The 57,671-nt window shown below is 34.3% G+C and carries 44 protein-coding genes and 1 other RNA gene (1 of these 45 running past the window's edge); 25 read left to right on the forward strand and 20 right to left on the reverse strand.

The genetic code is table 11. The annotated features are described in order from the left end of the window. Positions 1 to 979 precede the first annotated feature (979 nt). A complete protein-coding gene (locus J8281_RS17270; RefSeq protein ID WP_371812632.1) occupies positions 980 to 1,702 on the reverse strand; it encodes a DUF4294 domain-containing protein in 723 nt (240 codons plus the stop codon). A 165-nt stretch (positions 1,703 to 1,867) separates the two neighbouring features. On the opposite strand from J8281_RS17270, the gene J8281_RS17275 reads away from it, so the two are divergent. From J8281_RS17275 to J8281_RS17285, 3 genes are all read left to right on the forward strand, one after another. After that, positions 1,868 to 2,959 (forward strand): M42 family metallopeptidase, encoded by a 1,092-nt coding sequence (locus tag J8281_RS17275; protein ID WP_210198913.1) that lies wholly within the window; start codon positions 1,868 to 1,870, stop codon positions 2,957 to 2,959. A 73-nt stretch (positions 2,960 to 3,032) separates the two neighbouring features. After that, positions 3,033 to 3,596 carry an NUDIX domain-containing protein gene (locus J8281_RS17280; RefSeq protein ID WP_210198914.1) on the forward strand — a complete coding sequence of 188 codons (564 nt, stop codon included), beginning with the start codon at positions 3,033 to 3,035 and terminating at the stop codon, positions 3,594 to 3,596. Positions 3,597 to 3,656: 60 nt separating this feature from the next. Continuing rightward, a complete protein-coding gene (locus J8281_RS17285; RefSeq protein WP_210198915.1) occupies positions 3,657 to 4,523 on the forward strand; it encodes an SdiA-regulated domain-containing protein in 867 nt (288 codons plus the stop codon). Positions 4,524 to 4,548: 25 nt separating this feature from the next. Here the strand turns inward: J8281_RS17285 and J8281_RS17290 are convergent, their stop codons facing one another. Further along, entirely contained in the window at positions 4,549 to 8,253 is a 3,705-nt protein-coding gene (locus tag J8281_RS17290) for a metallophosphoesterase (protein WP_210198916.1), read from the reverse strand. Between the two features lie 57 nt (positions 8,254 to 8,310). On the opposite strand from J8281_RS17290, the gene J8281_RS17295 reads away from it, so the two are divergent. Further along, positions 8,311 to 9,486, forward strand: coding sequence for a Pycsar system effector family protein (locus J8281_RS17295; protein ID WP_210198917.1), 1,176 nt, complete (start codon positions 8,311 to 8,313; stop codon positions 9,484 to 9,486). 13 nt (positions 9,487 to 9,499) lie between these two features. On the opposite strand, the gene J8281_RS17300 is transcribed toward J8281_RS17295, so the two are convergent. Next, positions 9,500 to 11,863 (reverse strand): GAF domain-containing protein, encoded by a 2,364-nt coding sequence (locus tag J8281_RS17300; RefSeq protein ID WP_210198918.1) that lies wholly within the window; start codon positions 11,861 to 11,863, stop codon positions 9,500 to 9,502. Between the two features lie 392 nt (positions 11,864 to 12,255). On the opposite strand from J8281_RS17300, the gene J8281_RS17305 reads away from it, so the two are divergent. Further along, positions 12,256 to 13,392 (forward strand): TlpA disulfide reductase family protein, encoded by a 1,137-nt coding sequence (locus J8281_RS17305; protein ID WP_210198919.1) that lies wholly within the window; start codon positions 12,256 to 12,258, stop codon positions 13,390 to 13,392. A gap of 246 nt (positions 13,393 to 13,638) precedes the next feature. Here J8281_RS17305 and J8281_RS17310 read toward each other — a convergent pair whose 3' ends face one another. Further along, a complete protein-coding gene (locus J8281_RS17310; RefSeq protein ID WP_210198920.1) occupies positions 13,639 to 14,289 on the reverse strand; it encodes a rhomboid family intramembrane serine protease in 651 nt (216 codons plus the stop codon). Positions 14,290 to 14,431: 142 nt separating this feature from the next. Between J8281_RS17310 and J8281_RS17315 the strand changes: the two genes are divergently transcribed. From J8281_RS17315 to J8281_RS17325, 3 genes are all read left to right on the forward strand, one after another. Further along, complete coding sequence (locus J8281_RS17315) at positions 14,432 to 15,331, forward strand: lysophospholipid acyltransferase family protein (protein ID WP_210198921.1); 900 nt, start codon at positions 14,432 to 14,434, stop codon at positions 15,329 to 15,331. Positions 15,332 to 15,429: 98 nt separating this feature from the next. Then, positions 15,430 to 16,338 carry a lysophospholipid acyltransferase family protein gene (locus tag J8281_RS17320; RefSeq protein ID WP_210198922.1) on the forward strand — a complete coding sequence of 303 codons (909 nt, stop codon included), beginning with the start codon at positions 15,430 to 15,432 and terminating at the stop codon, positions 16,336 to 16,338. Between the two features lie 152 nt (positions 16,339 to 16,490). Further along, entirely contained in the window at positions 16,491 to 17,390 is a 900-nt protein-coding gene (locus J8281_RS17325) for a lysophospholipid acyltransferase family protein (RefSeq protein WP_210198923.1), read from the forward strand. Between the two features lie 65 nt (positions 17,391 to 17,455). Here J8281_RS17325 and glmM read toward each other — a convergent pair whose 3' ends face one another. After that, positions 17,456 to 18,844, reverse strand: a complete 1,389-nt coding sequence (gene glmM / locus J8281_RS17330) for a phosphoglucosamine mutase (RefSeq protein WP_210198924.1) — start codon at positions 18,842 to 18,844, stop codon at positions 17,456 to 17,458. A 151-nt stretch (positions 18,845 to 18,995) separates the two neighbouring features. Here glmM and J8281_RS17335 point away from each other — a divergent pair, with 151 nt between their 5' ends. Both J8281_RS17335 and ggt read left to right on the forward strand, forming a co-directional pair. Further along, positions 18,996 to 19,580, forward strand: a complete 585-nt coding sequence (locus J8281_RS17335) for an ACP phosphodiesterase (protein WP_210198925.1) — start codon at positions 18,996 to 18,998, stop codon at positions 19,578 to 19,580. Then, positions 19,577 to 21,292, forward strand: coding sequence for a gamma-glutamyltransferase (gene ggt / locus J8281_RS17340; RefSeq protein ID WP_210198926.1), 1,716 nt, complete (start codon positions 19,577 to 19,579; stop codon positions 21,290 to 21,292). The genes J8281_RS17335 and ggt overlap by 4 nt, the downstream gene beginning before the upstream one ends. 412 nt (positions 21,293 to 21,704) lie before the next feature. Here the strand turns inward: ggt and dnaK are convergent, their stop codons facing one another. Continuing rightward, entirely contained in the window at positions 21,705 to 23,618 is a 1,914-nt protein-coding gene (gene dnaK / locus J8281_RS17345; RefSeq protein ID WP_210198927.1) for a molecular chaperone DnaK, read from the reverse strand. A gap of 350 nt (positions 23,619 to 23,968) precedes the next feature. On the opposite strand from dnaK, the gene J8281_RS17350 reads away from it, so the two are divergent. From J8281_RS17350 to J8281_RS17370, 5 genes are all read left to right on the forward strand, one after another. Then, complete coding sequence (locus J8281_RS17350) at positions 23,969 to 25,393, forward strand: L-serine ammonia-lyase (RefSeq protein ID WP_210198928.1); 1,425 nt, start codon at positions 23,969 to 23,971, stop codon at positions 25,391 to 25,393. A gap of 349 nt (positions 25,394 to 25,742) precedes the next feature. Further along, entirely contained in the window at positions 25,743 to 26,288 is a 546-nt protein-coding gene (locus J8281_RS17355; protein ID WP_210198929.1) for a hypothetical protein, read from the forward strand. A 130-nt stretch (positions 26,289 to 26,418) separates the two neighbouring features. Next, entirely contained in the window at positions 26,419 to 27,237 is an 819-nt protein-coding gene (gene panB, locus J8281_RS17360; protein WP_210198930.1) for a 3-methyl-2-oxobutanoate hydroxymethyltransferase, read from the forward strand. 51 nt (positions 27,238 to 27,288) lie between these two features. Continuing rightward, positions 27,289 to 27,639 carry a four helix bundle protein gene (locus tag J8281_RS17365; RefSeq protein ID WP_210198931.1) on the forward strand — a complete coding sequence of 117 codons (351 nt, stop codon included), beginning with the start codon at positions 27,289 to 27,291 and terminating at the stop codon, positions 27,637 to 27,639. A gap of 32 nt (positions 27,640 to 27,671) precedes the next feature. Then, entirely contained in the window at positions 27,672 to 28,370 is a 699-nt protein-coding gene (locus tag J8281_RS17370) for an RluA family pseudouridine synthase (RefSeq protein ID WP_210198962.1), read from the forward strand. A gap of 8 nt (positions 28,371 to 28,378) precedes the next feature. Here the strand turns inward: J8281_RS17370 and J8281_RS17375 are convergent, their stop codons facing one another. Together J8281_RS17375 and J8281_RS17380 are read right to left on the reverse strand one after the other, a co-directional pair. Next, a complete protein-coding gene (locus J8281_RS17375) occupies positions 28,379 to 29,236 on the reverse strand; it encodes a DMT family transporter (RefSeq protein WP_210198932.1) in 858 nt (285 codons plus the stop codon). Positions 29,237 to 29,241: 5 nt separating this feature from the next. Further along, positions 29,242 to 30,786 carry a hypothetical protein gene (locus J8281_RS17380; RefSeq protein ID WP_210198933.1) on the reverse strand — a complete coding sequence of 515 codons (1,545 nt, stop codon included), beginning with the start codon at positions 30,784 to 30,786 and terminating at the stop codon, positions 29,242 to 29,244. A gap of 207 nt (positions 30,787 to 30,993) precedes the next feature. Here J8281_RS17380 and J8281_RS17385 point away from each other — a divergent pair, with 207 nt between their 5' ends. The 6 genes from J8281_RS17385 to J8281_RS17410 all read left to right on the forward strand — a co-directional run bounded on the left by J8281_RS17385 (position 30,994) and on the right by J8281_RS17410 (position 37,213). Further along, on the forward strand, positions 30,994 to 32,166 hold the full coding sequence (locus J8281_RS17385) for a 2-isopropylmalate synthase (protein ID WP_210198934.1): 1,173 nt from the start codon (positions 30,994 to 30,996) through the stop codon (positions 32,164 to 32,166). A gap of 180 nt (positions 32,167 to 32,346) precedes the next feature. Then, a complete protein-coding gene (gene leuC / locus J8281_RS17390; protein WP_210198935.1) occupies positions 32,347 to 33,729 on the forward strand; it encodes a 3-isopropylmalate dehydratase large subunit in 1,383 nt (460 codons plus the stop codon). Between the two features lies 1 nt (position 33,730). Further along, positions 33,731 to 34,318, forward strand: a complete 588-nt coding sequence (gene leuD, locus J8281_RS17395; RefSeq protein WP_210198936.1) for a 3-isopropylmalate dehydratase small subunit — start codon at positions 33,731 to 33,733, stop codon at positions 34,316 to 34,318. Between the two features lie 62 nt (positions 34,319 to 34,380). Beyond that, positions 34,381 to 35,496: a 3-isopropylmalate dehydrogenase gene (gene leuB / locus J8281_RS17400; protein ID WP_210198937.1), complete on the forward strand. Its 1,116-nt coding sequence runs from the start codon at positions 34,381 to 34,383 to the stop codon at positions 35,494 to 35,496. 307 nt (positions 35,497 to 35,803) lie between these two features. After that, a complete protein-coding gene (locus J8281_RS17405) occupies positions 35,804 to 36,523 on the forward strand; it encodes a hypothetical protein (protein ID WP_210198938.1) in 720 nt (239 codons plus the stop codon). A 462-nt stretch (positions 36,524 to 36,985) separates the two neighbouring features. After that, entirely contained in the window at positions 36,986 to 37,213 is a 228-nt protein-coding gene (locus J8281_RS17410) for a DUF2007 domain-containing protein (protein WP_210198939.1), read from the forward strand. 440 nt (positions 37,214 to 37,653) lie between these two features. On the opposite strand, the gene J8281_RS17415 is transcribed toward J8281_RS17410, so the two are convergent. After that, the gene (locus tag J8281_RS17415) at positions 37,654 to 39,279 is read right to left on the reverse strand and encodes an ABC-F family ATP-binding cassette domain-containing protein (RefSeq protein WP_210198940.1); all 1,626 of its coding nucleotides are present in this window, start codon (positions 39,277 to 39,279) and stop codon (positions 37,654 to 37,656) included. Positions 39,280 to 39,602: 323 nt separating this feature from the next. On the opposite strand from J8281_RS17415, the gene J8281_RS17420 reads away from it, so the two are divergent. Beyond that, on the forward strand, positions 39,603 to 41,123 hold the full coding sequence (locus J8281_RS17420; RefSeq protein WP_210198941.1) for a hypothetical protein: 1,521 nt from the start codon (positions 39,603 to 39,605) through the stop codon (positions 41,121 to 41,123). A 77-nt stretch (positions 41,124 to 41,200) separates the two neighbouring features. Here J8281_RS17420 and fsa read toward each other — a convergent pair whose 3' ends face one another. From fsa to ffs, 3 genes are all read right to left on the reverse strand, one after another. Further along, the gene (gene fsa / locus J8281_RS17425; protein ID WP_210198942.1) at positions 41,201 to 41,854 is read right to left on the reverse strand and encodes a fructose-6-phosphate aldolase; all 654 of its coding nucleotides are present in this window, start codon (positions 41,852 to 41,854) and stop codon (positions 41,201 to 41,203) included. A 12-nt stretch (positions 41,855 to 41,866) separates the two neighbouring features. Continuing rightward, positions 41,867 to 42,691: an SDR family oxidoreductase gene (locus J8281_RS17430; RefSeq protein WP_210198943.1), complete on the reverse strand. Its 825-nt coding sequence runs from the start codon at positions 42,689 to 42,691 to the stop codon at positions 41,867 to 41,869. Between the two features lie 581 nt (positions 42,692 to 43,272). Beyond that, positions 43,273 to 43,371: signal recognition particle sRNA small type (ffs, locus tag J8281_RS17435), an RNA gene on the reverse strand. Between the two features lie 89 nt (positions 43,372 to 43,460). On the opposite strand from ffs, the gene J8281_RS17440 reads away from it, so the two are divergent. From J8281_RS17440 to J8281_RS17450, 3 genes are all read left to right on the forward strand, one after another. After that, complete coding sequence (locus J8281_RS17440) at positions 43,461 to 44,510, forward strand: glutaminyl-peptide cyclotransferase (RefSeq protein ID WP_210198944.1); 1,050 nt, start codon at positions 43,461 to 43,463, stop codon at positions 44,508 to 44,510. A gap of 509 nt (positions 44,511 to 45,019) precedes the next feature. Then, positions 45,020 to 46,777 (forward strand): DEAD/DEAH box helicase, encoded by a 1,758-nt coding sequence (locus tag J8281_RS17445; protein ID WP_210198945.1) that lies wholly within the window; start codon positions 45,020 to 45,022, stop codon positions 46,775 to 46,777. 79 nt (positions 46,778 to 46,856) lie between these two features. After that, positions 46,857 to 47,624 carry a carboxypeptidase-like regulatory domain-containing protein gene (locus tag J8281_RS17450; RefSeq protein ID WP_210198946.1) on the forward strand — a complete coding sequence of 256 codons (768 nt, stop codon included), beginning with the start codon at positions 46,857 to 46,859 and terminating at the stop codon, positions 47,622 to 47,624. 247 nt (positions 47,625 to 47,871) lie between these two features. Here the strand turns inward: J8281_RS17450 and J8281_RS17455 are convergent, their stop codons facing one another. From J8281_RS17455 to J8281_RS17490, 8 genes are all read right to left on the reverse strand, one after another. Beyond that, on the reverse strand, positions 47,872 to 48,534 hold the full coding sequence (locus J8281_RS17455; RefSeq protein ID WP_210198947.1) for an RNA methyltransferase: 663 nt from the start codon (positions 48,532 to 48,534) through the stop codon (positions 47,872 to 47,874). 1,543 nt (positions 48,535 to 50,077) lie between these two features. Further along, the gene (locus J8281_RS17460) at positions 50,078 to 52,048 is read right to left on the reverse strand and encodes an OmpA family protein (protein WP_210198948.1); all 1,971 of its coding nucleotides are present in this window, start codon (positions 52,046 to 52,048) and stop codon (positions 50,078 to 50,080) included. Between the two features lie 33 nt (positions 52,049 to 52,081). After that, positions 52,082 to 53,038, reverse strand: a complete 957-nt coding sequence (locus tag J8281_RS17465; RefSeq protein WP_210198949.1) for a type IX secretion system membrane protein PorP/SprF — start codon at positions 53,036 to 53,038, stop codon at positions 52,082 to 52,084. 717 nt (positions 53,039 to 53,755) lie between these two features. Beyond that, complete coding sequence (locus tag J8281_RS17470) at positions 53,756 to 54,427, reverse strand: response regulator (RefSeq protein WP_210198950.1); 672 nt, start codon at positions 54,425 to 54,427, stop codon at positions 53,756 to 53,758. A gap of 108 nt (positions 54,428 to 54,535) precedes the next feature. After that, a complete protein-coding gene (locus J8281_RS17475) occupies positions 54,536 to 56,584 on the reverse strand; it encodes a tetratricopeptide repeat protein (RefSeq protein WP_210198951.1) in 2,049 nt (682 codons plus the stop codon). A 98-nt stretch (positions 56,585 to 56,682) separates the two neighbouring features. Beyond that, on the reverse strand, positions 56,683 to 56,847 hold the full coding sequence (locus J8281_RS17480; protein ID WP_210198952.1) for a hypothetical protein: 165 nt from the start codon (positions 56,845 to 56,847) through the stop codon (positions 56,683 to 56,685). A 35-nt stretch (positions 56,848 to 56,882) separates the two neighbouring features. Next, entirely contained in the window at positions 56,883 to 57,041 is a 159-nt protein-coding gene (locus J8281_RS17485) for a hypothetical protein (protein WP_210198953.1), read from the reverse strand. Positions 57,042 to 57,434: 393 nt separating this feature from the next. Further along, positions 57,435 to 57,671 carry the final stretch of a LytTR family DNA-binding domain-containing protein gene (locus tag J8281_RS17490; RefSeq protein WP_210198954.1) on the reverse strand. 501 nt of this gene lie beyond the right edge of the window, so only the last 237 of its 738 coding nucleotides appear in the window; the start codon falls outside the window, past its right edge; it ends in the stop codon at positions 57,435 to 57,437.

Genomic DNA, 57,671 nt, shown 5'->3' on the forward strand with positions numbered 1-57,671 from the left:
TGTGTTAAGCCTGCCGCTAGCGTTCATCCTGAGCCAGGATCAAACTCTTCATCGTTTGTTCTTAAATAATAATACCAATAACAATACAACTAAAGTAAAATCTAACCTCATCATAAATGAATCTAGTCTTAATTCTTAAAAATTTGTATGAAAGCAAATGATGAAATTTCCGCATTCGCCGAAATAATACAAAATTATACTTTCAATACGCGCTGTCAATCAATATATCAATGAACTCGTAAAGCTCGTATCACCACTCTTAATAATGATACTAAACCCTCTTTGCTATTAGCCAGGGAGTCGAACCCTAATTTACCCCTGTAACCAAAAGTAAAAATCCCATCTAATCCTTCCTATGAACGTCGCTTGCCTCTCAAAGCGGGTGCAAATATACAACCCCTTTTTTAACCACCAAAACTTTTTTTGAGTTTTTTCTAAAACCACTCCAAAACCAAAAAAAATCCAACAAAAATTCAAAAAACTAATCCCAAAAAAGAGATCGCAAAACTAAAACCCTTTTTTTAATCAACAATGGAATTTTTAATGAATTTTTGAGAAATTTTCAAGAATACGAGAAAGTGTTTGATTTTAAAAAATATAGAAACCTAAGATACTAAAATAAATGGATTCGAAGCTGAAAAAACTCGCCTTTTTTTACTCTAAAAATGTAATTGGATTATTTAACCCGCTTTACGCATTAGAAAATCCCCGCATGCCATTTTATTAAGAAAAAGGCGGGCAGGTATTACGGCTTGAAACTGCTTCGGTCGAAGTAAGAAGTGTATCTAGTCCTTCAATAAGCTCTGGACGATGTAGAATTTTGGATTCGAAAAGCTATTCTCGATACCCTCAATCAAGTTGAATCCAGACTAATTTTTCTCTATGTCATCCTAAGCGGAGTCAAAAGATTATTACGAAAAAACACTCGAATCAACACTTTTCTTTACTATTACTTTTACAATATACAACAAGTTATTTACTATTTAATTTTACGCTTTTCATTATTTTGTACCGTATCTGTCCATTTATTTCTCAAGTCATAAAAACTAAAGTCTAATGCAGTTTTCTGTTCTTCTAATATGTTCGATTGAAAACTTCGCTGTAGAATATCCTCTATCCAGTAATCTTCTTCTTCATGTATGGGATCGTACTCTTTCTTTAATGAAATATTAAAAATTTTTGCGGTATTATTATACCAAAAAGCTCTCCAACCACTTCTGTATTCTTTAACAAGATTAAACATTGTTTTTCCTGTTTGCCTATGGATAAGTTTTACCAATATTTGCCCTTCGGTACGTGTTAACTTTTTTAACTCTGAGGTAAATTCTTCTTCCATATATTTTTGAAGCATTTTTATATACTTCTTTTTTCTTCTCTTTGCCGATATTTCTTCTAACCTTTTATTAAGAGTACTTAACCTATCTGAGGCAAGCTTGGCGTACGGATAGACTTTGCGGGTTTTTCGTCGGAGAATTAAATACTTTCTTCTTGCCAATTTGTCTTCAAATTTAAGTTTCCCCAAAATAACCACTTCATCCAGATCAATAGCCTCGTGCGGAATGGTATCCCCCTCAACAATATAGTATTGCACATATCCCGAGGTTTCAGCTTTTAAAGAATCAACAGATTTTCGATCGTCTTTTTGGGCATACAATGATATGTTGTACACAATACACCATATATATAATAAGGATCTATACATCATTGATAATGGGGTCTTTCAAACTTTATATACTATTTATGTCGTGCATGCTTAAGCCTTCTGTAAAAGAAGTTAAGTTCAAAATTAATAATTAACCTGTTCTTAAGCGTGAAATCTATGTGAATATTGTTAATTTCGCAGAAAAAATTTCATATTCAATATATTATGGCCAAAAAAAGCATCCTTAATAAAAAATCTTTACAATTTTTAGAAACGTATTTAAATAATCCTTCTCCTACGGGTTATGAGTGGGAAGGTCAAAAATTATGGATGAATTACTTAGAACCTTATGTAGACGAATTTATAACCGATACTTACGGTACGGCTGTTGGTGTTATAAATCCCGAAGCAAAATACAAAGTCGTTATTGAAGGACATGCCGATGAAATCTCTTGGTATGTAAACTATATCACAGATAACGGTCTAATTTATGTCATTCGAAATGGAGGAAGTGATCATCAAATAGCCACCTCGAAGCGTGTTAATATTCATACTAAAAAAGGAATTATTCAAGGTGTTTTTGGCTGGCCTGCGATTCACACTAGAGATAAATCTAAAGAACAAGCCCCAAAACTGGATAATATTTGTATTGACGTAGGATGCTCAACTAAAGAAGAAGTACTAAAATTAGGGGTTCATGTAGGTTGTGTAATCACGTATCCTGACGAATTTTTTATTCTAAATGAGAATAAGTTTGTTTGTCGTGCTTTGGATAATCGTATAGGCGGTTTTATGATAGCAGAGGTTGCTCGTTTACTGAAGGAAAATCAAAAGAAGCTTCCTTTTGGATTATACATAACCAACTCGGTGCAAGAAGAAATTGGTTTACGAGGGGCCGAAATGATTACACAAACCATTCAACCCGATGTTGCGATTGTTACCGATGTTTGTCACGATACTACAACCCCAATGATCGAGAAGAAAACGCAAGGGGAAACTAAAATTGGTAATGGCCCTGTTATTTCATATGCACCCGCAGTGCAAAACAAATTGAGAGAATTACTTATTGAAACAGCCGAAAGTGAACAAATTCCTTTTCAGCGTATGGCTTCAAGCAGGATGACTGGGACTGATACCGATGCGTTTGCTTATAGTAACGGAGGTGTTGCTTCTGCGCTAATCTCTTTGCCCTTAAGATATATGCACACTACTGTAGAAATGGTACACCAAGAAGATGTAGAAAACATAATTAAATTAATTTATGAAAGTTTGCTAAACATTAAAGCAGGTGAAACCTTTAGTTACTTCGCAAAATAAACAAAATCTATATTCTTATATACTACCAAAATAAATCCTGTTCAAAGCAAGCAGGATTTTTTATTTTTAAAGTATGATAGATGAATTAATTGATATTGTAGATAAAACAGGGAAACCCACTGGCGAAAAAAGACTTAAGTCTGAAGCACATGCTTTAGGACTATATCACGCAAGTGTTCACATTTGGTTTTATACGGCAGATCAAAAAGTTTTGTTTCAGAAAAGAGCGGCTAATAAAGATGTATTCCCTAATCTTTGGGATGTTTCGGTTGCCGGTCATGTTGGTACCGGAGAGCTTCCTATACATTCTGCAATTCGAGAAATCGAAGAAGAAATAGGACTTAAAATTACAGAGGACGATCTAGAATTTATTTCAATTTATTTAGCAAAAAAAATCCCGAAACCCAATATTATTGACAATGAATTTCATCATATATATTTCTCTAAGTTAACAACACCAGTTCAAGAACTTCAACTTCAGACTGAGGAAGTCTCTAAAGTCAAATTATTTGAAATTGATATTCTCAAAGACATTATTGAACACCCGAAAAATTATAATAACTTCGTTACTCATGATCTTGATTATTACCAGTTAATTTTTGATCACGTACAAAATCGAATGAGAAGCAAATCATGAGAATTAATACAATCAACATGTTAAAAATAGGAATTTCCTATTACAAACTAAAATATCGCTATGCAACATCTAAAATTTAAAATTCTTGGTTTTCTTTTATTGCATGTCCTAACGGTTAGTTGTCAAAAATTAGAAGATACAGATTTGATATTGGTTAATAATCTTTCGAAATTGGTAAGAGAGGTTTCAGGAATCACAAAACTTCCCGGACATAATTATGTATATGCCATTAATGATTCTGGTAACGATAATTCAATTTTCACATTAGATCTTAATGGAGATATTATAAAGGAAATAGATTTACATAAAACCAAAAATATAGACTGGGAAGATTTAGCATATGACCATGATGGACATGTATACATAGGTGATTTTGGGAACAATAGGAACAACCGAAAAAATTTAGTGATTTATAAAGTTTCAGGTTTGCCTACTGTGAAAACTAAGATATCTGAAATACGATTTCGATTAGAAGATCAAGAAAAATTTCCTCCTAAAAAGAAGAGAAGAAATTATGATATTGAAGCTTTTATTTATTTAAAAGGTCATTTATATCTATTTACCAAAAATAGAAGCTCTGACTTTGATGGCACCACAAAACTTTACAAAATTCCCGCCAAACCCGGTGATTATGTGGCTAAATTAATTTCTACTTTTGAGACTTGTGATGATCATAAAGACTGCTTTGTTACCGCAGCGGCTATTAATGATACCGGCTCCAAAATTGTGCTACTTACGTATAATAAATTGTTCCTTATTGAAGATTTTAATGAGGATAATCTATTTGAAGGAAAGATTGAGAAAATTAAGTTAAAACATTATTCTCAAAAAGAAGGCATTTGCTTTGTAAATGATTCTACATTGCTCATTGTTGATGAAGGTGGAAAAAAATCTGGAGGTAATTTATATCGGTATATATTGAAATAAGAAATTTTAGCGTATTTGACCCGGTTTAAAAACTTAATCCAAAACCAAAAGTGGCCCGTATCCCATCATCGCTATTAAACAATCCTAACTGTCCGCCTATAGTATCCAATGCATTAATCCAAAATCCGCCACCGATAGAGTCATGCCAAGTGTTAGAATTTTCATTGTCTAACCACACTCGGCCAATATCATATCCAGAAAATATTCCTAATTGTAAAGGCAACAAACCTGTTTTAAACGTATTAAAACTATAGCGAAGATCACCGCTAAAGGCCAGAGCACTCTCCCCGATAAAGCGCTCTTCGCGATATCCTCTCAGACCATTAAGTCCACCAAGCATAGCACCTTGATAAAATTCAAAATCATCACCTATATTAATATGTGCAATAGCATTAGTTTTAAGAACTAGTTTTCTGTTTCTGGTAATTGCATTATAAAAGCCAAGTTTCGGAATAAGATACCCATACATTCGATCGGTATCGTCGACATTTATTCGTCCTCCTGTTTGAAAACTGAAGGACATTCCACGAGTGGGGTTTACGGGATTATCATAATTTTCGAAAGTGTATTTAAGATCCAGATTTGCAAAAAATTTACGTTCAAAAAAATTCGGATCATTTACTATAAAATCTAATCCTGCTGTAATAAACCGTCCGGGAGTATTTTGCACCTCTATTCCTTCATAATTAGCTTTCATAGAAAATTCTGCTCCGTTAAAACCTCTTTTAGATATTCCTAAGCCAAAGGCCCATGTACCAATTTTCACTCTATTAAAGTCTAAACCCAGATTGTCATCTTCATTATTAGTTTCGTTTCCGAAGCCAAAAAAATTCTGAGCAAAATTTTCACTTGTATATACTCCTGAAGCTGTAATATTTAAAGTACCCAATGCTTTTATGAATTCTCCCGAGTATGAGAGATCATATCCTTCAGTAGCAAAATAATAAGCTGCCCTTATTTTGTGTTTGCTGTGGTAAGGATCATTTTTAAAGCTTTTAATCGTGTACACATTAGTAATATTCACATTAATCCCGTCGTCTGGATTAAAACCTAAGAATGGTGTTACCGCATTAGTTTTTTCGAGATATTTTTTGAAATCATAAGTGTTGTAATCATAAGTGTTTGAAAATCTGAATTTTGCTCCACCTTTTTCGGTAATCGTATTCGGTTTTGAACTATGGTCATAAATTTTGATCTTTTTACCGTTTTGTATGGTATACACATCATCTCCTTGTCCTCCAATAATGCGTATTTCGATCAGATTTTTTCCGTTACCATTAACTAAGAACTCATCATCATCATCTAACCCATATAGCCAAATTTCGTTTGTTTCTTTTGAATCAAAAACTCTTTCTATAAGAGGTTGAGTTTCTTGACCATTTTTAATTCTTGAAACTTTAATTATAGTTTTTTGACCTTCTCTTCTAATTTCGAAGAGATCGTCTTTATCGGTACCCGTAAGTACTACGTGTTTTGAGACATAATCGTAATAACGACCAGCCATATCTTCTATACGATCTCTTCTTGCTTTGAGATTCCTTTTTATATTCTCGATTGTGGTATCTTGAAGTGTTATGGGAATATTTTGAAAAGCCAGGTCTATTGAAGCATTAGAGAGATTCTGTTTGATATACTTTGCCTCTTTTAACCAAGTTTCTTTTACCGAATTTTGAAGCAAAGCTCTATCCAGAGGCATTCCTGATTGATTGATCCATCTTACTTTCTTAAGGTCCTGGTCATACACCTGGAATTTACGAGAAAGTGGTGAGACAAATTTCACGATATCCAAAATTAAGCCATCATAATTTGAAAATACCTGATCTCTATCCCTAGGGATAGGTCTGTACGTTTTAGTTCCCTGAGTATCAAAACGAGCCCACCTCCATTGGTCGGCATGTCGATCCCAATCCCCTAAAAGCATATCAAAAAGCCTGGTTCTAATATAATGAGCTTCATCAATCTGATATTTCTCATCTTTTCTTAGTTTTTTAAAGACATTATCTGTGCTTTCGATATCATCTGGTCGACCAAAAGAAGGTTCATTATAGAATTCTTTTCCAGGTCGTTCTTCAAGAAAATACAGTTCATCACCAAATTTATCGTTGTATTTACCCAAGGCAGCATGCTTCGGAATATAATAAAGCTTTGGGTTAGCATGATATACTCCTATTGCATCAGCGAGAGGCGCTACTGCCAAAAATGCGTATGGATAGCTAGAGGTATAAAAGTCTGAAAGCACATCTTCGGTATATGTGCCGTCGAACCCTGCACCAAGGTAGGTGTATTTGAAGGCTCCTTTTTGAAGAAATTGGGTCACACTTTTTCGCATTGCTCTTAAACTAAAGCGTTTACCTTCTTTATCTACGAGACGCAAAGATCGTGTAACTTGCCCCCCACCTTGTCTTTCTATAGACAATCCCCCCATCAACGTATCTAATGTAGCCACGGGTACCGTAATATCCTTGCCATATACTTGTCGATAATGATCGCCCCAAAGAAATTTAAAAAAACTAGATTTCTCTACTTCATCTTTTTCATAAATAGAAGCCGAAATTTCTTTAGAAAAAGAAGCAGGCAAATTATCATATGTATTATGCTCTTCTTTTTTATGGATTCTGGTTTGGTACACCAACACAGCCTGATCATTTTTATTTGCGTAAAATCGTACGTAAGAAGATCCGTTTTTGTAAATATCTACTACTGCAAACCCTTGATCGGGGTAAGAAAACAAACCGTTTTTACCTAAAGAAACCGCTGAGACTTTGGAACCCGATCCAGATACTATTTGCTTCACACCATCGTCGTCTATAAATTGTAAAGAATGCTCATGACCCGAAATGAAGATTGCTTTATTGATACTTCTTGCCATGGTCGAAACCCGCTTTATAAACCTATTGTAATGTCTGTTTGATACATCTTGTGTCGACACTCCACCAAGAGATCTCATTAAAGTAACCAGAGATCCTAATCCGGGGAGGGGTATTTTATTTCTAAAAGGAAAAAGATGCTTATCGAAAGTAAAGTTACCACCGTGAACTCCGTTAGTGTATAATGGATGGTGCAATGCCAAAACAATAGTTTTATTGCTATTTTTTTTCAATTCCCCTTCTAATTCTATGAAAAACTTCTCCTTAGTTTTAATCTCACAATCATCATTAATCGTAGGGTGATTGTCCCAATTAACAAGATGCCATTGGGTATCCAAAATCAATAATTGAACTTTATCACTAATCGATATACTTTCTAAAGGACATCCATTTTCTGGCAGAAATGGATCTTTTTTATCTAATTTGGCCTCAACATACTTCTCTTGCCTCTTCAATCCTAACAAACCACCTGCATACCAATCATGATTCCCCGGAATGAAAATGACATTCCCTTGAAAATCATTAACAGCATCGATCTGTGCATTGATTCGATGTTCTGCAAGTGGTCTTTGAGTGGCATTTTTTTTAGGCATTCCTCTCTGATATATGTTATCTCCCAAAAAGACAACATGTGAACGCTTGGCATTTGCAGTATCTAATACTTTCTGTAGGATAGATAGCGCTTTGGTTTGTTGGTTAAGTTTAGCTGCTCCTGCATCTCCTATAAGATAAAAAGTTTGATCTATCTCATCATTAGGTAAGGTTTTTTCAAAGTCTTTGACTACATACTTAGGAGTATACGTTGCACATGAATTTGCTACCAGAAAAGTGCAGATCAATAGAATCTTACTATATTTATTCATTGTTGTGAAGTACAATCTCTTTTTTTTAATTATTTTGGTTATTGAAAAAATAATAGCATGACTTCATTAGTTGAAAAAACCGATAATTTCGTTTCAGAACTATTTAAAAAGGAATTACCAGATTCATGTATATATCATAACTACGATCATACCAAAAGAGTGTTTAAAAGTACGAAAGAAATTCTTGATAGTGTTAATCTTTCTGACGAAGATAAAGAAGTTTTATTATTAACCGCTCTCTTACATGATACTGGATATTCCAGAAGCTCAGACAACCATGAAGAACACAGTGCTGAAATTGCTCGTGAATTTTTAACCCAACACCAGGTTCCTCGTGAGATCATTGATAATGTTAATACGCATATTATGGCCACAAAAATGGAACATGTGCCTATTAGTCTTTCAGAAAAAATTATTAGAGATGCAGATGCTTCTCATTTTGCAAAAGCATATTACGGAGAAACTAGTGAATTATTACGACAAGAATTTAAGTTAAACAATGTTTGTAATTTAAATTCTTCAGAATGGCTCAAAATTAATATTGATCTTTTTCAAAATAAGCATCATTATTATACAGAATATGCTTTGACCCACTGGCAACCTAAAAAAGAGCAGAATTTATCTAAAATGATCGAGGAACACACCAGGATCAAGAAAGAAAGGAAGAAAGAAAAATTAAAAAAGATGCTCAAAGAGGAAAGTCCAGAAAAAGGCATACAAACCTTATTTAGGGTCACCTTGAGAAACCATCTTAAACTTAGTGATATTGCAGATACAAAAGCGAACATCTTATTATCGGTAAATGCTATCATCATATCACTTGCCCTATCTAATCTTATTCCCAAATTAGACAACCCATCAAATCAATATCTTATTTATCCTACGATGATATTCTTATTTTTTAGTATTGTATCGATTGTTCTATCTGTACTAGCTACACGACCTAATGTAACTAGTGGAGAATTTACGCGTAAAGAAATAGAAGAAAAAAAAGTAAATCTATTGTTTTTTGGGAATTTTCATAAAATGCCACTCGATGAATACAAATGGGCAATGACAGAACTAATGGATGATAAAGAATACATCTACGATTCTATGATAAAAGATCTCTATTTTTTAGGAAAAGTGTTGCATAAAAAATATAAGATTTTGAGAATAACGTATACAGTTTTTATCATTGGCATTGTATCCTCTGTTATATCGTTTGCACTTGCCTTTAATACATTGCAATAGTGTAATAAAGATACTAATTAAGTTCTTTCATTAGATCTTCATAGGTGTAGAATTCTTTATCCTCTTTATCTTTATGGTACAAAATATTTACTCGAATAGCTTTTAGCCCGGTAACTCCCTGAAGATCTTCAATATCTACAATCTCTATTTCGTCTTCCAGATAGTTTTTAGATTGTAAGAAGTTAATATACTTAATGTACTCTCTTTCATCTGATTTTTGTGAATAAATCACCACAAGTTTACCTTTTTCGGTAATTCGTTCATTGGTTCCCTTAATTCTGGACTTATCAACTCGCTTTTTTACGACTTCATATCTAGCATTATAAGTACCATCTACATCAAAGCGTTTTTCATCCATACGAAATCGTACAGAAAGTGAGGTATTAAACACCAATACCATCGAGGAAACATCAAGTGGAACAGGTAGATCATTTTTCATTTGATAATATGCATTTTCCATCTCACACATGACCTGAAGCTGCCATAATCTTAAATTATAAAGATAAATTCTATTAAAGCTATTGTGTTTGCTAATAGACTCTCCTATATACATATTGTGTTCTACACCGTCTGTTTTAAAACGTTCGAAATAATGAGGGTACATTCCTTGAGCTTCATCCTGCTTTTGATCTAGTAAAGATGCCAATTTTTTATTGATGATCATTACCGAGTCATCATAAGCCTTACGATGTTTGTAGACCGCTTTCAAATTTTTATCTAAAATCTCATTATACCCATCTATAAGCGCATCTAAATCCCTACTTCTCTTTTTGAGATGTTTAAAAAGTGGAGTAATATCTTTTTTAATGAAATTAACGATTTTTTGTTCGGTATCTACCTCGAGCTGTTCGGTAATAGATGCAATATAACTATTAGTTCTATATTCTAGTTGTTCATAAATAGGCAGCGCTTCGGTTTCTAAAACTTTTTGAAATACTTTAGAAATAGCATTAAGCTGCAATACCAGATCTTTTTGAATAGCATGATTTCGAGCATCTGAAGAGCCTCTGATGTCAATTTGCCCGTATAACGGAAATACATCATCAAAAACTACTTCTTGAAAAGAGATTGGAGTTTCTTCTACCAGCGATCTCATAAAACGCTTGGCTTCTTCTCTAAATTTCCAATGCACGCTAGGATGAATAGACGTACATTCTTGTTGTATAATTAGCTCTAGTTCATTTTCCATCTTGGCTTTGGATCTGAGTACAGAATCTACCAAATATGGCATTACATCCTGAAGTTTATTAGCATTTATACTATTTAATTCGTGTTTATTAGGTGAAACTATTTCTAAAATACCTAGCATTCCTCCTTCACTTTTAATAGGAGCTAAAATCGCACTCTTAATATTTTGTGCGACCAAATTTTTATACATAATCTCGTTAGGAGCTTGTTTTTGATATTTTCTAACATCTGAAATTGCAAAATATGTAGATTGTTCTAATAAAGCATCATATGTTCCAGAGCAAAGTGCTGTTTCGCAACAATCAGAATATTTATTGTACAAAATATAACTATCGATATTTTTGAAGGGTACTCGTTCAAGTGATTGATTTTCTGGATTATAATTTGAAAAACCAACTTTAATCTCGTGTAAGTTGAAAATTGCCCGAAAAATACGTTCAAAACTTCCTACGAAATCCCCTTCGGTTTTGTCATATTTAATAAGGCTTGTTTTGAAATCGGATAAAGAAACATCAGTAGTGACATCAAACATATTGGCTAAAACAATACCTTTAAATACCCAACTGTAAGGAGGGAACTTTTTTTTCCAAATCTCTACATTATCAAAATTATCCAAAAGTTCGGCGACATCGGCATCAGTTATATCTTTGGCTTTATCTGTTTTAATAATTTCAATAAAATCCCCATTATACATAATCCTGTAATGCCTCATAATCCCATTGGCATCAGGAATATCATAAAAGAAGGGTCTTCTAAAATCTATAGAATACCCGTAATATGTATTTAAAATGATACTACAGCCCATGATGAAGTAATGGTCTTCATCCAGATTTTTAATCTGTGGTTCAAAGTTTTGACCTGCAGCTTCTATAATGTTTTGATAACGTTTAGAAGATTTTAAAACTGTATTATTAAAAGGTATCGTAGCAATTTTGATTTCATTAGATTGTAAAATCTGAGCAAATGAATCCTCGAGAACCAAGTGAATTTGAGGTAGTAATTCTTGTACTCGCTCTTCGGTTTTTATGCCTTCTTCCAATTCGGGGTACTCTTCAACAATTTTTAAAATTCGCCTAGCGCGATCCTTTAGAAGTTCATTGTCGCTATCCAAATAACTTCTATACTGTTCAAAAAACTTAGAAAAGCTAATCCATATGTCTAACGGAAAATCCTGTTCTAAAACCCTCATATCTGCTTAATTACAGTAATTTAACAAAAATAATACAATCTAATTTAGTTAAACAAATATTAACATTTAATTAAAATAAAAATGTTAACAATTACGTGTAACTACATTTCTAAGATTCAGCGCAAAAATAAAACATATCTTTAACTTCCTTATATGTTTGTATGTATCCGTATTAATAAGACGATTGATTAAGTAGTTTTGTTACACTTTGAAATCAATAAAATTAAATATCTGCAAAGACATCTAATTTTTGCATCACTAAAGACAATGAATATCAAAAGTCAAGATGAGTTCAATACCACAATTGTTAATAAAAGCTAGGTCAAAAAGTTAATTTTTATAGTATATATATAAGTTTCTTTATTTTTATCCCCAAATTAAACCGAAATACCATGAAAAGAATTGCTTTATTAGCTTCAGTAGTTATGATATTATCCTGTCAACAAAAAGAAAAAGGATATTCTATTACGGCAGATGCCGAAGGATTTGAGGATGGTACCGAAGTGTATATAAACGCAATCAGCCAATCGAACAGACCAGTAATTATAGATACTGCTGTGATTAAAGAGGAAAAATTTAAAATTGATCTTCCACCTGCTGAAAGTTATGATTTTAATTACTTAACTTTTAATACTGTTAAAGGTAACGTATTATATCTAGCCGAAAATAATCCAATTAACATTACGCTTTACAAAGATAGCTTACGTTCTTCAATAGTAAAAGGCGGACAAGAAAACCAACTATTTTTTGATTACATCAAGGCGGTTAGAGCGTATGCAGATCAAAAAATACAATTGAACACGCAGTATCAAATCGCTTCAAAACTCAATGAAACCGATAAAATGGATACGATTTCAGCAAAAATTGAAGAATTAAACACAAAAGAGAAAGAATATCGCATTCAAATTGCCGAAAATAGTTCAAATTCGCTTGTTGGAATTATCGCTTTGGTAGATTTGGTAAATATGAAAATTCTAAATCCAAAAGAAGCAAAAGAGAAATATGAACTTTTGAGTGATACTTTAAAAAATACACGAATAGGTAAAGATTTGAATGCCCGAATCAACACGGCCACAGCGCAATCGTTACAAAAACGTATTGATATTGGTAGTGAAGCAGAAAATTTTTCGGCTCCAACACCCGATGGTAAAACATTATCTCTTAAAGAATCCATGGGTAAGATAACAATTATTGATTTTTGGGCGTCTTGGTGTAAACCATGCAGAATTGAAAACCCCAATGTTGTTAAAGTATATCATAAATATCATGACAAAGGGCTAAATATTATTGGTGTTTCTTTGGATAGAAATCAAAAAGCCTGGGTAAAAGCAATACAAGATGATCAATTAGACTGGAATCATGTTTCGCATTTACAATTTTGGCAAGAACCTATTGCGAAGGCATACGGAGTACGTTCGATTCCGGCAACATTCATTATAGACGAAAAGGGAAATGTTATTGCTAAGAATTTAAGAGGGCCTGCCCTAGAAGAAAAAATCTCTGAACTATTGGGAGAAAAAACATTGTAATCGATGTGAATTCGACTTCAAACACTTATAGTAATCAAGTCCTCAGACAAATAATGAACAACCCCAAGGCAGAGCCTTGGGGTATCAGCATCACAAAATAAGATTATCTTTTGTCTTGACCTCTTGATCCTAAAAGACTTACTGTTTTTTTTTGCATTTTAGACAGTGCCTTATGAATTACTATGTATCATAAATTGATGATTACGAAATCGGTGGTCTATTTCTAATATACCCATATCAACTGCGTTACAATTTGCCCAATCGCTGTAAAATGAAAAGAATTACTATGGGTATTGCCAGCAATCCAACCATCAAAAGATTTGCTTCAAGCACCCAAGGTGCCAAAATAAGTGTGATTACATAGCCGCCAACTGCTCCACCAAAATGAGCGTCATGACCAATATTTCCTACACGATTTTTCATTCCGAATATGGAATATAGTAAATATCCTATTCCGAAAATATAGGCAGGAATAGGAATAGGGATAAACATAAGATATAAACTCATATCAGGACGAAACAAAATACCTGCATAAATAATTCCTGAAACTGCACCGCTCGCTCCTACTGCACTATAATGATATTCGTCTTTATGAAAGAACAATGAAAATAAATTTCCAACGAGCAAACTTCCAAAATAAATAACCAAAAACTTCACATTACCAGCAAAACTCAATACCACAGGAGCAAAAAAATACAACGTAAGCATATTAAAAAATAAATGTGTCGTATCTACGTGTAGAAACCCAGACATTAACATTCGAATTTGTTCTCCTCGTCGAATTCCTCCAATATTAAATTTATACTTCTCGAAAAATGAAAAATCGTTAAATCCTTTTAACGATATTAATACATTTACTCCAATAATAGCAATAACAATAAGATCAAGGTTTCCCATACAGTTTTATTTTAAAACTCAAATATAAATATACCACAGTTTTAAACCTTAAAAAAGAGGACTGATTTTGATGCGTATTAGCATAAGTTTATGAATTAAAATTTTCAATAATTTTATCTTTGTATGCTTAATTAAGTATGCGATGCAATCTTTAGTTTATCATCTGGTATACCCAATTTTGCTGATAATTTCAAAGTTACCCTGGCCGGTTTTTTATACATTTTCTTCGGTTCTTTATATTTTGGTATACTATATTTTTAGATATCGAAAAAAAAACGTCACCAAAAATTTAGTACTCGTTTTTCCCAACACATCGCAGAAAGAAATTCACCGTATACGAAAAGCTTTTTATAAACATATGTGCGATATGTTTATGGAGATGATTAAAAGCTTATCCATTTCTAAAGAAGAAATGATTAAAAGGTTTGACATTAAAAATCCCGAAGCCTTTAAAGCTTTGGAAACCAAAAACAAAGGTATCATTGTATTAATGGGTCATTATGCTAGTTATGAATGGGCTATTGCCGCACAATTTGTATTAGATTTTCCTATAGTAGCTATTTATAAAAAGATTAAAAATAAAAATTTTGACAGATTAGTACGGCGTATTAGAACAAGATTCGATACACGATTAATACATAGCCATAATGTGATTAAGGAAATTACTCGAGACAAGGTACATCAAAGATTATGTGCCTACGGTTTGCTGTCTGATCAATCGCCAAGATTAAAAAATGCCTTATACTGGACTGATTTTATGGGAATTAAAGTTCCGGTAATTACCGGTGGAGAAGTATTGGCAAAAAGGTTAGATATGGCGGTCTCTTTTCTGAAGGTAGAAAAAATTAAAAGAGGATACTACCAGGCCGAGTTCGTAACCATAACTGATGATGCCAAAAATTGTGAACCTTATTATATTACCAAGACATATCTACGCATGCTAGAAGAACAGATCTATAATAAACCAGAATATTATCTTTGGACCCATAAGCGATGGAAACATCGAAATGCACCAATGCCTAAAAACGCTATTGTAGACTAGCATTACCGAAGCATTAATATTTTTTAGCTTTTTTTTAACATTTCTCATGTATTATTTGGTAAATACCTGTACTTTCGCAAATCAAACTCATTTGGTTCATGCACTTTTTTATTTACTGCGTAACATACCCTTTGTTGTGGTTTATTTCGAAACTACCGTGGCGTTTATTTTACGGTTTTTCATCAATGATTTTTTTTCTCATCTATTATGTGATTCGATATAGACGAAAAACGGTGACCAAAAATCTCAATCTTGTTTTTCCTGAAAAGTCTGTAGCGCAAATTAAAGCTATAAGGAAAGAATTTTTTCGGCATATGTGTGATATGTTTTTAGAAATGATCAAATCGATGGCTATATCTAATGATGAGATGAAAGAACGATTTAAAGTGACAAATTTGGACAAACTGCATCAATTAGAGAAAAAAGGCGACAATATAATGGTATTTATGGCTCATTATGCAAGTTACGAATGGTCAAATGTTGTCGACTTACAAACTGATTTTCAGGCGGTAGGAATTTATAAAAAAATTGGTAATCCTTATTTTGACAGACTTGTGCGTCGTATTAGAGCACGATTTGGTTCGCGAGTGGTTACTACCAAAAATGCAATGAAAGAGATTACCGAAGACCAAGAGAAAAATAGAGGCTTATATATGTATGGCTTGGTTTCTGATCAATCTCCGAAAATACATAATGCCATGTACTGGACCGATTTTATGGGTATTAAAGCACCTACTTTCTTAGGGGCTGAAGTATTAGCCAAACGATCAGGAATGAATGTCTATTATTTGAAAGTTGAAAAACTAAAAAGAGGATACTATGAGGCCGAATTTGTTACTATTACAGAAGATTCAAAAAATTGTGAAGACTTTTATATCGTGAAAAAATACCTAAACATTCTTGAAGAACAAATAAAAAATAATCCTGCGTACTACTTATGGTCGCACAAACGTTGGAAACATAGCAATTCGATCTCTGAAGCACCCAAGGGGGCTACTATAGATTAATTGGTTTCCAAAAAAAAGTAAATAACCTCGTGGTAAGCCCTCGAGATATTTACAAGAAACTGAATTTTAATTTCGAGGCAAGCTAAGAGGAGTATGAAACCCTTTGGCAATGCCTGTACAACTTTTATGAATACACCTAAATCGACCCCAAAATGCATTTTTTGATCTACAGTTTTACATACCCCATCATTCTAGGTATATCAAAATTACCCTGGAGATTGTTTTACGCAGTTTCAGACTGTGTTTATTGCATTGCTTATTATTTAATACGTTATCGCAGAAAAACAGTAACCCGTAATTTAACCTTAGTTTTTCCAGAAAAATCTGAAAAAGAAATACGACGTATTCGAAAAGCATTTTATAAACACATGTGTGATATGTTTTTGGAAATGACAAAATCGCTATCCATTTCTAGAGAAGAATTAATTAAACGGTATAAGGTAGTCAACCTCGAAGAATTTCATGAATTCGAAAAAAAGAATAAAAGCATTATCGTTCTAATGGGGCACTACGGCAGTTTTGAATGGTCTAACGCCATAGACCTGGTATCGATACATCCTTGTGTTGGTATTTACAAGCAAATTAAAAACAAATATTTTGATCGTTTGGCCCATCGTATACGTGGGCGATTTAATTCGAGGTTAATCGCAAGCCATAAAGTCGCCCGACAAATTATTAAAGATAAACAGAAAGATACGGTTTGTGCCTACGGAATGATATCTGACCAATCACCAAAAATCTATAATGCGAAATATTGGACAGATTTCATGGGTATAAACGTTCCTATTTTTTTAGGAGGTGAGTTTCTGGCACAACGTTTAGACGTAATCGTTTTATATCTACAGGTGAAAAAAGTAAAACGAGGACATTACGAAGTGAAATTTATTCCTATTTCTGAAAACAGTAAAGAAGAAGAAAAATTTTATTGCATCAAAAAGTATCTTAGGTTGCTAGAAGAACAAATTAAAGAAGAACCTCAATATTATCTTTGGACCCACAAACGCTGGAAACATCGCAATGCCACTAAACCTGAAGGCGCCATCGTAGATTAATCGACAAGCACCTTCGATATGACCAATGTTTGTTTTGAATATGCGAAATTACTTCTTCTTTAGGTTTACATTCCTGCTATGTCTTTTAGTGTAGTTATCGTAGATGCCGCTAAGTCATCAGCTTCTTGTTGACTTAACGCTTCTGTATAAATACGAATAATAGGTTCGGTATTACTTTTACGTAAATGCACCCAACTATTCTCAAAATCAACTTTTACTCCATCTATAGTAGTTACTTCTTCAGTCTTATGTTTATTGTGAAACCCTTCCAAAATTTCATCTACATTTAGATCTGGCGTTAATTGTATTTTGTTTTTACTCATAAAATATGAAGGATAACTATTGCGCAATTCGCTTACCGTACATTTTTTCTCAGCCAAGTGTGTTAAAAATAAAGCTATTCCCACCAAAGAGTCTCTTCCATAATGTAATTCGGGATAAATGATTCCGCCATTACCTTCCCCTCCAATAACTGCATTATTCGTTTTCATCTTTTCGACTACATTCACTTCTCCTACGGCACTAGCTTCATAACTTCCCTTATGCTTTTCGGTAATATCTCGCAACGCTCGACTAGAGGATAAATTTGAAACCGTATTTCCCGGATTTTTACCTAACACAAAATCTGCACAAGCCACCAATGTGTATTCTTCACCAAACATAGATCCATCCTCGCTCATAAAAGCTAACCGATCTACATCTGGGTCTACCGTTAATCCGAGATCCGCTTTTTCTTTAACCACCAAAGCCGATAGATCAGTTAAATGTGCTGCTAAAGGTTCTGGATTATGAGGAAAATGTCCGGTAGGCTCACAATACAGTTCTACCACGGTAACCCCCATTTTTTTCAATAAGCCAGGAACAGCGATACCACCTGTAGAATTTACAGCATCTACAACTACTTTAAAACCCGCGTTTTTCACCAATTCAGCATTCACCAAAGGTAACTGTAATACCTCTTCAATATGCTTATCAATATAGGTGTTGTTAATAGTGATGCTACCTAAATCATCCACTTCAGAAAAAATATATGCATCATTCTCAGCTATTTCCAGAATTTTTTTTCCATTTTCGGCATTTAGAAACTCCCCTTTATCATTTAGTAGCTTTAATGCATTCCACTGTTTTGGATTGTGACTTGCTGTAAGAATAATACCGCCATCAGCTTTCTCAAGGGGTACGGCTACTTCTACTGTAGGTGTTGTGGATAATCCTAGATCAATAATATCAATTCCGAGTCCTACGAGACTATTCATGACCAATTGTTGTATCATCAATCCAGAAATACGCGCATCCCGCCCTACTACAACTTTGGGATGTTCTTTATTCGTTTCATTTTTTAACCAGCTACCATACGCCGATGCGAACTTTACTGCATCTACAGGTGTAAGATTATCTCCTACTGCCCCTCCAATGGTTCCTCGTATGCCCGAAATTGATTTAATTAATGTCATAAATTTGGATTGATTATTCACAATGAAGGGCAAATGTACAAGCTTAAAGAGACTACTACAACTTTAAACCTAAAGTTTACAAAAAAACAACATGCATCGCTAATATCAAATTGACCTAGCGATACTTCTCAAAAAGTTGTACATTTCACTAATGAATTTCTTAGCCCATATCTATCTTTCTGGTGAAGATCAACAACTTCAAATAGGTAACTTTATAGCAGACTCGGTAAAAGGCAAAAAGTTTTTGAATTATCCAGAGCGTATTGCTCAAGGTATAATACTGCACCGTAAAATTGATGCATACACCGACTCTCACAACATTGTAAAACAGAGTATTGCCAGGCTATATCCTAAATATGGTCGGTACAGTTCAGTAATTGTAGACATCCTTTACGATCACTTTCTTGCTGCCAATTGGAATCAATACTCAGACACTCCTTTACTAAAGTTTAGTGTTAATTTTTATGGTTTGCTCAATGAACATTATGAACTGCTACCCGATCGAATTCAAAATTTTCTTCCGTATATGATTCGGGATAACTGGTTATTAAGTTATGCGTCTATTTCTGGTATTGGTGAAGTACTTTCAGGAATGAATCGAAGAACAAAAAATCGATCTAAAATGAATTTGGCGGTTGTAGAACTTGAACAATTTTATACTGATTTTGATAGGGAATTTCATTCTTTTTTTAAAGAACTCGAGCACTTTACACATACTGAAATAAAAAAACTATGATCCCAAGGCATAAGATTATATTAATGGTGTCGATCACACTACTTGTAGTATCCTGTACAACTACCACAAAAGAGAAGCCTAAATCTTACCCACCCGTTCGTGGTCTGATTGCTCAAAAAGCCATGGTGGTTTCTGCCCGTAAAGAAGCATCAAAAATCGGAGCAGACATCATGAAGAAAGGGGGCAATGCTTTTGATGCTATGATCGCAACAGAAATGGCTTTGGCAGTGAGCTATCCTTTTGCTGGAAGTCTTGGCGGTGGCGGATTTATGGTGTATAGAAAACATACGGGAGAAACCGGCGCATTGGATTATCGCGAAAAAGCGCCCTTGGCAGCTTCAAAAAATATGTATCTTGATGAAAAGGGTAACCCCATTCCCGATAAAAGTACGATAGGTGCTCTTGCCATTGGAGTTCCCGGTACTGTTGCGGGTTTATTTGCGGTGCACAATAAATTTGGAAGTTTGTCTATCGACGAAATTTTGAGTCCGGTCATTCATTTAGCTGAAAAAGGATTTATTGTTACCGAAAAGCAAAAAGCACGTTTTGATGCGTATAGAGATTTGTTTGTCGACGTAAATCGAGACACTATAGTGTGGGCAAAAGCATATAAAACAGGTGATACCATAAAAAACAAAACTCTCGCAAAAACCTTAAAGCGTATCATCTTAAACGGAAAAGATGAATTTTATAAAGGCGAAACAGGGAAAAAACTGGTGAAACGCATACAAGACCATGGTGGTATTATTACTATGGAAGATTTATCTAAATATGAAGCCAAATGGAGAGCACCCATTCAATTTACGTATAGAGACCTGTCTATTATTTCTATGTCACCCCCTTCTAGCGGTGGTGTTTGTCTTGCTCAAATTATGAAAATGATTGAACCCTACCCTATTTCTAAATACCGACATAATCAGTGTAAAACCATTCAAGTAATTACCGAAGCTGAACGACGGGCGTATGCAGATCGTAGTTTTTACCTGGGAGATCCCGATTTTACCAACATTCCGATAGATACTTTACTAAGCAAGGCTTATTTATCTGGGAGAATGGATGATTTTACTTTTGATGAAGCTACGGATTCGTCAGCAATTAATTGTGGCCTTATTACCGGTTATGAAAGTGATGAAACTACCCACTACTCTATTATTGATCCTTTTGGAAATGCTGTCTCAGCCACAGTAACGCTTAATGGCGCCTATGGATCAAAATTATATGTTCCTGAAGTGGGTACTTTTCTAAATAACGAGATGGATGATTTTAGCACCAAACCCGGAATCCCTAATATGTTTGGATTAATTGGTGCAGCTGCCAATTCGATTGCTCCAGAAAAACGAATGCTAAGTTCGATGACACCAACCATTGTCGAAAAAAGCGGAAAATTATGGATGTCTGTAGGAACTCCCGGAGGTTCTACGATCATCACCTCGGTATTGCAAACCATACTGAATGTAAAAGAATTTGGAATGACGATGCAAGATGCTGTGAATGCTCCCCGTTTTCACCACCAATGGTTACCCGATGTCATAGTTTTTGAGCCCAATAGTTTTGATCATCAGCTTTTAGATAGTTTACGAGCAAAGGGCTATCATAGTAGCGAGGAACAATCACGTATCTTAGGTAAAGTAGATGGTATTTTGGTATTGCCCGATGGTACGTTAGAAGGAGGTGCCGATAAGCGTGGGGATGATACGGCTGTAGGGTTTTGAGTACATAAGTCATGAAATTTATGACCCCCACTAAAAAAAAATCATGCCAATTTTGGGTAAAGATAAGCGCTAAAGCCCTTAAGATCAACGCTACCAGGCTTTAACCTATATGCAATAGTATAAATATAGTTTCTAAAAACGGGGGCTTAGAAACAAAATTTTGATAATTTGAATGTAAAATCTCCTTAAATAGGCTGAGTTCAATTATTGTTTTGTTGAATACTATCTATTTGCTTTCGTCTGTTTGGTCGAGATCTTTTTGATAAATTTTGTTTTATACCAGTTCTACTTTAAAATTGCTCAAATAAAAAGCAGTCATTTTTTGTTTACTTAAACAAAAAAACGCAGATAACATAAGGTTATCTGCGTTTTTAGTATTGAACTTTGTACTTCGTAACTGTAGACTACTTCACTACTTCACTTCTTCAAAGTCTACATCTTCTACATCGCTTCCTTCTGATCCTCCACCAGATGACGAATCTGTACCTGCATCAGGACCTGGTTGCCCACCTTGTTGTGCTTCAGCTTGCGCTTTGTACATTTCTTCGCTTGCCACTTTCCAGGCTTCATTTAGCTTATCAAGTGCCGGTTGAATAACGGCAAGGTCTTTAGACTCATACGCTTTCTTCAATTCTGCTAAAGCTTCTTCGACTGGCTTTTTCTTATCTTCAGACAATTTATCTCCAAATTCAGCTAACTGCTTTTCCGTTTGGAAAATCATTCCGTCGGCTTCATTAAGCTTGTCTGCTGTTTCTTTTGCCGCTTTATCAGCTTCAGCATTGGCTTCGGCTTCCTGCTTCATTTTCTCGATTTCTTCTTCTGTTAATCCAGAAGAGGCTTCGATACGAATGTCTTGAGACTTGTTAGTCGCTTTATCAGTTGCAGAAACCTTGATGATACCATTGGCATCAATATCAAATGTTACTTCAATTTGTGGTGTACCTCTTTGTGCCGGCGGAATTCCATCTAAGTGAAAACGACCAATAGTTTTGTTATCGGCTGCCATAGGACGCTCTCCCTGTAACACATGAATCTCTACCGACGGCTGGTTATCAGCAGCTGTCGAAAATATCTGTGATTTTTTAGTCGGGATCGTCGTATTTGCCTCTATAAGTTTGGTCATTACATTCCCCATGGTCTCGATACCCAGAGAAAGCGGAGTTACGTCTAATAACAGTACATCTTTAACATCACCTGTTAATACCCCCCCTTGAATAGCTGCACCTACGGCTACAACCTCGTCTGGGTTTACTCCTTTACTAGGCGCTTTACCAAAAAACTTCTCTACAGCTTCTTGAACTGCAGGAATACGAGTAGATCCACCTACCAATATAATTTCGTCTATGTCACTTGTTGATAAACCTGCGGCTTTAAGCGCAGTACGACAAGGCTCGATAGTACGTTTTACTAAATCGTCGATCAACTGATCAAATTTTGATCTGCTTAAGGTTCTTACCAAGTGTTTTGGTCCACTAGAAGTAGCCGTTACATAAGGTAAGTTGATTTCAGTCTGTGCAGAAGATGATAACTCTATTTTTGCTTTTTCTGCTGCTTCTTTAAGACGTTGTAAAGCCATAGGATCTTGACGTAGATCCATATTCTCGTCGGCTTTAAATTCTTCAGCTAACCAATCAATTATTTTTTGGTCTACATCATCACCACCTAAATGCGTATCTCCATCTGTAGCCAATACTTCAAATACACCATCTCCTAACTCTAAGATAGATACATCATGAGTACCTCCTCCAAAATCGAAAACTACGATCTTTTGATCTGTACCCTTTTTATCTAACCCATAAGCTAACGCAGCGGCTGTAGGTTCGTTGATAATTCGCTCTACTTTTAAACCTGCAATCTCTCCTGCTTCTTTGGTTGCCTGACGTTGCGCATCATTAAAATATGCCGGTACCGTAATTACAGCTCTAGACACATCTTGCCCTAAGTAATCTTCTGCCGTTTTCTTCATTTTTTGAAGTGTCATCGCAGATAATTCCTGAGGTGTATACAAACGCCCATCTATATCAACACGTGGAGTATCATTATCTCCTTTAACTACTTTATACGCAGCTCTTTCGGCTTCTTTTGCAGATTCAGAAAACTTATTTCCCATAAATCTCTTAATAGAAGAGATTGTTTTGGTAGGGTTAGTAACCGCCTGGCGTTTTGCAGGATCTCCTACTTTAATTTCTCCTCCTTCTACAAAAGCTATTACAGAGGGGGTCGTTCTTTTTCCTTCAGCATTAGGGATTACTACAGGCTCGTTTCCTTCCATTACAGAAACACACGAGTTGGTTGTCCCTAAGTCTATTCCTATTATTTTACTCATCTTTATACGTAATTGTTATTTTGTTTCTAATGATTTACACGTATCAGGTCAATGATTATGCCATTGCTTTTTGTATGACAGGATGTCATTATTAGGTGTTAGGTGTTTTTCGCATTTTTCATTTCATAATTCTGAATTCTAAATTAAAAAACACCTCCCTGACCCTCCTCAAGGAGGGAATCTAATGATGTATTTCATCAACATCAAACTAAATACTCAACTACTCAATCACTCATCTACTCACAAACTCAAAAACTCACAAACTACAACCTCAAGTATTCTATAAAAAACAGTGTTCTTTGTGATCAAAAAACTATATTTACCGCCACTAATTTTAATGATTATCAATAATGGAATGCATTAGTATTTTTGATATGTTAAAAATAGGGGTTGGCCCTTCGAGTTCTCATACGTTAGGTCCCTGGCGCGCCGGACGCAGATGGATTGCAGAATTGAAAAAAGACAAACAATTCACATCAATTACGTCTATTAAAATAGATCTTTATGGTTCGCTATCACTAACCGGAAAAGGTCATGCAACCGATATTGCTGTTATTTTAGGGTTGTGTGGTTATGATCCCGAAACTATTGATGTATCTTCTATTAATACCATCATTGAAAATATTCAAAATTCTAAACAACTCAATTTAAATGGAGAACTATCTTTAGCTTTTGATCCAGACAAACATATTGTTTTTAATAAAGAGTTTAAGAAGTTTCATCCTAATGCCATTACTTTTTATGCAACGTTAACAAACGGAAGCTTTACATCATCTTCTTTTTATTCTATTGGTGGTGGTTTTGTAGTAAAAGAAGAACGAAAAAGAAAGAAAAAGAAACTTTCTGAGTTTAAAAAATTTCCGCTACCTGTACAAAAAGCTACTGATCTTCTGGCATATTGCGCTACACATAAGAAAAAAGTATCTGAGATTGTCTTAGAAAACGAACGATCATTGTGTACTGATGATGAGATTAACAAGAGAATTTCTGAGGTATGGAATGTGATGCTAGAATCTATGTACATTGGTTGCCATACGGAAGGAACCTTACCTGGTGGACTCAATGTTCGTCGCAGAGCTTTTGATAGCCACAAAAGATTAATCGGTACTACTTCGTACAATTCTCCACAAGAATGGATTGAAGCAATTCGAGATACCGAAGTAAAATTTAGACAAATCCTTAAATGGGTCTCATGTTTTGCTCTGGCCGTAAATGAGGTTAATGCATCTTTAGGTAGAGTGGTAACTGCGCCCACTAATGGTAGTGCAGGCGTTATACCGGCAGTAATGATGTATTATATGGTTATTGAAAATCATGATGCCAACTTTGATGATATCAAACAATTTATGCTCGTAGCCGGAGAAATAGGCAGTTTGTTTAAAAAAGGAGCTACTATTTCGGCTGCTATGGGAGGCTGCCAGGCAGAAATTGGTGTTTCATCTGCAATGGCTGCAGGTGCTCTTACAGAATTAATGGGAGGAACTCCCGAGCAAGTCCTTATGGCGAGCGAAATTGCTATGGAACATCATTTGGGACTAACCTGTGACCCGATTGCTGGCTTGGTTCAAGTACCATGTATAGAACGAAATGCTATGGGTGCAATAAAAGCGATCAATGCTTGTGAAATGGCTTTGGATACCGATGCTGCAAACGCCAAGGTTCCCTTAGACAAAGTTATTGAAACGATGTGGGAAACCGCTCAAGACATGAATACCAAATATAAAGAAACCAGTGAAGGTGGTTTAGCGGTGAAAGTGAGCTTGAGTGATTGCTAATTATCCTGTTTATTATCTAACATAAAATATTTTTTAATACTATTTCTAATCGTATGTATTTAAAACTTGTTTTAGCACAAGCTTCAATACATTATAAGAAAGGTATATTAAAAAATAGACTAGTAGAACTTCCAGTTTTCCAAAAAAATAAGCATAAACTTAAGGAGGTTAAATATTACTTCACAATTTCATTTCTTCAATATATACTGCAGCTAACAAATCAAAATTAAGGGTTTCAGGTCCTTATTTCAAACTATCAAACACAATAATATATACTTTTCTGCATTATGAAACATATTTAGATTTTTAATTCATTTTGAAGGTCAAAAAAACCTCAACCCCAAAAAAAATGAAAAAACCAAAACCGTGGAATCCAGGAGTAGATAATAATAATTGCTCTTTAAGGTCAGTTATGAGTAGTCTTGAAGGCTTTTCTCAAAATCAAATCCCTTGGATAATCAGAGTATTAGAAAATCCTAAATCTCCTTTAGCTTTAACCGGAGCAGTAAATCTTTTTGATCACGATTGCATTCATGCATTATTAGGAAGAGGACTCTCAGAAAGAGATGAAGCTTTCGTTATAGGTTTCACTATGGGAAGTAATCCGAACCTAAAAAAATATGAAATACTAATTTTTAAGTTCTTCTCGATGTATATTTATCCAAAAATATACAAATTTAATGCTAAGGAAATAAAAGTATTTAACCTTGGTATTAATGCTGCAAAAGAAATGAAATCCCCTAATATTGATGCATTTTGTTTTGAAGAGCACCTAGATGAAAAAATAGGACATCTACGTGAAAAATTTTCTATAAATATAGAACTACTTAAAAAATATCAAAATCTTGAAAACGAAATTTTTCAACCTAAAAAAGAAACCTATATTCTTGATTAGTTGAATAAGAATTTGAATTTTGATCATAGTATACGAAGTTAGTAAAAATGTTAAACTATCAAATATAACTTATGCTTGTTACGATATTGGTAAATGCTTACTTTTGTAGTCATTAACTAAATAGTTATCAATGTCAACGGCAAAAAAGGATTATAAGCGGGTTACGGTAAAATCTCTGGTAGAGATGAAATCTTATGGTGAAAAAATATCAATGCTTACCGCGTACGATTATACAATGGCAAAAATCGTAGACGGTGCAGGGGTTGATGTCATTTTGGTAGGTGACTCTGCTTCAAACGTAATGGCGGGTCACGAAACGACGCTACCCATAACGCTAGACCAAATGATTTATCATGCCTCATCGGTAATTCGAGCCATAGAACGGGCACTTATTGTGGTGGATATCCCTTTTGGAAGCTACCAAAGTGACCCTAAAGAAGCGCTGCGATCGGCTATACGTATCATGAAAGAATCAGGAGCTCATGCGGTCAAAATGGAAGGTGGAAAAGAGATCAAAGAATCAATTAAAAGAATTTTGAATGCAGGGATTCCCGTTATGGGACATCTTGGATTAACCCCTCAATCCATATATAAATTTGGAACCTATACCGTACGAGCAAAAGAAGAACAAGAGGCTGAAAAGTTAATAGACGATGCGTTGATGCTACAAAGAATAGGATGCTTTGCTGTTGTTTTAGAAAAGGTTCCTGCCCAACTTGCCAAAAAGGTAGCAGAAAAACTTACCATTCCTATTATAGGGATAGGTGCAGGTAATGGTGTAGACGGACAAGTATTGGTAACTCATGATATGTTAGGTATGACGCATGAATTTAATCCAAGATTTTTAAGACGCTATTTAGATCTATATTCTGAAATGACAGATGCATTTAAACAATATGTTACCGATGTGAAAGCTGTTGATTTTCCTAATGAGAATGAGCAGTATTAGTTCTGGACTAATTCGATATTTTGATGAGTTGGATTTCTTAGAGTTATTGTTATGCATCGATTTAAAGATCTAGAAATTTGGAAAAAAAGCAGAAAGTTTTGTTCAAAAATATATAGTACAACTTCTAAATTTCCAGAATCAGAAAAATTTGAAATTACAAATCAATTACGCAGGGCTGCTGTTTCTATTCCTTCTAATATTGCCGAGGGTTCTTCAAGAAAATCAAATAAAGATTTTTCAAGGTTTCTTCAAATTACTTTAGGCTCGGCTTATGAAATAGAAACACAATTGTTAATTTCTTATGATTTAGAATTCATAAATAAAGAACAGTTAAATTCACTTTCAAAAGAATTAGAATCTATCATTAAAATGACTTCAAAATTCAATTCTACTTTGAAATGATCCAACAATCTAGTCGATCCAAGAAATCTAAAATGTCTAAAACACTTTCAAATAAAAACAATCTTCAGATTCTTTATGAAGATAATCACATCATCATCGTTAATAAACGCCCAGGAGATATTGTACAGGGAGACAAAACCGGCGACGCACCATTAAGCGAAGTTGTTAAAGAATACATCGCCAAAAAATACAATAAACCCGGAGCTGCCTATCTAGGTGTTGTACATCGCTTAGATCGCCCCACTAGTGGTATCGTAGTTTTTGCACGAACCAGCAAAGCGTTATCCAGACTTAATCAACTATTTGCAAACAAAGAAGTACAAAAAACCTATTGGGCAGTTGTAAAAAACCAACCTCCCAAAGCACATGACACTCTTGTACATTGGTTAAAACGAAATCCTAAACAAAATAAATCATACGCTCACAAAAATGAAGTACCCAACAGTAAAAAGGCAAGTCTTGACTATAGAATGATTAAAAAATTAGATCACTATTATCTATTAGAAATAGAGCTTCATACGGGGCGTCATCATCAAATACGATCGCAACTTTCATCAATAGGTTGCCACATTAAAGGAGACTTAAAATACGGTGCAGATCGAAGCAACAAAGATGGAAGTATTCATCTTCATGCCAGAAGACTAAGCTTTATTCATCCTGTAAAAAAGGAGCCACTTATAATTGTTGCTCCGCCTCCACCCGATCCTATTTGGGATAATTGTTTACTCTAGAGCAAAAATCAGTTATAAGTTCGTATACTTTCAATAACTACGGAGGTTAAAATTAAAACTCCGCCAATTATAGTTGATAATACCGGAATCTCATTTAAAAATATCATTCCGATAATAATACCATATACGGGTTGTACACTACTAATAATGCTCGCTGTTGTAATCGAAAATCGTTTAAAACTATTTAAGAATAATGTATGACCGATTGCCGTAGTTAGCAATGCTAATGTTAAGGTGGGCAGCCATTGTTCCTGGATTCCAGAACTATCAGCAATACATAAGAACGGAAACAAAACAATACTTACAACTACCAGTTGATACCACATTAATACCGACCCGTTGTAATCTCCTACCTTGGTCTTCATAATAATATTTCGCAATGCATAACATAGTGCCGAAATAACACCCAGAATTACTGCTTTTGTATAAGAATCTTCAAAATTTAAGTCAGGGACCAGAAAATAAATACCTATTAGAACCAATAATGTAAGTAATAGGTGTATTTTTTCAAATTTCGTCTTTAAAAGTATGGGTTCTAGCAATGCTGTAATTACCGGATACGTAAATATAGACAACATCCCAATTGCTACATTGGATAATTTAAGTGCATAAAAATAGGTAATCCAATGCAACCCCATTAATATACCGCTAAGAATGATCATAGGTCTATCTTTACTTTTTGTTCTAAAAGAAACTTTTTTCCATTTACAAAAAAGAAAAAGCAATACTCCGGCCAGTAGTGCTCGAAAACCTATAATTACAGGTACGGGCATATCGATATATCGCCCTAAAGCACCAGAAGTGCTTATGCATATCATGGCAACATTTAATTCGATAATATCACGAACGTGCACATTTTTAATCATCTAAATTAGCGCATTAATTTTTGAGATTTTTCTTTGATGATAGCTGCAACAGGTCGATTGTAGATGTTACTTTCTAACCAGGATAATATATCCAAATATAAAAATGACCGTTTTTCGTACGGGTGATTTTCATATTGTTTTAAGGTCTTGTGCAGTTTTTTAAACTCATCCTTAATTTGATGTGGATAAATATCCCCCAAGTTTTTCAAAAATTTTATCATCTCTTTCTGTACTTCATGCAAATCGTTCATTTTAATCAAAAATCGGTATGTTTTTTTTAATTGATTTTCTAGTCGGTAATCCATTCCTGCTTCGTAATGTGCGACCAGACTCAATACACGAGAAAAACACATTAAGTCCTCTCGCATTTTCAAGGATCGGTTATTAATTATTTTGTTGAGATACTCGATACATTTTTTGTGATTTCCCATTCCGAAGTATAGACATCCAATTTTATAATATAAAACCATAATATGATGATCATCAATTCGGTTTTTGTAGCTTTCGATACCCTGCAGTATTTCTTTTACCAGGTATTCACCTTCTTCAAAAGTACCCTCTAAGAAATGAATATTTAATCGATTGTTATAAATAAATTGAAACGACAATACTTCAATATTGTCATCTTTTGGAAACGTATCACGAGTGATCGATTCTTCAAATCGTGTTAGGGTTGATTTTAATTGGGTTTTATCTTTGATTAGATACAGTGACTCTAATAAATAATGATTTCCTCTTAAAAAAAATACAGGATTCTGGATCATCATTTTTGGACTCTCGTAGAAAAGATCTACCCATTTCTTAGAATATTTATAACATGACAAAAAATCCTGAATAATAAAACTATACCACAAATGCGCTTTATATAACCATAATTTTTCTCTAAAACCCAACAGCCCCCAATCATAGGTAGGAAGCTTACTATTAAAATAATTGGTGATTATCGTATGCTCTTTATCATTTCGAACATAACCGCTTTTTAACATTAAACCATATAACTGTAGCGATAGGTTTGATAATTTACTGGTAAGCACATTTTTCATGCTCAACATTTTAGCTTCAACGGTCAACTCGTCTGCCCTACTATTAATACTTCGCGTGATGTATTGGGTTTCGATAATTTTTTCTAATTCAACAATTTCATAAGCAATATTATGTTCTTCATTCTCTTTGGCCTGGGTTTTTGCTTTTTCCAAAATTTTTAAGCTTTGTTTATACAAACCTTTATGATACAATATAGAAGCAAAGTCCAATTGTTCTCTAATTTGAGATCGTACATTTTGGTGTAGCGGACTCAATCGCAAACTAATCAAAATTTGTTTGTATAGGTGAGCTTTCAAATTAGATAGCTGTTGCTTCTTTACGATACCTCTTTTTATAATTAGTTCTTCATCCAAAGCATCACTTTTATCCAGATGATTGAATAATGCCAGAAATTTGGAATCGGTATTTACACCTAATCGACCCACATATACTTTAAATTGTCTCTTTTCTGATTTAGAAAGTGACTTTACCAAAACAAACAAAGGATCTTTTTGATCTGTAGTCATTGTAAGAAATTACATCTTAATTATTTGATTAAAAGAAAGTTGCGTTTCTATTAAAATAGTTTAGCATTGTAAATCCAATCGTGTAATACTTCCTTTTTGAAATCCCAAAATATAAATTCGTAAGTGATTTAAGAAACATCTTGTTAAGAATATTTTTAAAGAAGATAATTTCTGAAGTATGTCGAACCTATAACACTACTAATTTTCATGAGCGATAATAAAGTCCAAATATTCGATACCACATTAAGAGATGGCGAACAAGTCCCTGGCTGTAAGCTCAATACCGAGCAAAAACTAATTATAGCAGAACGACTTGATCTCTTGGGCGTAGATGTTATCGAAGCAGGATTTCCGGTCTCTAGTCCAGGGGATTTTTCTTCAGTTACCGAAATTGCTAAACTAGTAAAAAATGCTACGGTTTGCGGATTAACAAGAGCTGTAGAAAACGATATCAAAGTTGCCGCCGAGGCTCTTCGTTATGCTAAAAAACCAAGAATACATACCGGTATTGGCACTTCAGAATCGCATATAAAATATAAATTTAAGTCCACTCAAGATAAAGTCATAGAACGTGGCGCTGCGGCTGTTGCTTATGCCAAATCCTTTGTAGAAGATGTAGAATTTTATGCTGAAGATGCTGGTCGTACCGATAATGAATTTCTAGCCCGGGTTTGTGAAGCCATGATTAAAGCCGGGGCTACCGTTCTTAATATTCCTGATACTACAGGATATTGTTTACCCGAAGAATACGGAGCCAAAATTAAATATCTCAAAGAAAACGTTAGGGGGATTGACAAGGTGATTATCTCATGTCATTGTCATAACGATTTGGGGTTGGCGACTGCCAATTCTATAGCAGGTGTTATCCATGGAGCCAGACAAATTGAATGTACCATCAATGGTATCGGTGAGCGTGCAGGAAATACTGCTCTCGAAGAAGTAGTGATGATAATGAATCAGCATCCTTATCTGGATTTGAACACTAATATTAATACCAAATTATTATACGATACCAGTAAAATGGTTTCTGAAAAAATGGGAATGGTAGTACAACCCAATAAGGCTATTGTTGGTGCTAATGCTTTTGCACACAGCTCTGGAATCCATCAGGACGGCGTTATCAAGAACAGGGAGACCTATGAAATCATCGATCCTGCAGAAGTTGGTGTCACAGAATCTGCGATTGTACTTACCGCTAGAAGTGGTAGAGCTGCGCTGGCCTATAGAGCAAAGAAAATTGGATATGAATTAACAAAACTTCAATTAGATAAAGTGTATAAAGAATTTTTAGATTTTGCTGACACCAAGAAAGAAGTGGTTGATGAAGATATACATCAAATTATGAAAAATACCAAAGTTACATCGGCTGCGGTTGCCTAAAATGAACAACCTCAGGGAAAAGTCATTCTCTGATCATTTAAATCACGACAACCGAGTACTAATCAGCTACAGCACTAATACTTAGAAACGTACTCATGTTGCCAAACAAAATTGATAAAATAACTATAAACATGGATTTACCTCAAAAGGAAATATACTATTCTTTTTTTGATATAAAATATGAAAAAGACATTATTTGATAAAGTTTGGGATGCCCACGTAATCAAAGAAATCGAGAGCGGCCCGCAGATACTCTATATTGATAAACATTTAATACACGAAGTTACCAGTCCGCAGGCTTTTGCAGAGTTAGAACAACGTGGTATTTCTATTTTTAGGCCTGATCAAGTTGTAGCTACAGCAGATCACAACACGCCTACGGTAGATCAACATTTACCCATTAAAGACGAATTATCCAGAAATCAAGTACTACAACTTACCGAAAATTGTAGAAAAAACAACATTACCCTCTATGGCTTAGGTCATAAATACAATGGTATTGTTCACGTCATGGCTCCTGAATTAGGAATTACACAACCAGGAATGACAATGGTTTGTGGAGATAGTCACACCTCTACTCATGGAGCCTTTGGAAGTATTGCCTTTGGCATTGGCACAAGCCAAGTTGCTCAGGTTTTTGCTAGTCAAAGTTTATTGCTACAAAAACCGAAAAGCCTTCGAGTAAATGTAAATGGAAAACTGAAACCAGGAGTGCTACCTAAAGATGTGATTCTTTATATTATTGCTAAGCTAGGCACAAATGCGGGTACTGGATATTTTTGTGAATACGCAGGAAATATATTTGAAGAAATGTCTATGGAAGGTAGAATGACCGTTTGTAATATGAGCATAGAGATGGGAGCTCGAGGCGGGATGATTGCCCCAGACGAGACAACATTCGAATATTTAAAAGGAAGAGAGTTTGCTCCCAAAGGAAAAAAGTTTGATCAAAAAGTAGCCTATTGGAAGACCTTACCTAGTGATGAAGGTGCGGTCTTTGATAAAGAGTATCATTTTGATGCCACTGATATAGAACCGATGATTACTTATGGCACTAACCCTGGGATGGGTATTAAAATTTCAGAACATATACCTACAGATAATGACGCTTCTTTTGAAAAGTCACTGGCGTATATGAATTTTCAGAAAGGACAATCATTAATTAATAAGGAAATTAATTATGTTTTTATAGGAAGTTGTACCAATAGTAGAATAGAAGATTTTAGAGTGGCTGCACATTACATCAAAGGAAAGAAAAAAGCCGGCCATGTTACTGCCTGGTTTGTACCGGGCTCTCAGCAAGTGGCTCAGCAAATAGTAGAAGAAGGCTTAAAAGAAGTGTTTGAAGACGCCGGATTTCAACTTCGACAACCGGGATGTTCGGCTTGCCTGGCTATGAACGATGACAAAATTCCAGAAGGTGAATACTGTGTGTCTACTTCTAACAGAAATTTTGAAGGACGACAAGGGCGAGGCTCAAGAACAATATTAGCAAGTCCATTAGTTGCAGCAGCTACCGCTATAGAAGGAAAAATTATTGATATCACAAAACATTTAAATTAACATGGATAAGTTCACTAAACTCACATCCACCGCAATACCGTTACCTATTGAAAATGTAGATACAGACCAAATCATTCCGGCTCGTTTTTTAAAAGCGACCAGTAGAGTTGGTTTCGGAGAGAATTTGTTTAGAGACTGGCGCTATAACAAAGATGGCAGTATCAACGAAAAATTTATTTTAAACAACGATACCTATCGTGGTAGCATTTTGGTAGCAGGAAATAATTTTGGTTGCGGATCAAGTCGAGAACATGCCGCATGGGCGTTAGACGACTATGGTTTCAAAGTTGTAGTGTCGAGTTTTTTTGCCGATATTTTCAAGGGAAACGCACTTAATAATGGTGTATTACCCATACAAGTAACCCCAGCCTATTTAAAAGAACTTTTAGACACCATCAAAGCCGATCCTAAAACGCAAATAGAAGTTGATCTTGAAAACGAAAAAATTACGAATCTTACATCGAATTCGTCTTTACAATTCGAGATCAATCCTTATAAAAAAACATGTCTTCTCAACGGTTATGACGACATTGATTTTTTAATTAGTCATAGGGCAGCAATAGAGAAATTTGAAAATAGTAATGCGTAAGGGCCAGGTTGTCGTAAACTTTATATAAAAAATAGAAATTAAGGTTAATAAATAACGTATACATGAAATTAGACATCGCAGTATTATCGGGGGATGGTATTGGCCCTGAAGTGACCAATCAAGCCATCAAAGCATTAGAAGCTATCGCACACAGTTTTGATCATACTTTTTTATTTAAAGAAGCTTTGGTAGGTGCTATTGCAATTGACAAAACAGGAGATCCTTTACCTGAAGAAACTTTACAACTTTGTGCTAATACCGATGCTGTGTTGTTTGGGGCAATTGGTGACCCTAAATACGACAATAACCCAAATGCCAAAGTGCGACCAGAGCAGGGATTGCTCAAATTACGCAAAGAATTGGGCCTCTATGCTAACATCAGACCAGTTAAAGCCTATACTACATTAATAGATAAATCTCCACTTAAACGAGAAATTATAGAAGGTACCGATATTTCTATTTATCGAGAACTTACGGGCGGTATCTATTTTGGAAAAAAAGAAATTAACGATGAAGGTACTGTAGCCTCTGATCTTTGTGAATATTCTAAACAAGAAATCGAGCGAATAGCACATCTTGCTTTTAGGGCCGCGCAAAAACGAAGAAAAAAATTAACCTTAGTAGATAAAGCTAACGTACTTGAAACCTCCAGGTTATGGAGAAAAGTCGTTACTGAAATTGCCAAAGAATATAAAGATGTATCTCTGGATTTCTTATTTGTAGACAATGCGGCAATGCAGATGATCTTGAACCCAAGCCAGTTTGATGTACTATTAACAGAAAATATGTTTGGAGATATTATCTCTGACGAAGCTAGTGTTATTGGAGGATCCATCGGTTTACTCGCATCAGCCTCTGTAGGTAATTCATGTTGTATGTTTGAACCTATTCATGGCTCTTATCCACAAGCCACAGGAAAAGGTATCGCCAATCCCATTGCTGCTATTTTATCTGCAGCTATGTTATTAGAGCATTTTGATCTTGTTGGTGAGGCAACGGCTATAAGAGATGCTGTAGAAAAATCGTTAGAACTTCATATTACAACACCAGATTTGAATACTAATCAACCTTTATCTACAGAAAAAGTAGGAGATTTTATAGCCGATTACATTTTAAATCCAGAAGATTCGAATATGAATTTTGAAAATATTCACATGGGGCAATCGACCATTATCTAGCATTTACTTATGATATGCTTTTTGAGTTGAGGAGTAGTGGTTTACCAACCCTAAGAAATATCAAGCGTATGTTAGTATTGTTTAATTTGCAAAATAAGGAACGATATTGCGTCTCTAACGTGTAAAGTGTACTTGGCATCCCTATTTTAAATTAATTGCATCAAAAACAGTGTATGATTTCAAGCTAATACTTGATGTAGTATTGTTGAACAAAAGTTAAAACAATTGTATTTCAAAGCATTATAGCTGTTAATATTTTCAAAGCTAAACGCAAATTCTTAATTTAGTGGTGCTAAAGAAAAAGAAAATGATGCTTCCTAGAACAAACATTGAACACAGACTTAATAAATTACGTAGTAAAAAATTTGATGCTTCCACCTGGAAAGATCAAGTACAAGAGATATTTAGAAGAGATCAACTACACGAAGAAAGGATTTTAGAAAATCTGGATACCGTAGACAATTCAGATGTCAATATATTCGATTTTGATCAATTGGAGACAGAAAAAATTTATCATCTTGATCAAATTAAAAAAATATGTATCGATTATAGATTACGTTTTTTAGATGCCAAATATTTCAAGGGTAAATTACCAAAATCAGCTATTTCTGCGATCAAAGATTTAGAGAAAAAACATGAGACAGAACTTAAAGGATTTAAAATTATTGCTCCCTCTAAGCTTTTTAAATTAGAAAATGCAGATGATCCCCTTCTTTTCGCTCCTATGGGAAATGATTATTTCTACTTAGTTCATAAATGGGGAAATGATCTACATCCTTTGCGTAAAATCATGATGTGGTCTTTTAAAAGTTTTGAAAACCTAGTGTGCCTTACTTTTTTAGTAAGTCTTTTGTTAACATTTATGGTTCCTGATGGGTTATTTTCAAAAGATAATAATGCTTCTACGTTTATTATGGTTTTCTTTTTTATGTTTAAATCTGTAGCAGCAGTAGTTATATTTTACGGTTTTGCCCTTGGTAAGAATTTTAATCCGGCCATATGGAATAGTAAATATTTTAATGCCTAAGAAAGAAATTACCCAAGCTAGTACTATTGAAGTAAGAGAATAAAAGTGCTTCACTCTAATCATCATTAAATTACATTACTTGTTTATTTTTGTTCTCGGTTCTGAATGTTTTATTGTCCACGCACCACACTCGAGATAGTACCTCAGAGAATTATGCGCATTAATAATCCAAGTTCGATTATTATTTTATTGAATAGTATTCGTTTACTTGAGCCCGTCTAGCCGAGCCCTTCATCAGAGCTCAGTACAGGTTCTGTCGAGACCTGTTTAATGCATCTAAAAATATTCTTTCGACCTTGCGTAAGATAACTGAAACAAAATAGGATTTTTGAAAATCAATAGATTAACAATCGAGTTACTATCATTTACTTCAAAAAATAGTTTTGCCTCTTTGTTAAATTGCTCCAAAGTAACTCACACTAACTCGTATTTCTTTTGTAATTTTAGGGTAAACGAATACTTATGTTTCCTAAAAGCGAATATCAACGTGTGTATACTGGTAGTTTAGTCAATGTTCAGTTCTTGCAAACCCTGCTTCAAGATAGCGGTATCAATTCAATTACAAGAGATGACATGAAGTCTGGAATGATGGCAGGTTTTGGTGGTGGTATACCAGATCATATTCAACTTTTTGTTAAAGAAGACGATATGGAAGAAGCGCTTCCTATTATTGAAAAAAGTCTTTCTTAATACCATGGAAAACGAAGATAAATCACCTCGAAAAACCTGGGACCTGATGATAGGCATTACCCTCATCATTTTTGGAGGATTACGATTTTATAGCTAAATTCATATAAAATGACATATAAGATTTATAAGAAAAAACTTAGAGTTTGAGGCAAAAAACGTAGGTATAGCCTTAGCTACACTGAGGCTTTTTAACGAAAAAATCGAAATTTTTTCTATGAAGATTTATGTTATTTTATATGAATTTAGCTATCTAACCGCTGGCAAACAGAAACGACCTGGAGTTGGCAATCTGTGGTAACTATTCTTTTTATTGGATACGGCGGATTTCTAGTCTTTAGGTATTTCAAAAATTCATCAAGACTTTAGTCTTCTTGATCTGCATTAAAAGTTAAAACAGATACAAAAATAAGTAGGTGACGTTACAATGCGTTAATTAGTGTTTAAGCATTGACTGCATACATTTTTTCTCTAAGCTCTTTAACCTTATGATCACTCATATATTCATCGAATGTGGTATACCTATCAATAACGCCATTTGGAGTAAGTTCTATAACTCTATTTGCAACAGTTTGTGCAAATTCATGATCATGAGTCGTAAATAATACAGTGCCCTTAAACTTTTTTAGTGAATTGTTAAATGCAGTAATAGATTCTAGATCAAGGTGATTTGTTGGTTCATCTAGCATCAATACATTGGCGCGAGTCATCATCATCTTTGATAACATACAACGCACTTTTTCTCCCCCGGATAATACGTTTGACTTCTTTAATGCCTCTTCTCCGCTAAAAATCATTTTTCCCAAAAACCCGCGAAGATATACTTCTTCGCGTTCTTCTTCGGTGGTAGCCCATTGGCGTAGCCAATCAACCAGAGTTAAATCGTTTTGAAAGTATTCGCTATTATCTGCCGGTAAGTAGGATTGTGTTGTGGTAATTCCCCATGAAAATTTACCAGCATCAGCATCTTGTTTATCATTCAAAATCTGATAAAAAGCTGTTGTTGCTCTAGAATCCTTTGAAAAAACAACAACCTTATCTCCTTTGGCAAGATTGATAGCTACATCTTTGAACAAAATTTCTCCTTCTAGCTTTGCTGTAAGCCCCTCTACATTTAAAATTTGATCTCCGGCTTCTCTATCTCTTTCAAAAATTATAGCCGGATACCTACGACTCGAAGGTTTGATATCTGCGATATTTAATTTTTCGATCATTTTCTTTCGGGAGGTAGCTTGCTTTGATTTTGCTACATTCGCACTAAACCTTGCAATAAACTCTTGTAACTCCTTCTTCTTTTCTTCTGCTTTTTTATTTTGTTGAGCTCTCTGTCGGGCAGCAAGTTGTGAGGATTCATACCAGAAGGTATAGTTACCACTATAGTGATTTATTTTTCCAAAATCAATATCAGAAATATGTGTACAAACCGAATCCAGGAAATGCCTGTCGTGGGATACTACAATTACTGTATTTTCATAATTTGCCAAGAAATTCTCTAACCAAGAGATGGTTTCGTAATCCAAATCATTCGTAGGTTCATCCATTACCAAAACGTCAGGACTTCCAAATAGACATTGCGCGATCAATACCCGTACTCGTTGTTTGGTATCAAGATCAGACATGGGTGTGTAGTGCAGTTCCTCTTTAATTCCTAAGTTAGAAAGCATTGCTGCAGCGTCACTATCGGCGTTCCAACCATTCATTTCTTCGAATTGAACCTGTAACTCCCCGATTTTTTCAGCATTTTCATCGGTATAGTCTGCATACAGCGCATCTATTTCCTTTTTTATGGTATATAAAGGTTTATTACCCATAATTACAGTTTCTAAAACCGTATACTCATCATATGCGTAGTGATTCTGTTCTAAAACAGACATGCGCTTACCCGGTTCTAAATGAACATGACCAGAAGTAGGTTCTAGAGTACCAGAAAGAATCTTTAAAAACGTTGATTTTCCTGCACCATTAGCCCCAATAATACCATAACAATTACCTTGCGTAAAAGTTGTATTTACTTCGTCGAATAGAACGCGCTTACCAAATTGAACCGAAAGATTTGAAACTGATAACATACCTAAAAAATTGTGAATTTCTGAATGTGGCGCAAAAGTAGAAAAATGGATTCAGAACCTGAAAGAATATAACGCGAAATTAGTAATATTAAAGAGGAAGTGGCATCACTTCTTCCTACGAACTCCGAAAAAAAGAATTAACGTATCATTAACAAGTGTACTATTCGTTTCAGGCTATTTTTGAATAAAACTTAGATAGAGTGCCAGCTTTACAGTAAACATCCAGCTTTTGCGATCTAATGAATTAAAATTTTTAAGTTGTATTTTTCAGCTACAGCATAAAAAATTTACAAAATTAAGATGGTAACATATGTGTTTTGAGGATGAACTGGTATTCAAAAAGAGTGCTTAATAGTCAGACAATTACTACACCCAAAATGCGATTTTCTTATTTACTACATATTATACTATCTTTTTTGCTATGCTATATTTTCAATAGTTGCACTTCGCCAAAACAAAATGGTCGTAGCGAGACCTATATTGGAGGAGAAATTGTAAATCCCAACACAAATTATGTGATTTTATCAAAAGGAAATAAGGAGAACGATACTATTCTGCTTGATGACGATAATCGATTTATGTACAAAATTGAAAACCTGGAAGAAGGGATTTATTTTATTAGACACAATCCGGAAAACCAAATCGTACTCATCGAAAAAGGTGATAGTATCCTATTGCGCCTCAACACACTAGAGTTTGATGAATCTTTGGTTTTTACCGGGGACGGAGCGAGAAAAAATAATTTTTTAGTTGATACCTACCTGCAAAATGAAATAGAACGTAATAAACTAAGAAGATCAGAGCTTGGCCTCTCTCCTTCTTATTTTAAACGACACCAGGATTCTTTGCTTCAGCAGAAATTAAAAGCTTATGATAAGCTAATCGATACATATGAATTGAGTGCTTTGACAAAAAAAATTGCACAAGCTAGTATTGTATATGATTATTATACCAGACACGAATTGTATTTTCATCGTAGATATGGAGTTGGGGGCCTCGATGCTGCACAAGATCTTCCTTCAACGTTTTTTGACTTCCGCGAAAGCATTAATTTTAATGATGAAGATTTAAAAAGATTATACGCCTACAATCGATACCTTAACTATTATTTCAGGAATTCATCATTAATTGATTATACTAGTAAATTTCCAAATCAATTAGGAAAAACGGGAAGCACCACCTATAAATTAAATCTTATTGATAGTATGGTGCAAAACCCGTACATCAAAAATAATTTACTAAGAAGAGTCACTGCTAATTTTTTACTTGAAAGCAATGACGATAATGATTCGAATGCGGTTCTTGATCATTATCTTAGCGTAAGTTCGAATAAGAAATCCCAGAAAGAGCTAAAAAAACTACATAAAGACGTATCCAAATTACGGCCTAATAACAAAATTCCTGAGCAAAGTTTGATTACTGCCAAAGGAGAAACTATCAAATTATCTTCCCTTTTTGAAAAACCTATCACGGCATTATACTTTTGGTCGATGGATAGGAAAGACCATTTTGTTAAATCTCATAACAAAGCGTCTTATCTAAGTACGATATATCCCAATATTGATTTTATTGCCATTAATACTGACGACGAACAAACGAAAAACTGGCTGAAAACCATAAAAAGACATCACTACAATCTGGGGAAAGAGTATGAGTTTAAACACCCCAAATGCGCATCGGAAGAATTAGTACTTTACAATCGTAATAAAGTAATACTTGTGGATAAAGAAGGGAAAATTATTAATTCGAAAGCCGATTTATTCTCTTCAAAATTAGAAAAACAACTGCTAAAATATTCAAGGTTGGCTAATCTTGAAAACAATAAAAAACTACTTTCTAACTAGAAAAGTAGTTTTTTATCGTACTTCTTTTTCGATTACTAAATGGTGTTAAAGCTATTTGTTGATAAGCAATTTGGTGCTTAATTACCCTTTTGATAGTCTGCGAGGAATTTGGCAAGTCCTATATCAGTTAAAGGATGTTTGAGTAATCCTTCTATAGACGATAAGGGTCCTGTCATTACGTCTGCTCCAATTTTTGCACAATCAATAACATGCATGGTATGTCTTACTGAAGCTGCCAGAATCTGTGTTGTAAATCCGTAATTATCATAAATCATTCGAATTTCAGCAATTAAATTAAGTCCGTCGGTAGAAATATCATCTAATCGTCCAATAAAAGGAGAAACATAAGTAGCTCCCGCTTTTGCAGCCAAAATTGCTTGACCTGCAGAAAAAACAAGCGTACAGTTTGTTTTGATTCCGTGGTCGCTAAAATATTTTATAGCCTTAACCCCATCTTTGATCATAGGTACTTTAACGATGATCTGGTCATGTAATTTGGCCAATTCTTCACCTTCTTTTACAATACCCTCATAGTCTGTAGAAATAACTTCAGCACTTACATCACCGGTAACAATATCACATATTTTTTTGTAGTGATTAATGATGTTTTCTTTCCCCGTAATACCCTCTTTGGCCATTAAAGATGGGTTTGTAGTCACACCATCTAGCACACCCAGGTCTTGAGCTTCTTTTATTTGGTCTAGATTGGCAGTATCGATAAAAAATTTCATGATATGTTGTGTTTATTTAATTTTATAATGATTCATTAGTAAGCGTTCGTACACTTTGTCTGGTAGTATTCGTTTCAATACGATAGAGAATTTTTGCATAAATTGCCCTACTTTATAATGTATTTTAGGTTTTTTTGTTTGAATAATTTTATATACGGCTTTAGCCATTTCTTGTGGATCGTTTCCATCGTCTACATGATTATCTATTAAAGATAAAATATTTTGATAGGATGTAGCATATGGAGACCCTTTACGTACAGGGGCATGATATCTTCCGGCGGCAATATTGGTAGCAAAATCACCCGGAGCCACGTTGGTCATCTCGATATTAAATGGCTTTAATTCCATTCGCCACGCCTCGGTAGTGATTTCTAAAGCAGCCTTAGATGCACTATAAATACCGCGATATGGCAATCCCATGTAACCAGCAATAGATGTGATATTGATAATCAAACCCTGCTTTTGTTTTCGCATTAAGGGTAAAACCGCTTTTGTTACTTCTATAGGGCCAAAATAATTGGTGGTAAAATTTTTCAAAATTTCATCATTAGGCACTTCTTCTACAGCTCCCATAATACCCGCCCCCGCGTTGTTAATCAAAATATCCAGACGCCCATGTTGCTTTTCTATAATAGCCACTGCTGCCTCGATACTATAGGTATCTGCAACGTCTAATTGCAATAAGGGAAACGGCTCAAAATTTTCAAATTTTGATGGGTTTCTACTGGTTCCATATACAGTAAACCCCTTGGCTGCAAGAAACGTTCCAATAGATTTACCTATACCCGATGAGCCCCCGGTAATCAAAACCACCGAGGGCTTTTGATCTTGTTTCATCTGTTTATAATTTTTGTTTTTTAACCCGGATTATGTATTAGAATTTCGTAATGAGGGTTGTAATGCCAATAAAAACAAGTGTTTTCTCAATTTTAGCATAGCACCGCTACGGTGAAATTGAAAAATACAGCGCAGCGTTTGTTTTTGAAGGTATTTCAAGCCGTAATAGATTTTAAAATGCATAATCCGGGTTTAATATTCAGATGGAATCGCCATTTAATCATATCTGCGGGTATGATCTTCATTGTTATGGCTTATTTCATGGGCGCAAATATACGACTATGATTTCCGAATTAAGACTGATATTTCATTAAAATTGAAAAGAAAGAGATCTTGAACTGGTTTGCACTTTTTTCAATTTGCTAAAAAAACGAGACGTAACCTGTTATGCAATAAACTACTCCAGGAAAGCGTTGTCGAGATGTATCAGAATCAAGACCGCTTCGCTTTAAGAATTGAGAAACCAGATGCTATTTTTGTCTTGGCTCAAGGTGCTATAAGTCTTGATATCTGCTCGATGCGTGGGTGACAAAGTCTTGGAGAAAAAATTCTATTTATTAAATTTGATTACAAGGCATAAAAAAAGGCAAGCTACCTACATCACACCGCTACAACCGTCTACCTTTGCTGCGTTCCCGCCCTGGAGGATTCAACAGGAGCTGGTTGTGTAGGACTTGCCGGGTGCAAAGATACAACCTTTAGTTAATATTACAATCATTTTTCAAACCCATTTAAAATAAATATCTTGCTCAAAAATTTATTTAGCATAATGAATATTCGTAACCCCTTCTTCATCATAATTTTATGCGTATTTCTGTTTTCTTGTGGAAGTAATCAAAATAAAAGGAAAAGTTATTTTTCTATTGTTACTGATACGAATCAGTCGATATTTAAATTAGGAGACACTATACGTGCTTCTATTAAAAATGATCAAAATATAGTTATAGATTCTGTAGTGTTCTCTCTAAGTAATAAAAGAACTAAAGCAGGCTCCAATTTTAAGTTTAATGAGGTAATAGATGATGAAAAATTGGGAAATCACAGCTTACAAGCGCAGGTATTCTATAATGGTCAAATGGACACCCTTACGAAAAAAGTGGTGTTTTTAAACAATGTTTCGCCCAAATTATATACGTATAAAATTATAGCGGCATATCCACATGATAAAAACGCTTTTACACAAGGTTTAGAGTTTGCCGGTGATACGTTGTATGAAAGTACCGGGAAAAACGGTACATCATCTTTACGAAAAGTGAATTATCAAACTGGAGAAGTCCTGGTAAAAAAAGAAATACCTGAACAGTTTTTTGCAGAAGGGATTACTATTTTAAATGCCAAATTATTTCAATTAACCTGGCGGTCTAAAGAGGGGTTCATATATGATATTAATACTTTTGATAACATAGGAAGGTTTGGATACAACGAGAGCAAAGAAGGCTGGGGATTATGTAACGACGGTACTGTAATTTATAAAAGTGACGGAACACAAAAAATATGGCGTTTGGATGCTGAAACCCTGGCAGAACAAGATTATATTGAGGTAACTACCAATAAAGGTGTAAAATCGAAATTTAATGAACTCGAATGGATTGATGGTAAAATATACGCGAACACCTGGCAAAAAGATGGGATAGCGATCATCAATCCTAACAATGGAGCACTCGAAGCGGTCATTGATCTTTCTGGATTACGAAAGGAAGTTACGCAACATCAAAACATAAATGTTTTGAATGGTATTGCTTTCAAAGCTAATAGTAATCAACTGTTTGTGACCGGCAAATATTGGGATAAACTTTTTGAAATTGAGATTGTAAAATAGAACTGATTTAAACTTTTTTCAATTTGCTAAAAAAATGCTGTTTTGTACTTATATTTTATAATTTTTGACTTCCGTAGCGCCGCTATGCAAGTAAAAAATTACTTCATCTAAGCACAAAACCTTCATTTTTCGCCTAAATCAAAAAAGTTTAAATCAGTTCATAAAGCAGTTTATTCTATTTTTTGATGGTTTGATCTGTAAAAATTAAAAATTTATGAATATTCGTAATCAATCATATCGCACTGTCTCCTCGTGCGCAGTCGAGAGGTTAGTAAATCCAACGAGCTCTAAATCAGGTCTCGACTGCGCTCGACCAGACATTAAAGTTAATTTTATGATGTATAGCGGATATTTAAATTAAAATTGAATTAAAAGAAGATAAAATCTTTAATATACCTCTAATGCTGCGCGAATTGTTTCTAATTGATTATCCTGCAACACTATAATAACTACCCCGTTATTGTTGTAGACCGATAATAAACCGTACCTTTGCGGCTTATTTTTACTATATGAACAAATTTGAAGCGTTAGGATTGGGTGAGGCTATTATTAAAGCCGTAAATGACATGGGGTTCGAAACTCCGAGTGAAGTACAGGAAAAAGCAATACCTATTCTGCTCAACGACGATACTGATATTGTAGCATTAGCACAAACAGGAACCGGTAAAACAGCGGCTTTTGGTTTTCCGCTAATCGAAAAAATAGACAGCAGCAGTAGAATAACACAGGGATTAATCTTATCCCCTACTCGCGAACTTTGCTTGCAAATTACCAACGAGCTTAAAAACTACTCAAAATTTATACCTGGCCTTCATACAGTAGCCATTTATGGTGGCGCTAGTATTACCGATCAAGCTAAGCAAATTAAGCGGGGTGCTCAAATCGTAGTAGCTACTCCCGGGCGTATGCAAGACATGATCAATCGCAAAATGGTTGATATTTCTAATATCGATTACTGTGTACTAGACGAAGCAGATGAAATGCTAAACATGGGATTTTATGAAGATATAAAGGCAATTTTATCAAACACTCCCGATGAAAAAAACACCTGGTTATTTTCGGCTACAATGCCCAAAGAAGTAGCTGCAATAGCCAAACGTTTTATGCAGCAGCCTGTAGAAATTACAGTAGGTCACAAAAACACAGGTTCAAAAAATGTGTCTCACGAATATTACGTAGTAAATTCTAGGGATCGATATGCAGCATTAAAACGACTGGCAGATGCCAATCCGGATATTTTCTCTGTAATTTTTTGTCGTACTAAACGTGATACTCAAAAAGTAGCCGAAAATTTGATTGGTGATGGCTACAATGCCGCCGCTTTACACGGAGATTTGAGTCAAAACCAACGAGACCTAGTTATGAAAAGCTTCAGGAATCGACAAATACAAATGCTGGTGGCTACAGATGTAGCTGCTAGAGGGATTGATGTAGATGATGTAACTCATGTCATAAACTATCAATTGCCTGATGAAATTGAAACCTATACGCATCGAAGTGGTAGAACAGGTAGAGCCGGAAAAAGCGGAGTATCGATGGTCATTGTTTCAAAAAGTGAAGTACGAAAGATAAAGTCGGTCGAGCGTATTATCAAAAAAAGTTTTGAGAAAAAAGAAATTCCGAGTGGTGAAGAAATTTGTCAGGTACAATTATTTCATTTAGCTAACGATATTGCCAAAGCAAAAATTAACCATGAAATCGATAGCTACTTGCCTTCTATTAATGAAGTTTTGGAAGATTTTTCAAAAGAAGAATTAATCAAGAAGTTTTTTTCTGTAGAATTTTCACGTTTTCATAATTATTACAAAAATGCCCGGGATCTTAATGTCATTGGAAGAGATAGTGATAGAAACGATACTGGCAGTACCAGGTATTTCATTAATGTAGGTGAGAAAGATGGATTTGATTGGATGACCTTAAAAGATTTCCTTAAAGAAGTGCTCGAATTAGGAAGCGATTCATTAAGCCGTGTTGATGTTAAGGAAAGTTTTTCATTCTTTAACACTACAGCCGAGTACCAGGAAAGAGTGCTTGCCGTGTTTGAAGATTTTAAGATGGAGGGTCGAAAAGTAAATGTCGAAATTTCGAAAGGATCTGGAAATCGTCGAGGAGGCAAACGCCGACGTGATCGTGATGGTGGTTTTAAAGGAAGCCGAAGAAGTGACGGATTTAAACCTAAAGGTAAAAAACGGTTTGATTCGAAAGATGGCGGACGAGACAGTGGGAGCCGAAGAAGGGACAGAAGAAAACGTAGCGATAGACGATAAATTATAGAGATTAACACAGTACTATGATTTTTGGCGTGATTTTTATGGTATATTCACAAACGTTGAACGTTTCTTTACTATGAAGAAAATATTCGTATACATAATAGCACTTATAAGCAGTACAATAACACTTGCTCAACAAGAAAATACGCCTACCGTTTCTGGTAAAGTATTAAATGCTGCTACTGATCAAAAACTCGAAAATGTAAACATAGTTAATCTTTCGCAAGTGGTGGGTACAATCACAAATGATAATGGTGATTTTACTATTCAGGCGAAGGTAAATGACACCTTATATTTTTCGTATATTGGATATAAGCCCATTCGGGTAAGGGTTACCAACGATTGGATCAAATTTGGTGATGTGAAAATTGAAATGACAGAACTGGGTATTGCGTTAGAAGAAGTAGTAGTTGCCGATGTGCAATTAACAGGATATCTAGAAATTGACGCAAAAAGAATACCGGTCTATAATAATTATAGGTATAGTATTTCAGGGCTGAATTCGGGTTATGAAGGCGGTAGTAAACAACCTGGTGCCGTAAACAAAGTGTTAGGTGCCATTTTCAACCCTGCAGATTTTCTATACAACATTTTCAGTAAGCGGGCTACTGAACTTCGAAAACTTCGAAAAATGAAAAAAGATGATCAAATAAGAAGCCTACTGGAGAACAAATTTGATCGTGAAACATTAATGGCACTACTACAGATTGAACGACTTGATATTGATGAAATTCTTAGAAATTGTAATTACTCTGTAGATTTTATAAAATTTGCCAACGATCTTCAGATATTAGATGCCATAAGCGAATGTTACGAAGAGTATAAAATATTAGACAGGAAGTAATTGTACTTAAATAGATCCTCAGACTGTTTAATACGAATATCCTACATTATACCTAAAATTTAACTTAGAAGTCATCCTGAATTCATTTCAGTATCTCATGAAGTTTATTTCCATTAAATTGAGATGAGAAAAGCTGAAACAAGCCTGTGCTGAACTCGTTTCAGTATTCAGCTTGACGCAAACCGTTTAGGTTAAATTACGGATATTCGTATATGTATATAAAGAAGTTCTCAAGTAGGTTCAGCTGTTAAATGTTATCTTGCTCATAAAAACGCTGAATGATTTTTTTATGACTTTTGATCACTTTTTTAGTCCATTCCATACGTTTTTCTAACTGCTGGGCCTCTGATAGTTGCCAATTTATAGTTGTTGCTCTTAACCTGGAAGTAACGTGTTGTAAAATAATAGCTACAGAAACCGAAATGTTAAGACTCTCTGTAAATCCCACCATAGGGATATGTAATTTATGATCGGCCTCTTCTAGCACCATATCACTAAGACCATCCTGTTCTTTTCCGAAGAAAAAAGCCGAAGGTTGAGAAATATCAAAATCATCCAACGTTTGAGAATCATCATGTGGAGTGGTCGCTACAATTTGATAACCCTGCTTTTTTAAGGAAGTCAAACATTGCTTTGTAGAAGCATATCGATGTACATCGATCCATTTTTGCGCTCCCATAGCAATCTCTCTATCAATACGTTTTACATTTACTTCTTCAATTACATGAACGTTCTGCACCCCAAAAACATCACAGCTACGTATAACGGCACTGGTGTTATGTAACTGATATACATCTTCTACAGCTACCGTAAAATGATTAGTTCGTTTTTCTAATACCTTTTTATAAAGCTTAAGCCGACGTGGCGTAAGAAATGATTCTAAATATTCCAGAAGTTTTGTATCTATCATAACCGCTAAAATATGAAAAAGCGGTTAGACTGTATTTAGTATGACATTGAATCCACCTTATTCTCGAGAGTACATTTTAACCCGAATTATATATTTTAAAACATAAAGAAACCCTCCTGAAATTACCCCTAACAACAGGAGGGTTAAAGTAAACACATCGTCAAAATGCTTCGTACGACTATGACCTAAAATGTAGAGAAATAGTCTATTTGGTAAACTAAGTTGAATACGGAATGAAAACCCCCTGAAATTACCCCTAAAAACAGGGGGCTTTTTAAATAAACACATCGTCAAAATGCTTCGTACGACTATGATCCAGATAGAGATCGGTAGCTTAATTCTCCTTTTTCACTAGTTTTATATTTTTATATTTTATTTACATACTTTTCAAATTCCGTTAATAACATATACCATCAAACACTTATCCTAAAACAAAAGAGTTTGAATTGTAATGATTTAAAAAGTATGTACTTTTATTTATACTTATATTGATGTTCAAATAATTAAAGGTATTCGAACGTAATATCTTTGAAACGAACCGTAAAAATCTAACGAGAGGACATGTTAAGAAATTGCTAAAAATTTTACGGCTATACCGTAAGGTATTGAAAGAATTCCTATATTTCGAATTAATTTGATAATTCAAAACAAGTTCATATACATCTAAAAGACAACTGGAAAGATATAGAATATATCTATTAGTAATATGAAGTAAAATAGTATTCATAATGGTTAATCTCAATTAATCGTTATTCACACCCTGCTTTTGTTGGCTCGCCAAAGTTTTACAAATAGCGGGGTTGTTTTCTAAATAATACAATTGTTGCAAAAAAGATAATTGTACGTATTCAGATATGTTGTTTTCAATTTAATAACACAAGCTATCACTACTGTATTTATTATTGTTAAAATACAAAAATTATAGAATTTTTATCACACAAACGAAAGAAGAGTTGCTATCCAATACATTATTTTTACAAACTCAATTTCTTAGACTTTACTCATGACTATTATAAAAATATAACGGAGCAAGAGATGAGCTTTTTTCTTTTATGTTAACAATTCCCTCTTTTGTTTAAAAACAATACTTAAAGATAATTACATTTTGTTAAATAACACCGTTGTTTAACCTCCTAATTATTACGGTTTTAACGTAAAAAAATAAATTAAGAAAAAATCTAGCTTAAAAAACTGTACACACCCTAATATTTAAAATAAATATCTAAAAATCAGATATTTATATTTATTTCTTATTTCTTTTCATGCATTTTAGCCTCACTTTTTCTTATTGATCTACGTTTTTACCATAAAAATTTAACAATTTTGCCTTGTTTTTACATTTAGAAAATAGTCTAAGAAACAGATTCTGACAACCGGTTTTTAACAAATTTTTAGCAAATTACTTTGATGAGTCGAAGGGCTACGGTGACACTCAAAAATACAACATAGTGTTTGGTTTTGTATCAGTTTCAAGTCGTAATATCTGCCCGCCTTTTTCTTAATAAAATGGCAGGCGGGGATTTTCTAATACATAAGAGCAAGTTTAATCTAAAATAATGAATTCACTTCTTCTATTTAGCTGATGTTCTTTATCGCTACATTTTTTATTGTTTGCACATGTATTGATTAATTCAGTTTCACCATACCCCCTACCCGTAACTCTCGAGGGGTCGATATTTCCTTTTTCTACGATATATTCGATTGTACGCTTTGCACGCTTTTCACTAAGAGACATATTATAAGCGTCATCTGCTCTACTATCAGTATGTGAGCGCACATCAATTTTTAATTGAGGATATTGTTTTAAAGCCGCAATGATCTGTTGTAACTCTATCTCGGCATCTTTACGTATTATTGATTTGTTCAAATCGAAATATATGGGTTCTAGGTCTAATAGTAAGGCCAGGTCATCTTCGCGACGATTTTCTTTTATACCATCGGCATTCAAGTCAGAAAGTTGTAGCGCTATATTGTGTTCGAATTCTAATACCGTATTTGTTTTTAAAAGGGTTTCTTTTGGGTGATATGCAGATTTTGTCGCTCGTATCACATACTCAATATCACAATCTAGATCAAATTTATAAATGCCCTTTTTTGTAGTCTTTGTTCGGTTTAATTCCTTGTTTTTACTATCCATAAGTACAACCTCAACATCGACTAGTTTTTCTTTGGTCTCAACATCGGTAATTACACCGGTTACATATTGATTACATTCGGTTATTAACGCTTCGGTCTGTTTAAAACTATAGATATCATCGTTACCTTTTCCGCCAGAGCGATTACTCGCAAAATATCCTATTTTTGTATCTTCATTAAGAACGAACGTAAAATCATCTTCAGCACTGTTAACAGGCCTACCCACATTATAAGGCCTGGAAAACTGCTCTTGTTCTTCTGGAACAGCTACAAAAACGTCTAAACCACCTAAGCCGATGTGCCCATCACTGGCAAAATACAATCTGCCCGAGTCACTAATATAGGGAAAGGTTTCTCTTCCTTCTGTATTAATTGCATCTCCTAAGTTTTTTGGAGTACCAAAAGTTCCATCAGCATGTACATCGATAACATACAAATCAGACAGCCCTCGGCTATCCGGCATATCACTGGCAAAAAATAATTGTTTTCCATCTGCGCTTAAGGCAGGGTGAGCTACCGAATATTCATCACTATTAAAAGGTAGTTCTTCAATATTCGTCCATTTATCTTCTTCTAGTGTAGCTCTATATATTTTCAACAAAATGGTACCTTTTATATTAGATCCTAGCTTTTTCTTTGTATAATTATTTCTTGTGAAGTATACAGTTTTTCCATCCTGACTAAAAGTAGTTGAGGATTCATGAAACTTTGTATTGATTTTACCTTTCATTTTTCTGGGAGTTTGAAGAATCCCATTAGCAGCAACCATATCAGAAACATACAAATCTAAAAAGGGCATCTCGTTCCATTCGTGAAGTGTTTTTGTCATTCCGCTACCGCCTCCTCTCGATGAAGCAAATATTAATTGCCCTTGATGATTAAAACTAGGCGCATAATCTGAAAATTTAGAATTCACACTTAGCTTTAGCAATCTAAACTTTCCTGACTGCATTTCTATAAATTTAAGATAGTCTCTTGTATTCATAAAATATGCGGCTCGTTGATCATTTCCGGTTAGAGTATTAAACTTTTCCATAGTTTTATCAGCCTCATCATAACGCTCAACACTTTTTAAACTTTGTGAATATCTGAATAAATATTCTGCATCAATTTGGTCTGGATACCCATTAATTAGTTTTTCATACCAAATAACAGCCTCTTCAAGCTCGGCATTAAAATAGTAAGAGTCTCCTAACTTTTGGTACAATTCTGGAGATTCGTAACCACTCTTTACTACCTGTAGATATATTTTTCGAGCATCAACAAATGCAAAACGATTAAAATTCTCATCTGCCTTTTCTAGACGCTTTTCTTGTGCGTTTGCTGTAAAAGATAATCCAATACATAGTATTAATATAATGTAATAGTTCACATTCATAGTATTTCTTTTTAACTATCGTAAAAGGGGTTTTTAGAAAAATCGTGGTGTTAGCATTCGATTGTATTTTTTAAATAATTCAAATCGCAGCATAACTTCGTAGCTTCCATCATTAAATTGTGACTGACCCAGTGCTGTAGTTTCTCTATCATACGCAAAACCAATCATCATCGCTTCTGAAATCTGGAAACCTATTTGCCCGGTAACCGCTGCACTCCATCGATATGCTACACCTAATGTTAGTTTTTCATACAATAAAAAGTTTGCCGAAACATCAACTTGTAGAGGAGCTCCGAATACTAATTTTGTAAGTACCGCAGGTTTAAACTTAAGGTCGGGATTAATTTGGAAAACATATCCTGAAATGAGGTAATAATTAATTCGTTCTTCTGCCAAAAAACTTACTGCATCACTATCGCTGCTTGTACTACTTTCATCAAAGTGATCGGTTTCTAGTAAGTTTGGCGCGCTTAAACCCAGGTAAAATTTTTCTGTATGATAATACGCTCCAATACCCACTTGCGGACTAAATTTATTGTCGATATTCGCTTCGAACAACGCATCATTTGCATTAAACTGTGTAAGACGTAGAAAGTCAATATTTAATAGATGTCCTCCGGCTTTAAGACCAAAACTAAGTTTTCCTTCTTCAGAAGTGGGAATGGTATACGAGAAATCAACACCAAAGTAGGTTTCATCTGTAGGGCCAATTTCATCGTTGACTACAGAAAGACCTAATCCGAGACGTTCTTTATCGCCCAAAGGGGTGTTAAGTGTAAGCGTCTGCGTACGAGGCGCACCATCTAATCCTACCCATTGACTACGGTGAAGCCCCATGATACTCATAACTCCACGACTACCGGCGTAGGCCGGATTCACACTAATCGTATTGTACATATACTGGGTGTACTGGGCATCTTGCTGAGCCAACAACGAAGTAGTTGTTAAATACATAATGTATAATAAGAATAGAATAGTTATTCTAATCATTGGTATTTTGGTTTAAATTTAGGGCGCTTAAATATACTAATATAATATAAATATGCTTGTTTTTGAGGAAAATACAATGATTTTAATGCGAAAGTAATACTATATAGCTGCCTTTTGTAACTAACGGGAGCATTATTTTTAATCACGCCAAGTTATTAATATTACCAAATCAGTTAAGATGGCAAAAAAATGCATAGTAGCTATGCAAATCAAGCTGAGTACCTGTTTTTACTCTAAAGAAGCCCTGAAAATATTACACAGTCTTAATTACAAAATTTTTACACATTAAACCCGGTTTATGCATTAGAATTTCGTTATGAGGGTTGAAAATGCCATAAAACCAAGTGTTTTCTAAGTTTCAGCATAGCATCGCTACGGTGAAACTTAAAAATACAACGTAGTGCTTGGTTTTGCAGCAGTTTAAAGCCGTAATAGATTTTCTAATGCATAAAGCGGGTTAAAGTAAGAGTTAAAATGAGCAAAAATTTATACCGTCTTATATAGATATAGTAGTATTTTATAGTAAAAACAAATTAGCCTTTGGTGGTTTTGCAATAACTAAGTATCACCTATCTATGTACTCATAGCCTATAAAGTAGCAACGCTTACAGCATCTTTGAAAGACTTAATGAGGCAGCATCAAGATTTTTTGATGATCTTTAACAAAATTCGTAAATGCTTGTATTGAACTCGTCTTGACTTTTATGATTAAGTTTACTATATAAATCCTCTTTTACGTGCCTCTTCTAACAATTTTTGATCGTCGGCTTTGGCGATAGAAAACATCTCTTTAATTTGATTCTTTCGTTTTTCTATTGCACTTAATGACAGGCTTACATAGTTAGGAAGATTTTTTGTTTTTACTCCACGGGATAAATGGTATAAAATCTTAAGATTTTTTTCGTCTAACGAAAATTTATTGGTCATCATTTTTCTAAAATGATCATTTACCGTAGCACTATAATATGCCTTACCTTTTACGATATTGTTGAATGCTAATAGTAATTCACTAGAAGTTAGATCACTTTTAATCAAAAAACCAGCTGGGTTAATATTTTTCAAAATATTGTGAATTCTATGATCTTCTCTATGCATGGTCAAAATAATAACCTTTGATTTAGGTAGTAACTCTTTGGCATGCTTCGCAAGATCTTCACCCGATGTGATCGTACCATCAGACGAAGGTGGTAGTTTAATATCTACAAAAAGCATGTCGTAAGGCGTGGTTTCAGCAGATTTTACTATCTTTTCATAAGCATCATCACAATTTGAAGCAATATCAATCTTGATCTGATAGTCTTTTTGATTTTCACCTAATAAGGTGTTCTTATATCCTTCGATGATCATAGGATGATCGTCAATCATAAGAACTTTTAATTTTTTCTTCATTTTTTACTACGTTGTTTTCAGTCGCAAACGATAACCATATTATGCTTTTTTCTCGATCAAAGAAATGGACATGAAATAGCTATTTGCTGGAACTTTTTTGAACATTTTTTATACGGGCACACTTACAGATACTTGCGTACCTGAGTTTTTACTGCTTAAAAATTGTACCACTCCACTCATCTGACTGACTCTCGATGTAATATTCTTTAAACCAATTCCTTTTTTGACCTTGGTACTGTTAAACCCAATTCCATCATCCAAGATAGTAAGATTTATTTTATCTTCTATATAATCGAAATTAATTTTTATACTTTTTGCACCAGCATGTTTAAATATATTTTGTAAAGACTCCTGTAAAATCCTGAATAGATTGACCTTTTTTTGATCATCAATACCCTCCCAATCAATTTCTTCGTCATTATTAAATTCGAAATTGATATTATTCACTTCACATAGATCGCTAATAAGATTTTCTACGGCGTCGATATAGGCAACATCAGAGGGTAAGGTCTCAGAGCTTAAGTCATGAGAAATAAGCCGTATCTCTTGCTCTATATCTTTAAGTTCGTCTATATATTTATTTCGTGCCTCGGTAAACCCGTCATTGGCGCGTTGGTTGATCCCATCAAGACTTAATCGTACGCCAAATAGCCTACCTAACACACCATCATGCAATTCTTCAGACATGCGTTGTTGTTCTAGTTTACGACCTTCTTCTAGTTTGATTTGTTGATTTAACAGTAAGCGATAAATCTCTTGGTTGGCTTCTTGCTGGGTTTGCGCAAATATCAATTCTTTATTACTTTGTTGTTGTCTAAAAATAATGTACCCTAATAAAAACAAAGCGGTTAGCCCTAGAATGGCAATGATTAATATTTCGTTTTCTCTGGCTATTTGTTGATTCTCTTCTACTATTTCATCAGTTTCGAAGCGGATACGGGCGAATTTGTCGCGAAATAGACGTTCTTCTTTTATTAAACTATCATTCAATGAAATATAACTGTTGGCATATTTTAAATTTTCCTTTTCAGAGGAAACTTTAGATAAGATCTTGTAAGTTTTTAAAAGTTCTTCATTTTTTTGTAATTCTAGAGCTAGCTCTTTAGCCTTCAAAGCATGTAATTTAGAAATACTATAATTTTCAATAGATTTATAATATTCAGCTAAATGTAAATGGTTAGTAGCTATACCATATCGATCAGTTATTTCTTTTCTAATATCTAAAGCTTCAAAAAAAAGTCTGGGTAAATCTTCGTAGTCTTTGGATAACATATTAACATAAGCAAGATTATCAATTAGTCTGGCCCGTCTTCCAGGGTTTTCATTCAAAAACTTAGTATAAGACAGTGCTCTATTGTAATATTCTTTTGCTTTGTTATATTTTTTTTGTGACTTGAAGGTTGTACCGATATTATTAAAAGAGGTTATAGTTTGTAATATTTCAGTATCTGTACCTTTTGCATATTCAATAGCCTTCAAATGATATTCAATTGCTTGTTCATAAAATTCGGTATACTTAGCAATTATACCTAAATTGGTATAACATAATGGTAAATAAAGCTTATTTCCAGAATCATTAAAACTTTTGATTGCTTTAATGGTGAGTGATTCACTTTCGCTATAGTTTTTAATTTTACGAAGTATAAGTGCTAAGTCAATTAAAACTTTACCTCTCTCGAATGCATATTCTTCTTTTGAAACATATTTATAATAATCTAAACCAGAATATATTTTTTCGGCTTCTATAAAATTTTTGTAAGCTAAATCCAATTGTGAGGTTTTATAATATAATCCAAGGTAAGTATAGGATTCAGCTATATTAAGAGAATCATTCATCAATTTGGACAATTTCAGGGCTTTCTCATTCATCTCCCTATACCTATCGAAATCCTGAAGAGAATAATACGCAAATGATATTTCATGTATCTTATCTACTTTTATAGAACTGTCATCTAAAGTTGAATTTAAATTGTATGCTTTCTCCAGATTATCTATTCTATCTTCAAAAGAATTTTTTGAGTTTTTTGAATTTTTAATATAACTATTAATTATATTAGATTTTAAATCCTTATCGTCGATTGTCTTATTTCCATCATTACATCCAATAAAAGTCGAAATGAAAGTAAGAGTATTCAACGTTAATAAAAATTTATACATTAGGCAGATTATTAAGTAAAAATAAAATTACTAATAAAAATGAAAAAAAGTCCTAATAGGAATTAGAACTTGTTTCATTATTTACTTTATAAGTTAAATTATTTAGATTTTACATCGCCTTGTCCAGGTGGTAAGATTACCATCCCATCATCATCTTCAGCTTGATGATCATCTACTTCTATACCTATTTCTTCTTTAATAGGCTCAGATTCGCATGAATTAAACACTAGACCAAGAAATAGTAGTATGATTAACGTTCTCATATCTTCAAATTTTATTTATAAATCTTAATTTAATATTATTGTTTAGGTGGAGTTATAAATTGTCCATCATCATCCTCACTAGCAAATTGATCCTCCAACTCCAATCCAACTTCTTCATTCACGGCATCTGCTTCACAAGCTATAAATAAGGTACTTACTACTATTGCTGCAAATAATGTCTTTATCGTTTTCATAATTTTCTCTTTTGTTTTTTTGTTTTAATTCAAAGATTACTTCAATCTTTGTGGGGTAAATTAATAATTCGTAATTCTTATTTTGGGGTATTGTTGCGCTAACAATTTTGTAGGAAAAACATTTTTTTTATCATCATTTTTTCCTTTTGTACACTACAAATCTAGGGCTAAACCTCGCGCGCGCCCAATAAATTAAGGTCTGTTTAGTAAAATGACCTCGTTTAAGGGTAAATTACCCTATTTTGAGGGTAGATAGCTTACTTTTGAAAGTCTAATTATTATTGTAGGAATAAGCGTACGGATTTCACTTGTATGAAACGACAACTTCGCATAATAAAAAAACCGATAGCTACTGTTATCTATCGGTTAAAATTTCGAAAATGAGGTGTTAAACTATATGCGAATTAAACTTTTCTTTGCCAGGTTGTCTTTAATTTCTTCTACATTCATCTTGTATGATTTAGAAAAAGGAATCATATCATTCGTATTTTTGATGGCACACTTTGCTTTTCCGAAATGAATGCGGGAAACATACCTTGTATTAATGATGTAGCTATTATGAATACGCACAAAATGATCGGGTAACGAATCTTGAAAGTGCTTAAGTGTTTTAAAGGCTTCTACTTTGTT

Origin of the sequence: Aquimarina sp. U1-2, from assembly GCF_017897595.1 — a bacterium.
Lineage (GTDB): Bacteria > Bacteroidota > Bacteroidia > Flavobacteriales > Flavobacteriaceae > Aquimarina.

Coding starts and splice junctions, on each gene's coding strand:
- J8281_RS17270 (WP_371812632.1), bottom strand. CDS start 1,702: ATGTATAGATCCTTATTATATATATGGTGTATTGTGTACAACATATCA.
- J8281_RS17275 (WP_210198913.1), top strand. CDS start 1,868: ATGGCCAAAAAAAGCATCCTTAATAAAAAATCTTTACAATTTTTAGAA.
- J8281_RS17280 (WP_210198914.1), top strand. CDS start 3,033: ATGATAGATGAATTAATTGATATTGTAGATAAAACAGGGAAACCCACT.
- J8281_RS17285 (WP_210198915.1), top strand. CDS start 3,657: ATGCAACATCTAAAATTTAAAATTCTTGGTTTTCTTTTATTGCATGTC.
- J8281_RS17290 (WP_210198916.1), bottom strand. CDS start 8,253: ATGAATAAATATAGTAAGATTCTATTGATCTGCACTTTTCTGGTAGCA.
- J8281_RS17295 (WP_210198917.1), top strand. CDS start 8,311: ATGACTTCATTAGTTGAAAAAACCGATAATTTCGTTTCAGAACTATTT.
- J8281_RS17300 (WP_210198918.1), bottom strand. CDS start 11,863: ATGAGGGTTTTAGAACAGGATTTTCCGTTAGACATATGGATTAGCTTT.
- J8281_RS17305 (WP_210198919.1), top strand. CDS start 12,256: ATGAAAAGAATTGCTTTATTAGCTTCAGTAGTTATGATATTATCCTGT.
- J8281_RS17310 (WP_210198920.1), bottom strand. CDS start 14,289: ATGGGAAACCTTGATCTTATTGTTATTGCTATTATTGGAGTAAATGTA.
- J8281_RS17315 (WP_210198921.1), top strand. CDS start 14,432: ATGCAATCTTTAGTTTATCATCTGGTATACCCAATTTTGCTGATAATT.
- J8281_RS17320 (WP_210198922.1), top strand. CDS start 15,430: ATGCACTTTTTTATTTACTGCGTAACATACCCTTTGTTGTGGTTTATT.
- J8281_RS17325 (WP_210198923.1), top strand. CDS start 16,491: ATGCATTTTTTGATCTACAGTTTTACATACCCCATCATTCTAGGTATA.
- glmM (WP_210198924.1), bottom strand. CDS start 18,844: ATGACATTAATTAAATCAATTTCGGGCATACGAGGAACCATTGGAGGG.
- J8281_RS17335 (WP_210198925.1), top strand. CDS start 18,996: ATGAATTTCTTAGCCCATATCTATCTTTCTGGTGAAGATCAACAACTT.
- ggt (WP_210198926.1), top strand. CDS start 19,577: ATGATCCCAAGGCATAAGATTATATTAATGGTGTCGATCACACTACTT.
- dnaK (WP_210198927.1), bottom strand. CDS start 23,618: ATGAGTAAAATAATAGGAATAGACTTAGGGACAACCAACTCGTGTGTT.
- J8281_RS17350 (WP_210198928.1), top strand. CDS start 23,969: ATGGAATGCATTAGTATTTTTGATATGTTAAAAATAGGGGTTGGCCCT.
- J8281_RS17355 (WP_210198929.1), top strand. CDS start 25,743: ATGAAAAAACCAAAACCGTGGAATCCAGGAGTAGATAATAATAATTGC.
- panB (WP_210198930.1), top strand. CDS start 26,419: ATGTCAACGGCAAAAAAGGATTATAAGCGGGTTACGGTAAAATCTCTG.
- J8281_RS17365 (WP_210198931.1), top strand. CDS start 27,289: ATGCATCGATTTAAAGATCTAGAAATTTGGAAAAAAAGCAGAAAGTTT.
- J8281_RS17370 (WP_210198962.1), top strand. CDS start 27,672: ATGTCTAAAACACTTTCAAATAAAAACAATCTTCAGATTCTTTATGAA.
- J8281_RS17375 (WP_210198932.1), bottom strand. CDS start 29,236: ATGATTAAAAATGTGCACGTTCGTGATATTATCGAATTAAATGTTGCC.
- J8281_RS17380 (WP_210198933.1), bottom strand. CDS start 30,786: ATGACTACAGATCAAAAAGATCCTTTGTTTGTTTTGGTAAAGTCACTT.
- J8281_RS17385 (WP_210198934.1), top strand. CDS start 30,994: ATGAGCGATAATAAAGTCCAAATATTCGATACCACATTAAGAGATGGC.
- leuC (WP_210198935.1), top strand. CDS start 32,347: ATGAAAAAGACATTATTTGATAAAGTTTGGGATGCCCACGTAATCAAA.
- leuD (WP_210198936.1), top strand. CDS start 33,731: ATGGATAAGTTCACTAAACTCACATCCACCGCAATACCGTTACCTATT.
- leuB (WP_210198937.1), top strand. CDS start 34,381: ATGAAATTAGACATCGCAGTATTATCGGGGGATGGTATTGGCCCTGAA.
- J8281_RS17405 (WP_210198938.1), top strand. CDS start 35,804: ATGATGCTTCCTAGAACAAACATTGAACACAGACTTAATAAATTACGT.
- J8281_RS17410 (WP_210198939.1), top strand. CDS start 36,986: ATGTTTCCTAAAAGCGAATATCAACGTGTGTATACTGGTAGTTTAGTC.
- J8281_RS17415 (WP_210198940.1), bottom strand. CDS start 39,279: ATGTTATCAGTTTCAAATCTTTCGGTTCAATTTGGTAAGCGCGTTCTA.
- J8281_RS17420 (WP_210198941.1), top strand. CDS start 39,603: ATGAACTGGTATTCAAAAAGAGTGCTTAATAGTCAGACAATTACTACA.
- fsa (WP_210198942.1), bottom strand. CDS start 41,854: ATGAAATTTTTTATCGATACTGCCAATCTAGACCAAATAAAAGAAGCT.
- J8281_RS17430 (WP_210198943.1), bottom strand. CDS start 42,691: ATGAAACAAGATCAAAAGCCCTCGGTGGTTTTGATTACCGGGGGCTCA.
- J8281_RS17440 (WP_210198944.1), top strand. CDS start 43,461: ATGAATATTCGTAACCCCTTCTTCATCATAATTTTATGCGTATTTCTG.
- J8281_RS17445 (WP_210198945.1), top strand. CDS start 45,020: ATGAACAAATTTGAAGCGTTAGGATTGGGTGAGGCTATTATTAAAGCC.
- J8281_RS17450 (WP_210198946.1), top strand. CDS start 46,857: ATGAAGAAAATATTCGTATACATAATAGCACTTATAAGCAGTACAATA.
- J8281_RS17455 (WP_210198947.1), bottom strand. CDS start 48,534: ATGATAGATACAAAACTTCTGGAATATTTAGAATCATTTCTTACGCCA.
- J8281_RS17460 (WP_210198948.1), bottom strand. CDS start 52,048: ATGAATGTGAACTATTACATTATATTAATACTATGTATTGGATTATCT.
- J8281_RS17465 (WP_210198949.1), bottom strand. CDS start 53,038: ATGATTAGAATAACTATTCTATTCTTATTATACATTATGTATTTAACA.
- J8281_RS17470 (WP_210198950.1), bottom strand. CDS start 54,427: ATGAAGAAAAAATTAAAAGTTCTTATGATTGACGATCATCCTATGATC.
- J8281_RS17475 (WP_210198951.1), bottom strand. CDS start 56,584: ATGTATAAATTTTTATTAACGTTGAATACTCTTACTTTCATTTCGACT.
- J8281_RS17480 (WP_210198952.1), bottom strand. CDS start 56,847: ATGAGAACGTTAATCATACTACTATTTCTTGGTCTAGTGTTTAATTCA.
- J8281_RS17485 (WP_210198953.1), bottom strand. CDS start 57,041: ATGAAAACGATAAAGACATTATTTGCAGCAATAGTAGTAAGTACCTTA.